Annotated in this window: 54 protein-coding genes and 2 tRNA genes (1 of these 56 running past the window's edge); 45 read left to right on the forward strand and 11 right to left on the reverse strand. The window is 51.7% G+C overall.

The annotated features are described in order from the left end of the window. The 3 genes from F3F93_RS03605 to F3F93_RS03615 form a co-directional block, all read left to right on the forward strand. Positions 1–1,381: the 3' portion of a diguanylate cyclase gene (locus F3F93_RS03605; protein ID WP_176957794.1), read on the forward strand. Its footprint begins 578 nt before the window's first position; only the last 1,381 of its 1,959 coding nucleotides appear in the window; its start codon lies beyond the left edge, outside the window; it ends in the stop codon at positions 1,379–1,381. Positions 1,382–1,446: 65 nt separating this feature from the next. Then, complete coding sequence (locus tag F3F93_RS03610) at positions 1,447–2,106, forward strand: pseudouridine synthase (protein WP_176957795.1); 660 nt, start codon at positions 1,447–1,449, stop codon at positions 2,104–2,106. Further along, positions 2,103–2,567: a pyridoxamine 5'-phosphate oxidase family protein gene (locus F3F93_RS03615; protein ID WP_176957796.1), complete on the forward strand. Its 465-nt coding sequence runs from the start codon at positions 2,103–2,105 to the stop codon at positions 2,565–2,567. The genes F3F93_RS03610 and F3F93_RS03615 overlap by 4 nt, the downstream gene beginning before the upstream one ends. 43 nt (positions 2,568–2,610) lie before the next feature. Here F3F93_RS03615 and F3F93_RS03620 read toward each other — a convergent pair whose 3' ends face one another. The 4 genes from F3F93_RS03620 to F3F93_RS03635 form a co-directional block, all read right to left on the reverse strand. Next, the gene (locus tag F3F93_RS03620) at positions 2,611–2,979 is read right to left on the reverse strand and encodes a c-type cytochrome (RefSeq protein WP_176957797.1); all 369 of its coding nucleotides are present in this window, start codon (positions 2,977–2,979) and stop codon (positions 2,611–2,613) included. A gap of 152 nt (positions 2,980–3,131) precedes the next feature. Then, positions 3,132–4,148 carry a ketol-acid reductoisomerase gene (gene ilvC, locus F3F93_RS03625; protein ID WP_176957798.1) on the reverse strand — a complete coding sequence of 339 codons (1,017 nt, stop codon included), beginning with the start codon at positions 4,146–4,148 and terminating at the stop codon, positions 3,132–3,134. A gap of 198 nt (positions 4,149–4,346) precedes the next feature. Next, positions 4,347–5,234 (reverse strand): acetylglutamate kinase, encoded by an 888-nt coding sequence (gene argB / locus F3F93_RS03630; protein ID WP_176957860.1) that lies wholly within the window; start codon positions 5,232–5,234, stop codon positions 4,347–4,349. Continuing rightward, positions 5,234–5,749: a hypothetical protein gene (locus tag F3F93_RS03635; RefSeq protein WP_176957799.1), complete on the reverse strand. Its 516-nt coding sequence runs from the start codon at positions 5,747–5,749 to the stop codon at positions 5,234–5,236. The genes argB and F3F93_RS03635 overlap by 1 nt, the downstream gene beginning before the upstream one ends. A gap of 286 nt (positions 5,750–6,035) precedes the next feature. Here F3F93_RS03635 and F3F93_RS03640 point away from each other — a divergent pair, with 286 nt between their 5' ends. From F3F93_RS03640 to F3F93_RS03770, 27 genes are all read left to right on the forward strand, one after another. Beyond that, positions 6,036–7,022: a porin gene (locus F3F93_RS03640; protein ID WP_176957800.1), complete on the forward strand. Its 987-nt coding sequence runs from the start codon at positions 6,036–6,038 to the stop codon at positions 7,020–7,022. Between the two features lie 94 nt (positions 7,023–7,116). Next, entirely contained in the window at positions 7,117–7,458 is a 342-nt protein-coding gene (locus F3F93_RS03645) for a P-II family nitrogen regulator (RefSeq protein WP_176957801.1), read from the forward strand. A 13-nt stretch (positions 7,459–7,471) separates the two neighbouring features. Beyond that, complete coding sequence (locus tag F3F93_RS03650) at positions 7,472–8,752, forward strand: ammonium transporter (RefSeq protein WP_176957802.1); 1,281 nt, start codon at positions 7,472–7,474, stop codon at positions 8,750–8,752. A gap of 150 nt (positions 8,753–8,902) precedes the next feature. Further along, positions 8,903–10,000 (forward strand): hypothetical protein, encoded by a 1,098-nt coding sequence (locus F3F93_RS03655; RefSeq protein ID WP_176957803.1) that lies wholly within the window; start codon positions 8,903–8,905, stop codon positions 9,998–10,000. A 131-nt stretch (positions 10,001–10,131) separates the two neighbouring features. After that, positions 10,132–11,343: an ammonium transporter gene (locus F3F93_RS03660; RefSeq protein ID WP_176957804.1), complete on the forward strand. Its 1,212-nt coding sequence runs from the start codon at positions 10,132–10,134 to the stop codon at positions 11,341–11,343. A 90-nt stretch (positions 11,344–11,433) separates the two neighbouring features. Continuing rightward, a complete protein-coding gene (gene tolB, locus F3F93_RS03665) occupies positions 11,434–12,699 on the forward strand; it encodes a Tol-Pal system beta propeller repeat protein TolB (RefSeq protein WP_176957805.1) in 1,266 nt (421 codons plus the stop codon). Between the two features lie 125 nt (positions 12,700–12,824). After that, complete coding sequence (pal, locus tag F3F93_RS03670) at positions 12,825–13,307, forward strand: peptidoglycan-associated lipoprotein Pal (protein ID WP_176957806.1); 483 nt, start codon at positions 12,825–12,827, stop codon at positions 13,305–13,307. Positions 13,308–13,458: 151 nt separating this feature from the next. Next, positions 13,459–14,148, forward strand: a complete 690-nt coding sequence (gene ybgF / locus F3F93_RS03675; RefSeq protein ID WP_176957807.1) for a tol-pal system protein YbgF — start codon at positions 13,459–13,461, stop codon at positions 14,146–14,148. Positions 14,149–14,219: 71 nt separating this feature from the next. Beyond that, on the forward strand, positions 14,220–14,807 hold the full coding sequence (locus F3F93_RS03680; protein WP_176957808.1) for a radical SAM protein: 588 nt from the start codon (positions 14,220–14,222) through the stop codon (positions 14,805–14,807). 9 nt (positions 14,808–14,816) lie between these two features. Beyond that, positions 14,817–15,497, forward strand: coding sequence for a 7-cyano-7-deazaguanine synthase QueC (gene queC, locus F3F93_RS03685; protein WP_176957809.1), 681 nt, complete (start codon positions 14,817–14,819; stop codon positions 15,495–15,497). A 142-nt stretch (positions 15,498–15,639) separates the two neighbouring features. Further along, complete coding sequence (gene ndk / locus F3F93_RS03690; protein WP_176957810.1) at positions 15,640–16,068, forward strand: nucleoside-diphosphate kinase; 429 nt, start codon at positions 15,640–15,642, stop codon at positions 16,066–16,068. An 8-nt stretch (positions 16,069–16,076) separates the two neighbouring features. After that, the gene (lysS, locus tag F3F93_RS03695; RefSeq protein ID WP_176957811.1) at positions 16,077–17,603 is read left to right on the forward strand and encodes a lysine--tRNA ligase; all 1,527 of its coding nucleotides are present in this window, start codon (positions 16,077–16,079) and stop codon (positions 17,601–17,603) included. Positions 17,604–17,725: 122 nt separating this feature from the next. Then, on the forward strand, positions 17,726–19,066 hold the full coding sequence (locus F3F93_RS03700; RefSeq protein ID WP_176957812.1) for an ArsB/NhaD family transporter: 1,341 nt from the start codon (positions 17,726–17,728) through the stop codon (positions 19,064–19,066). Positions 19,067–19,131: 65 nt separating this feature from the next. Continuing rightward, entirely contained in the window at positions 19,132–20,382 is a 1,251-nt protein-coding gene (locus tag F3F93_RS03705) for a lipoprotein-releasing ABC transporter permease subunit (RefSeq protein ID WP_241696944.1), read from the forward strand. Then, positions 20,375–21,058, forward strand: coding sequence for an ABC transporter ATP-binding protein (locus tag F3F93_RS03710; protein ID WP_176957813.1), 684 nt, complete (start codon positions 20,375–20,377; stop codon positions 21,056–21,058). The genes F3F93_RS03705 and F3F93_RS03710 overlap by 8 nt, the downstream gene beginning before the upstream one ends. 143 nt (positions 21,059–21,201) lie before the next feature. Further along, a complete protein-coding gene (locus tag F3F93_RS03715; protein ID WP_176957814.1) occupies positions 21,202–21,489 on the forward strand; it encodes an integration host factor subunit alpha in 288 nt (95 codons plus the stop codon). Continuing rightward, positions 21,486–21,857: a MerR family transcriptional regulator gene (locus tag F3F93_RS03720; protein WP_176957815.1), complete on the forward strand. Its 372-nt coding sequence runs from the start codon at positions 21,486–21,488 to the stop codon at positions 21,855–21,857. The genes F3F93_RS03715 and F3F93_RS03720 overlap by 4 nt, the downstream gene beginning before the upstream one ends. A gap of 383 nt (positions 21,858–22,240) precedes the next feature. Further along, positions 22,241–22,317 (forward strand) — tRNA-Pro (locus F3F93_RS03725). A 52-nt stretch (positions 22,318–22,369) separates the two neighbouring features. Next, positions 22,370–23,032: a protein-L-isoaspartate(D-aspartate) O-methyltransferase gene (locus F3F93_RS03730; RefSeq protein ID WP_176957816.1), complete on the forward strand. Its 663-nt coding sequence runs from the start codon at positions 22,370–22,372 to the stop codon at positions 23,030–23,032. Then, positions 23,029–23,628 (forward strand): YqaA family protein, encoded by a 600-nt coding sequence (locus F3F93_RS03735; RefSeq protein ID WP_347239183.1) that lies wholly within the window; start codon positions 23,029–23,031, stop codon positions 23,626–23,628. Before F3F93_RS03730 ends, F3F93_RS03735 begins: the two co-directional genes overlap by 4 nt. After that, positions 23,619–24,386 (forward strand): peptidoglycan DD-metalloendopeptidase family protein, encoded by a 768-nt coding sequence (locus tag F3F93_RS03740; RefSeq protein ID WP_176957817.1) that lies wholly within the window; start codon positions 23,619–23,621, stop codon positions 24,384–24,386. The genes F3F93_RS03735 and F3F93_RS03740 overlap by 10 nt, the downstream gene beginning before the upstream one ends. 74 nt (positions 24,387–24,460) lie before the next feature. Continuing rightward, positions 24,461–25,306, forward strand: coding sequence for a sigma-70 family RNA polymerase sigma factor (locus F3F93_RS03745; RefSeq protein ID WP_176957818.1), 846 nt, complete (start codon positions 24,461–24,463; stop codon positions 25,304–25,306). After that, on the forward strand, positions 25,306–25,833 hold the full coding sequence (locus F3F93_RS03750; RefSeq protein ID WP_206675366.1) for an adenine phosphoribosyltransferase: 528 nt from the start codon (positions 25,306–25,308) through the stop codon (positions 25,831–25,833). Before F3F93_RS03745 ends, F3F93_RS03750 begins: the two co-directional genes overlap by 1 nt. A gap of 66 nt (positions 25,834–25,899) precedes the next feature. Beyond that, positions 25,900–25,976: transfer RNA gene (locus tag F3F93_RS03755), tRNA-Arg, on the forward strand. Positions 25,977–26,104: 128 nt separating this feature from the next. Next, a complete protein-coding gene (gene gyrA / locus F3F93_RS03760; RefSeq protein WP_176957819.1) occupies positions 26,105–28,621 on the forward strand; it encodes a DNA gyrase subunit A in 2,517 nt (838 codons plus the stop codon). Then, positions 28,618–29,901, forward strand: coding sequence for a serine--tRNA ligase (gene serS / locus F3F93_RS03765; RefSeq protein WP_176957820.1), 1,284 nt, complete (start codon positions 28,618–28,620; stop codon positions 29,899–29,901). The genes gyrA and serS overlap by 4 nt, the downstream gene beginning before the upstream one ends. A 331-nt stretch (positions 29,902–30,232) precedes the next feature. Then, the gene (locus F3F93_RS03770) at positions 30,233–30,679 is read left to right on the forward strand and encodes a hypothetical protein (RefSeq protein ID WP_176957821.1); all 447 of its coding nucleotides are present in this window, start codon (positions 30,233–30,235) and stop codon (positions 30,677–30,679) included. 42 nt (positions 30,680–30,721) lie between these two features. Here F3F93_RS03770 and F3F93_RS03775 read toward each other — a convergent pair whose 3' ends face one another. Then, complete coding sequence (locus tag F3F93_RS03775) at positions 30,722–30,916, reverse strand: hypothetical protein (RefSeq protein WP_241696945.1); 195 nt, start codon at positions 30,914–30,916, stop codon at positions 30,722–30,724. Between the two features lie 209 nt (positions 30,917–31,125). On the opposite strand from F3F93_RS03775, the gene F3F93_RS03780 reads away from it, so the two are divergent. Together F3F93_RS03780 and F3F93_RS03785 are read left to right on the forward strand one after the other, a co-directional pair. Then, the gene (locus F3F93_RS03780) at positions 31,126–31,902 is read left to right on the forward strand and encodes a type IV toxin-antitoxin system AbiEi family antitoxin domain-containing protein (RefSeq protein ID WP_176957822.1); all 777 of its coding nucleotides are present in this window, start codon (positions 31,126–31,128) and stop codon (positions 31,900–31,902) included. Between the two features lie 4 nt (positions 31,903–31,906). Then, positions 31,907–32,824, forward strand: coding sequence for a nucleotidyl transferase AbiEii/AbiGii toxin family protein (locus F3F93_RS03785; RefSeq protein WP_176957823.1), 918 nt, complete (start codon positions 31,907–31,909; stop codon positions 32,822–32,824). Positions 32,825–32,875: 51 nt separating this feature from the next. Here the strand turns inward: F3F93_RS03785 and F3F93_RS03790 are convergent, their stop codons facing one another. Next, a complete protein-coding gene (locus tag F3F93_RS03790) occupies positions 32,876–33,223 on the reverse strand; it encodes a hypothetical protein (RefSeq protein ID WP_176957824.1) in 348 nt (115 codons plus the stop codon). Between the two features lie 375 nt (positions 33,224–33,598). Here F3F93_RS03790 and F3F93_RS03795 point away from each other — a divergent pair, with 375 nt between their 5' ends. Further along, a complete protein-coding gene (locus F3F93_RS03795) occupies positions 33,599–33,784 on the forward strand; it encodes a hypothetical protein (protein ID WP_176957825.1) in 186 nt (61 codons plus the stop codon). Positions 33,785–33,966: 182 nt separating this feature from the next. Then, entirely contained in the window at positions 33,967–35,070 is a 1,104-nt protein-coding gene (locus tag F3F93_RS03800; RefSeq protein WP_176957826.1) for a Fic family protein, read from the forward strand. 115 nt (positions 35,071–35,185) lie between these two features. On the opposite strand, the gene F3F93_RS03805 is transcribed toward F3F93_RS03800, so the two are convergent. Both F3F93_RS03805 and F3F93_RS03810 read right to left on the reverse strand, forming a co-directional pair. Further along, a complete protein-coding gene (locus F3F93_RS03805) occupies positions 35,186–35,950 on the reverse strand; it encodes an ImmA/IrrE family metallo-endopeptidase (RefSeq protein ID WP_176957827.1) in 765 nt (254 codons plus the stop codon). A gap of 198 nt (positions 35,951–36,148) precedes the next feature. After that, the gene (locus F3F93_RS03810) at positions 36,149–36,346 is read right to left on the reverse strand and encodes a hypothetical protein (protein ID WP_347239185.1); all 198 of its coding nucleotides are present in this window, start codon (positions 36,344–36,346) and stop codon (positions 36,149–36,151) included. A gap of 165 nt (positions 36,347–36,511) precedes the next feature. On the opposite strand from F3F93_RS03810, the gene F3F93_RS03815 reads away from it, so the two are divergent. The 10 genes from F3F93_RS03815 to F3F93_RS03860 all read left to right on the forward strand — a co-directional run bounded on the left by F3F93_RS03815 (position 36,512) and on the right by F3F93_RS03860 (position 46,185). Continuing rightward, positions 36,512–36,784 (forward strand): ComEA family DNA-binding protein, encoded by a 273-nt coding sequence (locus tag F3F93_RS03815; protein WP_176957828.1) that lies wholly within the window; start codon positions 36,512–36,514, stop codon positions 36,782–36,784. Positions 36,785–37,009: 225 nt separating this feature from the next. After that, positions 37,010–37,552: a manganese efflux pump MntP family protein gene (locus F3F93_RS03820; protein WP_176957829.1), complete on the forward strand. Its 543-nt coding sequence runs from the start codon at positions 37,010–37,012 to the stop codon at positions 37,550–37,552. A gap of 131 nt (positions 37,553–37,683) precedes the next feature. Further along, entirely contained in the window at positions 37,684–38,154 is a 471-nt protein-coding gene (locus F3F93_RS03825) for a ribosome assembly cofactor RimP (RefSeq protein WP_347239191.1), read from the forward strand. A gap of 31 nt (positions 38,155–38,185) precedes the next feature. Next, positions 38,186–39,658 (forward strand): transcription termination factor NusA, encoded by a 1,473-nt coding sequence (gene nusA, locus F3F93_RS03830; protein ID WP_176957831.1) that lies wholly within the window; start codon positions 38,186–38,188, stop codon positions 39,656–39,658. Beyond that, the gene (locus F3F93_RS03835) at positions 39,633–40,265 is read left to right on the forward strand and encodes a DUF448 domain-containing protein (protein WP_347239186.1); all 633 of its coding nucleotides are present in this window, start codon (positions 39,633–39,635) and stop codon (positions 40,263–40,265) included. Before nusA ends, F3F93_RS03835 begins: the two co-directional genes overlap by 26 nt. Before the next feature lie 9 nt (positions 40,266–40,274). Continuing rightward, a complete protein-coding gene (gene infB / locus F3F93_RS03840) occupies positions 40,275–43,292 on the forward strand; it encodes a translation initiation factor IF-2 (RefSeq protein ID WP_176957833.1) in 3,018 nt (1,005 codons plus the stop codon). Positions 43,293–43,298: 6 nt separating this feature from the next. Further along, a complete protein-coding gene (locus F3F93_RS03845) occupies positions 43,299–43,646 on the forward strand; it encodes a ribosome-binding factor A (protein ID WP_176957834.1) in 348 nt (115 codons plus the stop codon). Beyond that, on the forward strand, positions 43,643–44,644 hold the full coding sequence (locus F3F93_RS03850; RefSeq protein ID WP_176957835.1) for a DHH family phosphoesterase: 1,002 nt from the start codon (positions 43,643–43,645) through the stop codon (positions 44,642–44,644). Before F3F93_RS03845 ends, F3F93_RS03850 begins: the two co-directional genes overlap by 4 nt. Before the next feature lie 15 nt (positions 44,645–44,659). Beyond that, the gene (truB, locus tag F3F93_RS03855) at positions 44,660–45,586 is read left to right on the forward strand and encodes a tRNA pseudouridine(55) synthase TruB (RefSeq protein WP_176957836.1); all 927 of its coding nucleotides are present in this window, start codon (positions 44,660–44,662) and stop codon (positions 45,584–45,586) included. A 38-nt stretch (positions 45,587–45,624) separates the two neighbouring features. Beyond that, positions 45,625–46,185 carry a peptidylprolyl isomerase gene (locus F3F93_RS03860; RefSeq protein WP_176957837.1) on the forward strand — a complete coding sequence of 187 codons (561 nt, stop codon included), beginning with the start codon at positions 45,625–45,627 and terminating at the stop codon, positions 46,183–46,185. A 145-nt stretch (positions 46,186–46,330) separates the two neighbouring features. Here F3F93_RS03860 and cmoB read toward each other — a convergent pair whose 3' ends face one another. Both cmoB and cmoA read right to left on the reverse strand, forming a co-directional pair. Then, a complete protein-coding gene (gene cmoB / locus F3F93_RS03865; RefSeq protein WP_176957838.1) occupies positions 46,331–47,317 on the reverse strand; it encodes a tRNA 5-methoxyuridine(34)/uridine 5-oxyacetic acid(34) synthase CmoB in 987 nt (328 codons plus the stop codon). After that, entirely contained in the window at positions 47,314–48,024 is a 711-nt protein-coding gene (gene cmoA, locus F3F93_RS03870; protein ID WP_176957839.1) for a carboxy-S-adenosyl-L-methionine synthase CmoA, read from the reverse strand. Before cmoA ends, cmoB begins: the two co-directional genes overlap by 4 nt. 294 nt (positions 48,025–48,318) lie before the next feature. Between cmoA and F3F93_RS03875 the strand changes: the two genes are divergently transcribed. After that, positions 48,319–49,746 (forward strand): diguanylate cyclase, encoded by a 1,428-nt coding sequence (locus F3F93_RS03875; RefSeq protein WP_176957840.1) that lies wholly within the window; start codon positions 48,319–48,321, stop codon positions 49,744–49,746. Positions 49,747–49,807: 61 nt separating this feature from the next. Here F3F93_RS03875 and F3F93_RS03880 read toward each other — a convergent pair whose 3' ends face one another. Continuing rightward, positions 49,808–50,026, reverse strand: a complete 219-nt coding sequence (locus F3F93_RS03880; protein ID WP_176957841.1) for a hypothetical protein — start codon at positions 50,024–50,026, stop codon at positions 49,808–49,810. Positions 50,027–50,262 lie beyond the last annotated feature (236 nt).

Raw genomic sequence — 50,262 nt, forward strand, 5'->3', positions numbered from 1 at the left:
CATTCTTAATATGGTTGGTGAGGGGCTGCTTAGTCCGTTTGAGAAGCTGGTATCTGCAGGCGTCGGGAAAACATTGTTGATCAATGCCGAGGGCTATTGGTTGAAGGGGTTGCAGCGTGAGGATGAGTGGGGGTTTATGTTTTCCGAAGGTAGGGATAGAACATTCCAGAAACGCTTTCCTGAAGCTGCAAAAATAGTGATGAGCAGTGAAAATGGCACCCTCTCTCTGGATTCCGGCTTTTTTGCCTATACGAGGATTTCAGCAGCCCCAACACTGGAAGGGCATTCGATTAATCCTTCTGCAACTTCGAATTGGTGGTGGATCATCTCCTATGTATCACCGCAGGAACTGGATTTGATAAGTCAGGTTCAACGTGAACGCTATATACTGTTCAATGTGATCTTTGCACTGTTGTTTGCGATTGGTTCATGGATTGGTGCCGATGCGATGAATAGGCACCATCTTGCCGAGAAGCAGTTAATGGTTTCAGAGCGGCGCTTTAGATCAGTCACTGAGACTGCAAAAGATGCCATTATTATTACCGATGGAGATGGAGAAATTGTTTCATGGAATGGCGGCGCCACCTATACCTTCGGTTATACGGAGTCTGAGACGCTTGGTGAACAGGTGACCATGATCATGCCTGAACGCTATCGGGAGATGCACAATCAGGGTATCCAGCACTATAAAGAGAACGGTTATCCAGTACTTATTGATAAAACCATGGAGTTGCATGGCCTGAAGAAAGATGGAGAAGAGATCGATATACGTTTTTCTCTCTCAACCTGGGGTTCGGATGGCGAGCACTATTATGGTGCGATTATTCATGATATCACCGAAACGAAAAAACTTGAGCGGCAGCTGGAGGCGATGGCCAGCAAGGATGGCCTGACCGGACTCTATAACCGCATCACATTTGATACGCGAATTATTGAAGAGCTTTCTCGCTCCAGACGATATAAACATCCGATATCGCTTATGTTTCTTGATATCGATTATTTCAAAAAGGTGAATGATCACTACGGCCATGCCGCAGGTGATGCCTGCCTGATCGAATTTGCTGAGCTGATGCGCAAGATGACGCGAACTGTGGATGTGGTGGCGCGCTATGGCGGCGAGGAGTTTGTGATTATTCTGCCGCATACCGATTCACAGAGTGCCACTATTCTGGCTGAACGGTTGCGCGAGGCTGCAGAGCAGATGAGTACCATCTATAAAAATGAGCATATATCCTGGACTATATCGATCGGTCTGGCCTCTCTTGAGCAGAACTGGGATACCTCCATTGAGTCCTGGCTGGAGCGAGCCGATGGCGCTCTCTACAAGGCCAAGGATAGTGGCCGTAACCGGGTTGTGATCAGTCAGGAAGAGCAGGCATAAGCTGCCGGTTTTTTCACCTTATCTGATTGCGGTATGAGAAATGGCAATCCAGAGTGGGGGCGGTCATGACCACACTTCGCTTTAATAAACCCTACCAGGTGTTGAGCCAGTTCACTGATGAAACGGGTCGCAAGGCCTTGGCCGATTTTATCGATATGCCGGGAATTTATGCTGCTGGTCGACTGGATCGTGATAGTGAGGGGTTGCTGCTGTTGACCAGTGACGGGCTGTTACAGAATCGCATCTCGCATCCGGATTACAAACTTTACAAGATCTATTGGGTGCAGGTGGATGGTCAGATTAGTGATCAGGCACTACAGAAGCTTCGTGAGGGCGTGCAGCTCAAGGATGGCATGACTTTGCCTGCACAGGTTGAGGAGATCCCTCCACCAGCCTCTCTCTGGCCGCGTGATCCACCGATCCGGGAACGGGCGGAGATCCCCACTTCGTGGATTCAAATCGAAATATGTGAAGGGCGTAATCGGCAGGTGAGGCGTATGACGGCAGCAGTCGGTTTTCCAACCCTGCGTCTGATCCGCTATGCCATCGGCCCGATCAGCCTTGAGGGATTGAATCCCGGAGAATACGCTGAAGTGGAAGAGCAGCCGTTGTGGGAGTTCTTTCCTCAACAGAAGACCAGGCGTTCAAGAGGTAGCAACAAGCCGGGGCCGACAGCAAGAGATCGAGGTTCTAACAGAGGTAGAGAAAAGAGAGCTCGCAGATGAGTGAAAGCTGGCAAGAGGGAATCAAGATACTGCTTCGTCAGTCGAAAATAAGTTTTTTAGCCACACAGGGGCGGCATGGGCCCGAGTCATCGATGGCGCCCTTTGCCATACATGAGGGAGATATTCTTCTGCATCTATCAAAACTGGCAGCCCATACGATGAACATTGAGAATAGTGCCGCTATTGGGCTGATGATCTGCACGCCAGAAACTGAAGCTGATTCACCTTTGGCACTACCCAGGTTGAGTCTGCAGGGTGAAGCCACTCCTGTTACAGAAGATAGGCTTGAAGCAGCAAAAGCCGCTTATCTGAGTGCAATTCCGTATGCCGAATCACTTTTTGGGTTTGGCGACTTCCGTCTGTTCAAATTCAAACCTGAGTCCATTCACTGGGTAGGGGGCTTTGGCAGGGCTCGAAAGGTTACGCAGGGTCAATGGTATAACATCACCTTGGCTCCATAAAAAAGACGACCCGAAGGTCGTCTTTTCGATGAATAGATATGAATTATTTTAGACCGTTGAGGAATGCGATGACCTCATCTGCATCTGCACCGGTTACCTTCTGAGAGCCCATCTTGCTCTTGCCTCCGGCTGCCTTTGCCATGCCTTTGGAGTCGGCGATCCATGCTTTCATATTCTCCTCATTCCACACGAAATCGGCACTGGCAAGGTAGCTGCCATATTTAAAACCTTCAACAGAACCAGCCTTTTTACCCATGATGCCGAACAGATTCGGACCGACCTTATTTTTGTCACCCTGATCAAAGGTGTGGCACGCCTTACATTTGCTTTCTGCACCAGCTATAGCTTCTGTAATGGCAACACCGCTCATGAACATGGTTGCTGCTGTGGTAATCATGATAATCTTTTTCATTGTCTGCTCCTGTTGGTAAAGAATTAACGCATAATATTATGATATAATTATATGTCAATGGGATGCAGGGGGTAAAAAATACGCGCACATAAAAAAAAGGGAGCCTTACGGCTCCCTATTTCATTAAGTAGAGGAGAGTTACCTCAAAAAAATCAGTTTTTAGACTGATCCACGATCTTGTTGATCCATGGCATCATTGCACGAAGCTTGGCACCAGTCTGTTCGATCGGGTGTGCTGCGTTGTTGCGACGTGCAGCAGTCATCGAAGCGTAGTTGGTTGCACCTTCAAGGATGAACTGCTTGGCGTATTCACCTGTCTGGATGTTGTGCAGACACTCTTTCATCGCCTTGCGGGACTCATCGTTAATCACGCGAGGACCGGTCACATACTCACCATACTCAGCATTGTTGGAGATCGAGTAGTTCATGTTGGCGATGCCGCCTTCATACATCAGATCAACAATCAGCTTTAGCTCGTGCAGGCACTCAAAGTATGCCATCTCCGGTGCGTAACCTGCTTCAGTCAGGGTTTCAAAACCTGCTTTGACCAGCTCAACAGCACCACCACACAGAACAGCCTGCTCACCGAACAGATCGGTTTCAGTCTCATCCTTGAATGTGGTTTCAATAATGCCGGTACGGCCGCCACCGATAGCCGATGCGTAAGAGAGGCAGACCTCTTTCGCTGTGCCTGTTGCATCCTGATGGATAGCGATCAGATCAGGGATACCTCCGCCTCTGACAAATTCAGAGCGAACAGTGTGACCGGGTGCTTTAGGGGCGATCATGACAACGTCGAGATCAGCACGTGGTACAACCTGATTGTAGTGGATGGCAAAACCGTGCGCGAAAGCGAGGGTGGCACCCTGTTTCAGGTTTGGCTCAAGCTCGTCACGGTAGAGGACGGACTGGAACTCGTCAGGGGTGAGTACCATGACGATATCAGCACCGGCAACAGCATCAGCTACGTTGGTAACTTTCAGGCCGTGTGCCTCAGCTTTGGCAACAGATGAAGAGCCTGCACGCAGGCCGACAGTAACGTCTACGCCGGAATCGTTGAGGTTGGTAGCGTGCGCATGGCCCTGGGATCCGTAACCAATGATCGCTACTTTTTTACTTTTGATGATCGAAAGATCTGCGTCTTTATCGTAATAGACGTTTAGAGCCATGAGGTTTCTCCTGTGCAATTGGTTGTAATAATATTTTTAAGGCGGCGCAGCATATACGTTTCACCGCTAAAGTTCACCCACTTTTGAGCTGTTTGCCACGAAGAACAGGAAGAGCGCGAGGAAATATAGAGCGTTTGGATTATTCGCTGTTTATCTGTTTGCTCTTCCTGCTGTGATTTGTGCCGTTCGAGGTGGGTGTTAATCCTCGCTGAAGACTGTGCCGACACCGTCATCGGTGAGTATCTCAAGCAGCAGTGCATGCGGGACACGACCATCAATGATATGGGCCTGTTTTACGCCAGCCGCTACAGCATCCAGACAGCAGGTAACCTTGGGGATCATGCCACCGGCAATAGTGCCATCAGCGATCATCGCCCTGGTTTCTGACGGAGTCAGTCTGGAGCAGAGGTTTTTATCATTATCGAGTACACCGGCAACATCGGTCAGCAGAATCAGTTTGGCCGCTCCCAGCGCCTGCGCAATAGCACCGGCAACCAGATCAGCATTGATGTTGTAGCTCTGCCCCTCATCCTTGTGATAGCCGACCGGAGCAATCACCGGAATAAAACGGTCGGTATCCAGCAGGTTGAGAATCTCTGTGTTGATCGAGTGAACCTGACCAACATGGCCAAGATCGATAATCTCAGGCACATCCAGCTCCGGTGCATTCTTCTCAAACTTCATTTTGCGTGCGCAGATCAGTCCGCCATCCTTGCCGGAGAGGCCAATAGCTTTGCCGCCGGCTCTGTTGACGTTGCCGACAATCTCTTTGTTCACCAGACCGGCCAGCACCATCTCTACCACATCCATCGTCTCACTGTCGGTAACCCGCATGCCATCGATGAATTTGGCCTCCTTGCCGATCTTCTTCAGCAGGTTGCCGATCTGTGGGCCGCCACCATGGATAACAACAGGATTGATGCCCACCTGTTTGAGCAGGGTGATATCTGAGGCAAAGCTGGCTTTGAGATCCTCTTCGACCATGGCGTTGCCACCATATTTAATAACGATGGTTTTATCGGCAAAACGTTGCAGGTAGGGGAGTGCTTCAACCAGCGTTGCGGCACGTGCTGCACTATGTTTCATCATTGGCTCATCTCCTCAAGCGGTACGGTTTTCCGTGCATGTTCAGGCTCACAGTCAAGCAGTTTTGACCAGAGCCATATCAGGGCTGCAGTTGTAGCGGTGATGCCAAGACTTAACAGCAACCGTGAGTCATTAGGATCCTGCAGTTGCCGTCCCAGTGGAATCAGCACGATAATTGCCGTGGTCAATACTGCCAGTCGTGTCCAGATCACCGGTTGACGAAACAGAACACTGGCTGCACCGGGAATGGAGATCAGCGCGTAGAGGGTGATAACGATCCAGTGGTTCTCTTTATTCACATTGGTTAGTCCAGCCCATATGCCAGACCCGTTACCCATTTGCTGCTCGATAGCCGCGCCGACAATCAGGATCAGCGTTGCTGAACTGCTCCACAGCAGCCACCCCATCCATGCTCTGTTTCTGGCCAGGTGGTTCATCCATACGCCGTTACCGATAACAAGCATCAGTGCTGCAAATGCCATGCCCCATGGCGCAAAAGTAAAATCGATATTCATGCTGCTCCCTTTCCTGATCGTGATTGCACGCATACTAGCTGCTTTCAGCATTGAAATCACGCCGACCTGACCTTTCTTCTTTTATGGCTTGTTTATTGTTGGGGCTGCTGCTTAACAATCATGCATCTCTGCCTAAATCTTATGCATTGTAATTTTATCACACTTGGGTAAAAAAACATAAGCACTCAATAATAAAGGACTATTTCATTTTGGCACGGGTGGCATATGGCCTGCTATAAGAAAGCATCTGGTTCAGCAAAAAATATTTATAACAGAGGAGTTAAATATGAAAGTACAAAATAGTGCAATGGCAGCGCTACTGGGACTAGGCCTGATGGCCTCTCCATCAATGGGGTGGTCTGGTAGCTTGCAGGATAAACTGGATAAAATTCAAATCAGTGGTTTTGTCGATGCTGCTTACTTTCAATCTAATGGTCCATTAAAGGGCGGTATTACCCTGGATCAGGTGGAGATCGATATCGAATATTCCGCCGGCAATGTGGGGCTGCGTTTCGACCTTGAATCTACTGCTGATGGCTTTGGTGCCACACCGTTTGAGCAAGGCTATGTATATTACACGCTTCCAGGCATTGGTGATGAGGGGCTGACATTCACCTTTGGTAAGTTTAATGCACCTATCGGTTGGGAACTTCTCGATGCGCCAGATATGTATCAGTATTCACATGCGCTGGTGTTTAACAATGCACTGCCAACAAATCTGACAGGTGTTTCGCTTGCGACAAGCTTCGGAATTGCAGACCTGATTGTTTATGCTGCAAACGGCACCGATACCAATGCCGCTAATACTACAACGGGTGTGAAAACCTTCGGTGGCCGACTGGGAATTACTCCGATTGAAGGCATCAATATCGGTTTCTCTTATCTGACTGGTGATAACCTTGGTGGTGTATATCAGGCGTTGAAGTACAGAACTTATGATATTGATCTGACACTGGAGCTGGTTGAAAACCTGATTATCGGTGCTGAATTTGCTAAAAATAAGAACTGGACTGCATTGAATGCCACATCTCAGGGCTATTTCGTGACCGCCCACTACGATTTCACAGAAATGCTTGGTGTAACAGGCCGATATGGTCAATGGGATCCTGACACTGCTGCTGTAGGCAAAATGACCGCAACAACAGTTGCGTTAACTGCCGCGCTGGGTGATGGCCTGGGTGCACTGTTCGAGTTCCGTAATGACAGGGACAAGACTGTTGTGCCAAGCACAAGCATAAACAGCTATGCCTTTGAAATGACCTATAGCTTCTAAGCTTCCCCGATTAGAAATGGAAAGGGAGACGGCTGCAACCGTCTCCCGGATCCCAGCAAATTCACGTGTGAGAGAATTATAAGGAGATGCAATTATGAAAATGATTCGAGCCATTATCAAGCCATTCAGGCTGGACGATGTGAAAGATAAATTGATCGCAGTCGGGGTGACAGGCCTGACAGTGACCGAAGTAAGGGGCCACGGCCGCCAAAAGGGGCACACCGAACTCTATCGCGGTGCCGAGTACAGCGTGGACTTTGTGCCCAAGACAGAGATCACTGTGGTGGTGACCTCCGATATGGTGGATGCGGTGATTGATGCCATTGTCGAGGCCGCCCGTTCAGGAAAAGTTGGCGATGGTAAGATCTTCGTCAGTGATGTTGAAAAAGTCATTCGTATCCGCACCGGTGAATCCGATGTGGAAGCGTTAAGTTAAAAGGAGGTAAATCATGGAACCAATTGCAACAACACAGTTGGCAGGAGATATCCTGCAGACCAAATATGCACTGGATACTTTTTACTTTCTGGTGATGGGTGCATTCGTGATGTGGATGGCCGCCGGCTTCTCCATGCTGGAGGCTGGCCTTGTCCGCTCAAAAAACACGGCCGAGATTCTGACCAAGAATATCGTGCTCTATTCCATCGCATGTATTATGTACATGCTGATCGGTTATAACATTATGTATGGTGATTCGATCTCATCGATCATCCCGGGCATCAGTTTCGGTCTCGGTGGTGATAATGAGGCGGCTGCAGTGCTGGCCGGTGGTGAAGATGCGCCGTACTACTCCAACCTGTCGGACTTCTTCTTCCAGGTGGTGTTTGTAGCTACCGCGATGTCGATTGTTTCCGGTGCCGTTGCCGAGCGCATGAAGCTGTGGGCTTTCTTTGCCTTTGCTATCGTATTTACCGGTATTATCTATCCGACTCAGGGTATGTGGAAGTGGGGCGGCGGTTTCCTTGATGAAGCAGGCTTCCTTGATTTTGCAGGTTCGGGTGTGGTTCATATGGCGGGTGCTGCTGCAGCACTTGCAGGTGTGCTGCTGCTTGGTGCTCGTAAAGGCAAGTATGGTAAGGATGGCTCGGTGAATGCGATTCCGGGTGCGAACCTGCCGATGGCTACACTGGGTACCTTCATTCTCTGGATGGGTTGGTTTGGTTTTAATGGTGGTTCAGAGCTGAAGGTCTCCGACATCGCTGAAGCCAATGCAACAGCCATGGTCTTTGTAAATACCAATATGGCTGCTGCAGGTGGATGTGTTGCAGCTCTGCTGCTTGCTCGTCTCTGGTTTGGTAAAGCCGATCTTACCATGGCGCTCAATGGCGCTCTGGCCGGCCTTGTGTCGATCACCGCTGAACCTCTGACGCCATCACCTGAACTGGCTACTCTGATTGGTGCTATCGGTGGTGCGCTGGTTGTCATCTCGATCATTACACTTGATACCAAATTCAAGATCGATGATCCGGTAGGTGCGATTTCGGTGCATGGCGTGGTTGGTCTCTGGGGACTGCTGGCGGTATGTCTCTCCAATCCGGATGCAACACTCTCAGCGCAGTTGCTCGGTATCGGTGTGATCTTTGCCTGGGTGTTCATCTGCAGTCTGATTGTCTGGATGATTGTGAAGGTAATCATGGGTATTCGTGTCTCCGAAGAGGAGGAGTACGAAGGTCTGGATGTTGGTGAGTGTGGTCTGGAGGCCTATCCGGAATTCACTCAGAACAGGAAGTGATACCCTTTGAGGTAAAATCCTGTTGCTGGATGTTTTAGGCAACAGATCTTTGATGGATGGGTTGGGAGCGGATTTTTATCCGCTCCCGATTCCCGTTTTAATTTGGGCTCATGGCTGAGGTCAGGAGCCATGTTTAACAAGGAGGTTTAGATGAGCAGTTCACTGTTGCTGCATGCATTATCACTTCATGATCGAATGCTGGAGCCTAATCAGCTGCCGGTATCAGGGCATGTGTGGGGCTATGATAAGGAGTGTACCAGTCGCGAAGAGTTTGTCGGCAATGCTCTGAATATGCTCTCACTGCTTGGCATTCAAGATGCCGAAATCAGTTGGGAAGATGATATTATGGCCTTTGATGTGAAGCGTAAGGGGCAACCGGTAACGGTGATTATCTCACTGCAGGATGATTCACTGACCTCTGATTACCTCTATTTTCTGGGGATCTGGCTGCGCCCGCAATCGGAGAGCCTCTCCGAAGTGGAGCTGCTCAGTGATCAGATCGACTGGCAGGAGGAGGAGCTGCTGCAGCCGGCCATCTCCTATTCAGTTCGTTTTACTGCAGAGCCACTGCAGGTACCCGACATCAGGAGATTGTTGGGTAGTGAGATCTTTGCTCAGCGCATTTATGGCGATGCTTTTTATCTCTGTGGTATGACAGAAGCTTATCCCATCCCTTCCGGCAAGTTTGTGATCTCTCCGGCAAGTCATGCGCAGAATCATCAGCGTTATGAGATTCGTCATGCGCTCTATTCACTGCGTAATCTGATGGGGTTGATGGGCAGTGTGATGAATCTCTATGATCGTATCAGCGAGAAGGGCGACGCGACCACGCTGTGTCAGGAGATGATGGATTTGATGGCTGCTGTTGAGCGTCAGACGCCAACACCGGCTGAGTGGGATGCGCTTGTCAGATGTAATGGCTCCATTGCACTGCGACTGGCATCGGAGTCCAATGAGAGTCGTAAGCTACACAGCAGGCTTAAAGGGGTACGCCGACTCTTCGATGTTATTCTTGAAGAGCTGGATATCTCTGAAATGCAGGGCATGGCTTCACTGACCAAACGTATGCTGGCCCCGTTTGATCACGTTAAGGATAGTCTTCATAGCTTTGAAGATATGCTTAATCAGGTTGAAAAGCAGTCGCAGATTCTGCAGCCGTTGATGCACTCTCGCATGCTGGCAGGCCAGCAGCTGCTGCTTGAAAAGCTTATCGCATCGAATCAATTGCAGGGTGAGCGTGAGAAGTAAACGATGCCGGAGCGTGATGCTGTTATTGCCTGACGATCTGTGGCGTCTGTTGAAGCGCTGAACTAATTGGCGGTTTCATTGTAAGTGAGTAGAAGTAATAATTCGGATAATAAATAGGGAGTTTTATACAAATGAATACAGCAGGTTTTGATGTCTTTTTTCTCACCCTGGGTGCAGCCATGGTGTTGGCGATGCATGCAGGTTTCGCTTTTCTGGAAGTGGGGACGGTACGCAAGAAAAATCAGGTGAATGCGCTGGTGCGTGTGATAACCGATTTTGGTTTCTCTACGGTTGCCTATTTCTTTGTTGGTTTTGCTGTTGCTTACGGCATCAACTTTTTTGCGCCGGTTTCAGAACTTAACAAGCTCGCGGATATCTCCAACGGTTACAAAATGGTGCACTTTTTCTTTCTGCTTACCTTTGCCGCAGCTATTCCGGCAATTATCTCCGGCGGCATCACCGAACGTGTTAAATTTTGGCCCAATGCATTGGCAACGGTGCTGTTGGTAGCTGTGATCTACCCGTTTTTCGAAGGTATGATCTGGAATGGTAATTTCGGTTATCAGGCGTGGCTGGAAGCGAACTTTGGTGCTGCCTTCCATGACTTTGCCGGTTCTGTCGTGGTTCATGGTATGGGCGGCTTCCTTGCACTGGGTGCAGTGGTGTTGCTTGGCGCACGTCGAGGCAGATATAACCGGGAGGGACGCATGATGGCCATCCTGCCATCCAATATTCCTTTCCTGGCGCTTGGTTCATGGATTCTCTGTGTCGGATGGTTCGGCTTTAACGTGATGAGTGCAGGAACAGCAGAGGGTGCATCGGGTCTTGTCGCGATGAACTCACTGCTGGCGATGGTTGGTGGTCTGCTGGCAGCGCTTGTGGCTGGTAAGAATGATCCGGGTTTTGTGCACAATGGCGCGCTGGCCGGACTGGTGGCGATCTGTGCCGGCTCCGATATCGTACATCCCATTGGAGCACTGACTATTGGCGCGATTGCAGGTGTTGTTTTTGTGATCGGTTTTGAATTTGTTCAGATCAAGCTGAAAATTGATGATGTGCTGGGAGTGGTTCCACTGCATGGCGTTTGTGGCGCATGGGGCGGTATTGCTGCCGGTATCTTTGGCACGACAGCCATGGGTGGTGCAGGTGGTGTGACATTCATGGCGCAGTTGATCGGCACCGTTACCGGCGTTGCTGTTGCTGTTGCCGGTGGTTTTGCTGTCTATGGTCTTGTTAAGGCAACTATGGGTATCCGGCTTTCGGAAGAGGATGAGCATATGGGGGCGGATCTGGCTATCCATAACATCAGTTCAACACCTGAGCAGGATATGGCGAATCACTGATCTTTGTTGGTTGAATGCTGTGACGGGCCTGCGGTAACGCGGGCCCGTTTTGCACTTGTCTTCAACCTTTGCAGGCGTTAGAAACCGGACATGCGATTGCTATCTGTTTTTCTACTCTTTTTCTCACTCACACTGCCTGTTTCTGCTGCCGAATTTGATATCTATCAGTCCGGTTATCGCCCCCTTCAGCTGGGGCTTCTGGTTGCGGTTGAGGATGCAGAAAATGAACGCCGTCTCTTCAATGGCGTGGTTGGTGACGACCTGGAGTCGAGTCAGTCATTTAAGGTGATTGACCCGCTGGCTTATCTGGCAACCTTTGAGGATAGCTGGGCCAAGGTTGAGTATGGTGACTGGCGCATTGTCGGTGCCGATATTCTTGCGCTGTGCAAACTGCGCCGGGAGGGGGAGCACTGGAAGGCGGAGGTGAGGGTTTACGATCTGTTCAGAACCAAGGAGCTGGCCACCGTCACGGTTGAGGGCGGCGCCAATCAGATTCGCAGACTTGCGCACCGGGTGGCTGATCAGATCTACAGTGCGGCACTCGGAATTCCCGGTTATTTCACCAGCCATATTCTCTACGTGCATAAACGTGGTGATTATTCCGATCTGATCTACATGGATCAGGATGGGGCCAACAATCAGGTGGTGGGTAAGAACTTTACACTGCTGTTATCTCCTGACTGGGCACCGGACGGGCAGAAGGTGGCACTCAATACCTATGTGGGTAATCGACCACGACTGGAGTTTTTTGATCTACAGAGCGGCAGCCGTACCGCTTTTGGTGAGTTTAAAGGCCTGAACTCTACGCCGGAATTCTCTCCCGATGGCCGTTATGTGGCAGCGACACTTTCACACAATACCGGTAATACCGATATCCACATCTATGATATTAAAACCAGAAAATGGCGCCGTTTTACCACCGATAACGGTATCGATACCACACCGACATGGTCGCCGGACGGCAAATGGATCGCCTTTGTCAGCAATCGCAGCGGTCAGCCCCAGATCTACCGCAAGGCACTCTCAGGTGGAAAGGCACAGCTGGTCAGCACCCAGGGGAGCTACAACAGCTCACCTGCCTGGTCTCCAACGGGCGACCGCATTGCCATGATCTCGCTGAAAAACTGGTCCTATGCTGTGGCAACAGTGCGTCCTGATGGCTCGGATATCCGCTATCTGGTAGCCGGTCAGCGGGTAGAGTCGCCATCGTGGTCGCCTAACGGGCAGATGATTCTCTATTCAGCCGAGGAGCACGGGGTTCGCCGTGTTTATCGCGTGCCGAGCTGGGGCGGTAGAAGTGAGCCGGTAACCTCGCCCGCTGTTGATGCTTCAGATCCGGCATGGTCCCGACACTGATGGTACGTTTAGATGTTAAAAATGTGGATTCCTGATGCAGCAGTTGGCAGAATTCAAGCTTGATGGTTGACTAGTAAAAAGGGAATGTCACTATACGCTAACTAGAAGCGCTAAGGGAGAAATATATGAATTTCAATCGTTCAAAAAAACAGATCCTCCTGGTAGCTATCGCATCGGCTGGATTGCTGTTTGCGGGCTGTCAGAAGAAAGTTGAAGTGACCGCCGATAAGCCAGCGGCTACTCATTCAACCCATTCAGTACAGGCATCTGTTGCTAAACCATCCACCAACTCTGTTTACTTTGCTTTTGACAAGTCAGATTTGGATGCGGCGGCAAGAGCAACACTCGATGCCAATGCAGCGTGGCTGAATGCCAACCGCGATGTAAACGTTACCGTTGAGGGTAACTGCGATGAGCGCGGAAGCCGTGAGTACAACCTGGCACTGGGTCAGCGTCGTGCCGATGCTGTTCGTGATTTCCTCTCCTCTCGTGGCGTAAGCGCAGACCGCATTGATACCGTATCATTCGGTGAAGAGCGTGCTGCATGTAAGGGTACTGGCGAAGCGTGCTGGGCTCAGAATCGTCGTGGTGACATTGTCACCCGCTAACTCCATCAACAGTGGACTAGAGAGGCGGCCATTGGTTTTTCCAATGGCCGTCCTTTTGTTGTGCTCGGCTCTTTTTTCCGGTTGTGCAAAAGAGGCTCCCGGTCCCCGCTGGGCGGATGATAAAGAGAGCGTTGCTGATTCGATAAGGGCTTTGTCAAAAGCTCAGGAAATTGCTGAATCAACAGTGCAGATAGAACATATCAAGCTGAATAAACAGCTGAAAGATCTGGAGACTGTCAATCGTACCCAGCAGGCTCAGATTGATGCGCTGACGGCACGCATTGAAAAACTGCACCGCAAGAGAAAAGTGGTCAGTAAACCTGAGGTGAAAGAGAGTGTTGCTGTCACAGCGCAGCACCGTACTACACCTGTAAAGGCACCTGAGTTGCCACCGATTCAAGTTAAGCGAGCTGCTGTCGTTGATCGTGCGGCCCATGCGGAAGCTGAGAAGAATGCCTATACCGCTGCCTATCTGGCACTGAAAAGCGGCCGTTTTGATGAGGCCTCCAAAGGTTTTAATGAGCAGCTGGATGCCTACCCGCAAGGTGAATATGCCGATCAGGCCTGGTACTGGCTCGGTGAAGCCCGTCTGGCGCAACAGGCGCTGGAAAATGCCCATAATGCATTTAAATATGTAGCTGATCACTATCCTGAAAGTGTTAAACACGCTTCGGCACTACTGAAGCTTGGTCAGCTCTCCGAGATGGAAGGGAAAAATGGCGTGGCTGTCGAATACTACAACCGCCTGATCAAGGAACATCCTGAATCTTCGCTGGCTGAACAGGCTCGTGAGGCTCTTGTTGATCTGCAGCTGGGCAGCAGCGTGGAGAATCAGCAATAACCGTTTCAGCGTCGCGTCTTCGCATTCATGAAATCTACGACAGCATCCAGGGTGAAAGTACACTGGCTGGCATGCCCTGCACCTTTATCCGACTGGCCGGCTGCCCTTTACGCTGCAACTATTGTGATACTACCCAGGCGATCCCAACCGATAGTGGCAGCTGGATGGATATTGATGCCATTATAGAGGATGTTCGTTTGAGAGGCCGCCCGCTGGTGCTGGTTACCGGTGGCGAGCCACTGGCTCAACGTAATTGTGGCGAGCTGTTAAGAAGGCTGCTTGAGCTTGGTATTGAAGTGCAGCTGGAGACCTCAGGTGCATACAGTGTGGCGGCAGTGCCTGCCGGGGTGCATCGCATTGTTGATGTGAAAACCCCCGATAGTGGCGAGGCTGATCGCAACCAGCTTGAAAATATGAAAATCCTCGGGGCAGGCGATGAGATCAAGTTTGTCATCTGCAGTCGCGGTGATTACGAATGGTCGCGTGATTTTATCCACCAGCATCAACTGGGTGAGGGCGCAGTGGTTCTGCTCTCAGCGGCATGGAATGCGATCTCCAGCCGCGATCTCTGTGCATGGATGCTGCAAGATGCGCTACCGGCACGCCTGCAGCTGCAGCTGCATAAGGTGATCTGGGGTGCTGAGGCTTCAGGTGTTTAAGGTGAATCTATGAGTCAGACTAAAGCTGTTGTCCTTCTCTCAGGTGGTCTTGATTCCAGTACGGCACTGGCCTGGGCGGTTAAAAAGATGGGTTGGTTGTGCCATACCGTTGCCTTTGATTATGGTCAGCGCCACCGCATTGAGCTGCAGGCTTCTGAAAATGTGGCCCGTTATTTCGGTGTTAAGGACCATCGTGTGATCAACGTGGATATGCGTATGATCGGCCACTCCTCGCTGACTTCTGATATGCCTGTGCCTAAAGATGAGGCCGGTGGTTCAGATGTGCCGAGCACCTATGTGCCGGCCCGTAATCTTATTTTTCTCTCTCTTGCTGCCGGACTTGCTGAGACAGTGGGAGCGACCAAGCTGGTGATTGGTGCCAATGTCGTCGATTACTCCGGTTATCCCGATTGTCGTCCTGAGTTTCTTGAGGCTTTTGCCCGTTGTGCCCATATCGGTACCAGAGCTGGCAGTGAAGGTGGCGTACTCGATATTGAAGCACCGCTGATCAAGCTGGGTAAGGCTGAAATTATCGCTATGGGGCTTGAGCTCGGCCTTGATTATGGCTTGACGCGCTCCTGCTACGATCCGCGCCCTGATGGAATGCCGTGCGGCCACTGTGACTCCTGCTATTACAGGCAGCTCGGTTTTCGTGAGTTGGGTAGCTCAGATCCTCTGCCATACCGCTGAACAGGCTACCGCAGCAGATCACTGCGGCATTCACAATTCAATAATTTAATCTTCTCTTTTTAACCTTGGAAGTTGCCTGCACCTCCTCTAGAGTGCCGCACCCCGCAGTGGGAAGCTGTCGGGTTTATTAAGGGGGCCTCTAATGCCAGTTCAACGTACACTATCTATTATTAAGCCGGACGCTGTAGCCAAGAATGTGATCGGTGACATTATCCGCCGTTTTGAAGAGAACGGTCTCTCCGTGATTGCTACCAACATGACCCATCTCAGCGCTGCTGAAGCAGGGCGTTTTTATGCTGTTCATGCCGCTCGTCCGTTCTACGCAGATCTCTGCGCATTCATGAGTTCAGGTCCGATTCTGGCCATGGTGCTGGAAGGTAAAAATGCAGTGACGCTTAACCGTCAGCTGATGGGCGCAACCAACCCCAAAGAGGCTGAAGCAGGCACCATTCGTGCTGACCATGCTGACTCTATCGATGCCAATGCTGTTCACGGTTCCGACTCTGAAGAGAATGCTGCAATTGAAGTTGCTTTCTTCTTTTCTGATCTGGACTTGCATAGCCGCGGTTAAGTTAAAACATGAATGATGACGTAGTGGGGCAGGTTGATTCCAGGCCTCAGGCCACAGCACAGAGTTCAGAGCAGGTTCTGGTTCGCCGCGAAAAACTCACACGTATGCGTGAGGCTGGCGAGGCCTATCCGAACACATGGCGCAGTGACCACACTGTGGCTGCGATTTTTGAGCGCTTTGAAGAGCAGGAGAGTGAGCTTCTTGATCAGGTCTCACATCGTGTTCGCATTGCAGGCCGTATCATGGCCCACCGCGTTATGGGTAAATCCAGCTTTGTCAAAATCCAGGATGGCAGTGGACAGATCCAGCTGTTTCTGAATCGTGATGAGCTGGGTGGCCCTGAAATCTACAATCCGACCCGCAAATGGGATCTTGGTGATATTGTCGGTGCAGAGGGTGTGCTGTTCAGGACCAAGTCCGATGAACTCTCGGTACGCGTCTCGCATATCGAGATGGTCTCCAAATGTCTGCGTCCTCTGCCGGAGAAGTGGCACGGACTGGCTGATATCGAAACCCGCTATCGCCAGCGTTATGTCGATCTCATGGTTACGCCTGAGTCGCGTGAGACATTCAGAACACGTTCGAAAGTTGTCTCGCTGCTGCGGCAGGGTCTTGAGTCTCGTGACTTTATCGAAGTGGAGACACCGATGTTGCAGACGCAACCCGGTGGTGCTGCGGCACGTCCATTTACCACCCATCATAATGCTCTGGATATGGAGCTGTTCCTGCGTATTGCACCGGAGCTCTATCTCAAGCGGCTGCTGGTTGGTGGCTTTGAACGCGTGTTCGAGATTAACCGTAACTTCCGCAACGAAGGGCTGGATGCAACCCATAATCCTGAATTCACCATGGTTGAGTTTTATCAGGCCTATGCCGATTTTACCGATGCTATGGATACCACCGAGGCGCTGATTCGTGGCATTGCCGATGGACTTGGTATCACGCTGGTGGAGTGGGAAGGGGTAGATATCGATCTCTCCAAGCCGTTCAGACGTATTCGTCTTGATGAGTCGGTGTTTGAGAAGCTTCCTGAAGTGCGTGGTCATGCCAATGATAAAGCGCTGCTGGCCACGGTCTGCATGCGTGTGATTCCCAACTTCAAGCCGTTAATCACCTGGAAGGCGGGCCACTATCTGGTGGCACTGTTTGAAGAGTTTGTTGAACCTGAACTGGATCAGCCGACCTTTATTACCCATTACCCTGTTGATGTCTCTCCGCTGGCGCGCCGCAACAACCATGAGCCAACGGTCACAGATCGTTTTGAACTGTTTGTTGCCGGCCGTGAAATTGCCAATGGTTTCTCCGAGCTCAACGATCCTGATGATCAGCGTGGCCGTTTTGTAGCGCAGGCACAGGCTAAAGCAGCCGGTGATCTTGAGGCTGCCGGTATCGATGAGGATTATCTGCGGGCACTGGAGTTCGGTATGCCTCCGGCTGCCGGTGTAGGTATCGGAGTGGACAGGTTGGTGATGATGTTGACTGGCAACCACTCGATTCGTGATGTGTTGCTGTTTCCGCATATGAGGCCGGAATAGTTTTTTATCGATAACTACTGATTAAATGGCCCGTTTTACGGGCCATTTTTCATTTCGCTTGCCCCCTCTGGATGAATTCATAACACTCTCTCTCGATATCTTCTGGAGAAGAGGTGCAATCTATGCGTGAGCACACTGCCGCATCCGTTCTGTTCGGGCTCGACCCGACATGGGTTGCGCTCTCCATTCTGCTTGTTGTGTATGGCGTCATTATGATGGAGCGCTATAACCGTGCTGTGCTGGCGCTGCTCGGTGCCGGCGTGATGATTCTCTGCGGTGTGATCACCCAGCAGCAGGCGATTGCCGGTGTCGATTTTAATACCATCGGGTTACTTACCGGCATGATGGTGATTGTCGCCATCTGCCAGAAGACCGGCATGTTCCAGTATGTGGCGATCAGGGCAGCCAAGAGTGTGAACGGGAGACCCTGGGGGATTCTGGTCATGCTTTCGGTGGTGACTGCACTCTTCTCCGCATTTCTCGATAATGTTACCACTGTGCTGCTGATTGCCCCGATCACCCTGCTGATTACCGATGCTTTGGGTGTGCGCCCGTACCCCTACCTGTTTGCCCAGATTCTCGCGTCCAATATTGGTGGTACAGCCACACTGATTGGTGATCCCCCCAATATCATGATCGGCTCTGCTGCAAATTTGAGCTTTTCCGACTTTATACTCAATTTGGCTCCGATCACACCGGTTGTCTTTACTGTGACGTTGCTGGCGATCTGGTTCATGTTCGGACGTGATCTCTCAGCCTCTGAGGAGAATCAGGCCAAGGTGATGCGTTTTGACGAGAATCAGGCGATCAGGGATATACCGCTGTTGATCAAGAGCCTGAGCGTACTGACTCTGGTGATTATCGGTTTTACCTTTGCTCACAGCCTTGGGCTTGAACCGGCAACCATCGCCATGTTCGGCGCTGCAGTGCTGCTGTTTCTACACTCGCTCGGACTGCCTGTGCAGGATAAGGACCACGCCTATGAGAAGGTGATGGCCGATACCGAATGGACCACCATCTTCTTTTTTGTCGGGCTGTTTATCATTGTTACAGGCGTTGAGCATACCGGTGTGATCAATGCGCTTGCACAACATACGCTTGAGTTGACCGGTGGTGACTTTGTTGCCACGGCCGGGGCAATTTTGTGGGTCTCTGCCATTGCATCTGCATTGATCGATAATATTCCCTTTGTCGCCACGATGATTCCCCTGATTCAAAATATGGCTCCTACCTTTGGTGGTGAGGCTGCTCTGGTGCCGTTGTGGTGGGCGCTGGCACTTGGCGCATGTCTGGGAGGCAATGGCTCACTGATCGGAGCATCGGCCAATCTGATTGTTGCAGGTTTTGCACAGCGCGCAGGGCATCCGATCGCTTTTCTTGTTTTCATGAAACACGCCTTTGGACTGATGCTGATCTCCATCGTGATTTCACATATCTACTTGTATCTGCGCTACTTGTCCTGAAAGATTGCGATCTTTCCAGAGGGGGAGATTGTGTCAGCACTACTTTTGATTAAAGGAGCCTGTCTTTGAAGCAGCTTTTGTTCCAGCCACACGAATGGATGCTGGCCCGCCGTTATCTGCGTTCCCGGCGCAGTGAACGCTTTGTTTCGCTGATCAGCTGGAGTTCAGGTATCGGGATCGCTATCGGTGTAATGACACTGATTGTTGTGCTCTCGGTGATGAATGGTGCAGCGGCTGAAATTCGTGACAAGATGCTCGGATTCTCCTCCCATATCGATGTGCAGGGGCCCGGTGACACCTTAGGCGACTGGAGAGGGTGGCTGACCACCCTCGAGGCACTGCCTGAAGTGAAAAGGGCAGCGCCCTATATTCAGGGGCAGGTATTGGCCTCATACGGCTCACGCGCTTATGGCGCCCTGCTGAAGGGTGTTGATGTGGCTCGCAGTGATGATATCGCCCAGCACATTATTCGTGGCCGTTTTGTCGATGATGAAGGGTCACCGTTTCAGGTGGTGATGGGTAAGACACTGGTTAGAAAGCTCGGGCTTGATCTTGGTGATCAGGTGCGTTTGATGTCACCGTCGGGTGGCATCAGTCCATCCGGAGCTGCACCACGCATGCGTGGTTTTGAGCTGGTGGGTATCTTTGATTCCGGTTTTCATGAGTATGATGTGGGTGTGATCCTTACGCCGCTGGCGGCGGTGCAGAAGTTGAATCGCATGGGTGATGCGGTGAGCGGCATTGAGCTGTTTCTGCATGATCGTGAGATTGCCGGTCAGATGACCAGCAGAGTAAAAGCCGTGCTGCCACCTAATGCATGGGTTGTTGACTGGCAGCGTCGCAATCGTGCCTTTTTCAATGCCCTGAAAACCGAGCGTCTGGCGATGGGTGTGATTCTCTCCCTGATTATTATGGTGGCGGTCTTTAATATGGTGGCCTCGTTGGTGATGGTGGTGATGGAGCGGCGTAAAGAGATTGCCATTCTTAAAACCATCGGCGCCTCGCGTATTTCGGTGATGCGTATCGTGATGTTGATGGGCACCATGCTCAGTGGTATCGGCACGCTGGCGGGCGCGCTTCTGGGGCTGCTGCTGGCCTGGAAACTCGATGTGCTGCTGGCCTGGATTGAGACCCTTACCGGTGCCCAGTTTATGTCCGGAGAGGTCTATTTTATTGATCATATCCCATCCAAGGTGGATCCGGTTTCAGTGACTGTCATTGTCACTATCAGTCTGATTATGGGAATAGCCGCCACGCTCTATCCGGCATGGCGAGCGGCAAGTGTGCCGCCTGCGGAGGCATTGAGGTATGAGTGAGCAGGCACTGTTTGAAGTCAACGGACTGGTTAAGGGGTTTGATGCTCCCGCCGGTCGCCTCGATATCCTCAAGGGATTGCAGTTCAGTCTCAATGAGGGTGAATTTCTTGCTGTAGTAGGGGAGTCTGGTAGCGGTAAATCCACCATGCTGCAGATTCTCGGTACGCTGGAGTCTCCTGATGCAGGAGAGATCTCTCTGCAGGGGCAGTCACTGCTCAACCTTAAAGAGGCTGAACAGGCCAGTGTGCGCAATCGTAAAATCGGTTTTGTCTATCAGGCGCACCACCTTATTCCTGAGTTGACTGCGCTGGAGAATGTCTGCCTGCCACTACAGGTGCAGGGGATGGATATCGCTAAAGCCAAGCTGCGTGGTATGGCGCTGCTGGAGCGGCTGAATATCGGTGCGCGTGCCAGTCATGTGCCGGCCAAACTCTCCGGTGGAGAGGCGCAGCGTGTGGCAGTGGCCAGAGCGCTGGCGGCAAGCCCTTGCCTGATTCTGGCTGATGAACCGACAGGGAACCTGGATGAACATAGTGCTCAGGAGGTGTTTGATCTGCTGCAGCAACTCTGCAGGCAGGAGCGGGCAGCGGTCATTATGGTGACCCATAGCAAGGCGCTGGCCAGGGCGTGTGACCGGACATTGCTGCTGACTGATGGCCATCTGGTTGCCTCCTGAGTTGATTTGCAGGGGATCAGGCAGTAGCTGACCTGAATAATAAAAAGCTTTGACAGATCAAGAGCTTCTGATAACGTTCATAAGTCGATTCTAACAGGTGAATCTGTTGTTTTGTTGTTATAAGGGGATAGGGACCAGGGAACGTGACGAAAGCCGAGATCGCTAAAGCTGTACATGAACGGGTTGGGTTGACCAAGAAAGAGTCTGCCCAGATTGTTGAATCTGTACTTTCAGAAATTCGCCAGTCCCTTGAGCATGGCGATAACGTCAAGCTTTCAGGTTTCGGTCACTTTATCGTTCGTCAGAAACATGCCCGCCGTGGTCGCAACCCGAAAACCGGTTCAGATATTACCATTGAACCACGCTCCGTTGTCACCTTCCGCGCCAGCCCGCTGCTGAAAAACAAGTTGCTTGCTGAGGGCGAGAAGTGAACGCCAAGCAAGCACTCGCCAAAGCAGGTCTCCAGGTTCCAGAGCTTTCTGACAAGCTCTTTTTTTCTATCCGTGAAGTGAGTGATGTGTGTGGTGTTGAACCGCATGTACTGCGTTACTGGGAAACCGAGTTCAAACATATCAAACCTGTAAAGAAGAGCGGTAACCGCCGTTTCTATCGTCATCGTGATGTCTATGCGGTGCTGCAGATTAAACATCTTCTCTATGATCTTAACTTCACCATCCGTGGTGCCAAAAAGCGTCTGCTTAATGGTGATCTGGAAGATATAGTCGAGCAGAAGGATAGTCAGAGTGTGCTGCGTCAGCTCAAGCAGGAGTTGATGGAGATCAACAAGCTTCTCGACTGATTTCTGGATTGGTTTTCTGACCATTCATTAATAATCTTAAAAATATTTATATCTAGAATAAGAAAGAGCATAGCTCTTAGCTTGTCCGTATTATAAGGCGATTGATGCCACTCTGCTGGTGCAGAGCGTTCCCCTTTCTTTTCCGTACAAAAAGGCAGGAGCCGTTTGGACGAGCTTTAGCTCGCCTGACTCGTTTCAGCGAGCCCAAAGGGTGAGGCACATGGATGTGCCGAATCACAAAGAATGAACAAACAATCCCTTTATTATAGTGAGCTCACAGCACCTTCAGTTCTAATATAAAGAAGAGTACGCCATGCCCTAGATCATAAACGCATTTAATCTTACATTATTATACAAATTAAGTATGCTTCACCGCCATTCAACGGGACGTAGCGCAGTCTGGTAGCGCACACGGCTGGGGGCCGTGTGGTCGGAGGTTCGAATCCTCTCGTCCCGACCAATTTTTATGGGGTTATTGCATTGATGGAGAAGACGTTCGGGGCACAACTGTAATGCCTCTGCATGCAAACCTCGCATACGAACGACCACGCCAGAGGATGGTGGTTGATCAGCTACAGGCGCGTGGCATAGATGATGCACGCGTTCTGGCCGCGATGGGCTCTGTTCCCCGGCATATGTTTGTCGATCCAGCCCTTGTCTCACGAGCCTATCAGGATGCATCACTGCCGATCGGCAGTGGCCAGACCATTTCACAACCCTATATGGTGGCGCGTATGAGCCAGTTGCTCGGCCTGCAGGGCCATGAGCGGGTGCTGGAGATCGGTACCGGCTGTGGTTATCAGACCGCAGTACTCTCGCGCCTCTGCCGTCGTGTCTACAGTATTGAACGTATACAAGCGCTGCATGAGCGGGCACGTCAGAATCTCAGGGCAGCACGACATGCCAATGTGATGCTCAAATGTGGGGATGGGCGTCTGGGCTGGGAAGATTATGCGCCCTATGATGCGATTATTGTCACTGCAGGCGGCTTTGCCTCGGAGTTATGGTTACAGCAGCTGAAAACCGGTGGTCGGTTGCTTCTGCCTGAGGGTGATGGTGGCGCACACAGGCTGGTAAGACGAACCAAAATGGCTCATGGTTACAGCGAGGAGTATTTTGATGCATGTACCTTTGTCCCGCTGCTTGAAGGAGTTGAGTCATCGCTGAGCCGGTGATCGACCAGCAGCGCCCTTCACTATTGCGGCGCCTCTATAACTGGACGCTGGCCTGGGCAGAGCATCCCAGAGCGGGTCTGGCTCTCTTCGCCATTGCAGTGATTGAGGCCAGTGTCTTTCCGATTCCGCCTGATGTCCTGCTGCTGTTGATGTCGATCAGTCGTCCTGATCACGCTTTCCGTTATGCCGCGATTACCACGGCCGGATCATCGATCGGTGCAGTGATCGGTTATGGTATCGGCATGTTTCTCTTTGTTGCTGTCGCTCAGCCGGTGCTGGAGTTCTACCATGCGATGGATACCTTTAATCAGGTGCAGGAGAAGTTTAACCAGTGGGGCGTCTGGTTCGTGGTGATTGCCGGTTTTTCTCCTATCCCGTTCAAGATTGTCACCATTGCGGCAGGTGCCTTTAATCTCGCATTTCTGCCATTTGTTATCGCCGCCATTCTGGCGCGGGCGGCCCGCTTCTATCTCGAGGCGGCCATCATGCACTGGGGTGGCGAACCCCTGCGCAATTTCGTTGAGAAACATTTTCAGCTGTTAACTGCCGTGGTCGCCGTGGCTGTGATCGGAGGCTTTGCCCTGTTGTGGCTGTAGTCAGCAGAGTACTCGCTCTGTTTATGCTGCTTGCGCTGGCAGGCTGTTTCTCTACCCAGCCCATAAGTAGTTCAGGGGTTTCCAGGGCCAACCAGAAGGCGGTGGTCTATAATGTCCGCTCCAGTGACACCCTCTACAGTATCGGTAAAAAGTTCGGCGTTGATTACCATCTGATTGCCCGACGCAACTATGTCGGCAAACCCTACAAGATCTATGTCGGACAGCAGCTCTATATAGATCGCTACGCTCCGCGTTCACAGCCGTTGCCGACAACGGCACTCAGGCGTCTTCCGACCAAGAAGGTTGTCTCGAAAAAGGCTGTCAAAACGAGCAAAAAACCGGCCACAACCACCCATAAAGCCAAGGCCAGCAGTTATGGCAAGGGCCAGTTGCTTTGGCCGGTTAAGGGTAAGGTGACCAGCCGCTTCGGTCGCCGTGGCAGCCGTATGCATGACGGTATCGATATCTCAGGCAAAGCGGGTACACCGGTGCGTGCAGCGGCTGATGGTGAGGTGGTCTATTCCGATTCCAGGCTGAGCGGTTACGGCAAGCTGGTAATTGTCCGGCATGGCCGCAACCTGTTCACCGCCTATGCCCATAATCAGCGTAATCTGGTAAAGAAAGGGGTCAGGGTGAAAGCCGGCGATGTGATTGCGCGTGTCGGCAGTACAGGGCGTGCCAGTGGTCCGCACCTCCATTTTGAGGTGCGACAGGGCAGTACTCCGGTTGACCCGCTTGCCTATTTACCACGCCGGTGAGATAGTAGATGCTGTGATTCGAACCAGTGGTTTACTAAGGAATTATCCTATTTTTTCAAGGGAGTTAGAGACTGATGGCTAAGCAGCACAGTCTTGAGCCGATGGCGATGTATATGCGGGAGATCTCCCGTTATGAGCTGCTGAGTCCTGAAGAGGAGGTCTCGCTCTCTCTGCGTATTGCTGGCGGTGATGAGGATGCCCGGCAGTACATGATCAAGGCTAACCTGCGACTGGTGGTGAAGATTGCCCGTCGTTATATGCACCGGGGTCTGGCACTCGGTGATCTTATTGAAGAGGGCAATATCGGCTTGATGCGGGCGGTTGAGAAGTTTGATGCCGCCTATGGCTGCCGCTTCTCCACCTATGCGACCTGGTGGGTTCGCCAGTCGGTGGAGCGGGCGATCATGAATCAGGCACGCACCATTCGTCTGCCGGTGCACATTGCCAAAGAGTATAATGCGGTGATGAGTAGTGCCAATAAGCTGCGTGCAGAGCTGGGGCGGGAGCCATCCGAGGATGAGGTGGCCGAGGCGCTGCAGATTCCGCTGGAGCGTGTGCAGAGCCTGCTGCGCAGTTCGCTGACCACCGAGAGTGCTGATGACATACTGCACGATGAGGGTGACTTCACCCTTTATGATATTACAGCTGATGAAGATGCCGTCTCTCCGAGTCAGCATCTGGAGCAGATGCGTCGTGATGAGATGTTGAAGGTATGGATGCAGCGGCTGACGCCCAAGGAGCGGGAGGTGGTTCGCCTGCGTTATGGCCTGGATTCTATCGATGATGCCTGGACGCTTGAGGCGATTGGTGAACATATGGGTGTGACGCGGGAGCGTATCCGCCAGATTCAGGTGGCAGCACTGCACAAGCTGCGCCGTATGGTGGATAGTGAACATGTCGATTTTGAGGAGATGATCTGATGGGTGAGGGTGCAATGGCGTGGCAGGATTACATTCGGGATGTGCCGGATTTTCCAAAGCAGGGCATTATCTTTAAGGATATCACGCCGATGCTGGCCAACGGCGCGGCCTTTGCGCAGGTGATTGCGCAGATGGCTGAACGGGTTGGCCCGGATGTGGATGCTATCGTTGGTGTCGAATCAAGAGGTTTTATCTTTGGTGCAGCGCTGGCCCATAAACTCGGGCTGGGGCTGGTGACGGTGCGCAAGCCGGGCAAGCTGCCTGCCGATATTCACTCGGTTGAGTATGAGCTTGAGTACGGCGTTGATCGTCTGGAGATCCATCGCGATGCCTTAAGTCGTGGCCATAAGGTGGTGATCGTCGATGATCTGCTTGCTACCGGTGGCACGGCTGCGGCAACCGTGGAGCTGGTGCGTAAACTCGGTGCGGAGGTGGATAGCTGCCTGTTTGCCATTGAGCTCAGTTTTCTTGATGGCAGGGGGGTATTGGACGATGTCAGGGTGGAGAGTCTGATCAGCTACGATTAACGCCGATAATGCGATGTTTGACCGTGCAGTTCCGTTGTGAAGCCGCTATGATTCATCGCGATTTTCGCCCTCGTAGCTCAGATGGATAGAGCGGCCGCCTCCTAAGCGGCAGGCCACACGTTCGAATCGTGTCGAGGGCACCAGATTGATTACAACATCATAGACAACTGCATGATGTTGGCAGCCCATCTTTGGGCTGTATGGACTCTGATTTATTTCAGATGATTTTGATAAATAAATAGTGACTAATAGATAAACCGAGGCTGAATAGATGGAAGAGACTCTGAATCCTGCTGCTATACCCGTACTGATTGAAGACGAGATGAAACGCTCCTACCTCGATTACGCCATGAGCGTGATCGTAGGTCGTGCGCTGCCTGATGCCAGAGACGGATTGAAGCCGGTTCATCGTCGTATTCTTTTTGCCATGCAGGATCTGGGTTGTACCCATGACAAGCCGTACAAGAAATCGGCGCGTGTGGTTGGTGATGTGATCGGTAAGTACCACCCGCATGGTGACTCGGCGGTCTATGATGCGATGGTGCGTATGGCCCAGCCATGGAGCATGCGTCATCTGCTGATTGATGGTCAGGGTAACTTCGGCTCTGTCGATGGTGATTCACCGGCGGCAATGCGATATACCGAAGCGCGTATGAGTAAGGTGGCGGCTGAGCTGCTGGCCGATATCGATAAAAACACCGTTGATTTTGCACCCAACTATGATGAGTCGCTGAAAGAGCCGAAGGTGCTGCCGGCCAAATACCCCAACCTGCTGGTTAATGGTTCTCAGGGTATTGCTGTGGGTATGGCGACCAATATTCCACCGCATAATCTCGGTGAGGCGATCAACGCCTCTATTGCACTGGTGACCAATCCCGATATCGATGATGATGAGTTGATGCAGATTATGCCCGGTCCCGATTTCCCGACCGGCGGTTTCATCTATGGGCGTAAAGGTATCCGTGATGCCTTCATCTCCGGTCGCGGTTCAGTCACCATGCGGGCCAAGGCACTGGTGGAGGAGAACGCCAAAACCAAACGTCAGGCCCTGATCATTGCCGAACTGCCGTATCAGGTGAACAAGGCCAACCTGATTGAGAATATCGCCCATCTGGTGCGTGACAAGAAGCTGGAGGGGATCTCCGATCTGCGCGATGAGTCCGATCGCGACGGTATGCGCATCTGCATCGAACTGAAGAAGAACGAGATTCCCGAGGTTGTACTTAACAATCTCTACAAACATACGCAGCTGCAGTGCAACTTCAGCTGTAATCTGCTCTCACTGGTTGACGGGCAGCCGAAGCTGTGCGGTGTGCGTGAGCTGCTGCTGCACTTCCTCGATCATCGTCGTCAGGTTGTCACCCGTCGCTGCCTGTTTGATCTGGATAAGGCTGAAGCGCGTGCCCATATCCTCGAAGGGCTGCTGATCGCCCTGGATAATATCGATGAGGTGATCAAGCTGATCCGCGCCAGTGCGACACCGGCTGATGCGAAAGTAGGGCTGATGGATCGCTTCGGCCTCTCAGACAAGCAGTCACAGGCGATTCTCGATATGCGTCTGCATCGCCTGACCGGCCTTGAGCGCGACAAGATTCAGGCGGAGTTTGATGAGCTGCAGAAACTGATTGCTCATCTGAAAGCGATTCTGGCGGATGAGAAGCTGCTGATGGGTGTGATCGTTGAAGAGCTGGAGATGGTGCGTGATAAATATGCCGATCCGCGCCGTTCGATCATTATGGATGAGACCGCCGAGCTCTCGGTTGAGGATCTGATCACCGAAGAGGATATGGTGGTGACCATCTCCAACGAGGGTTATATCAAGCGTAACGCCGTCACCCTCTACCGCGCCCAGCGCCGTGGTGGCAAAGGCAAAACGGCCATGACCACCAAGGATGAGGATTTTGTCGCCCAGTTGATGGTGGCATCCACACACGACTACCTGCTCTTCTTCTCTGATCGTGGACGTGTCTTCCGCAAGAAGGTCTACGAAGTGCCGCAGGCGGGGCGTGCAACGCGTGGTAAAGCGCTGATTAATCTGCTGCCGGTGGAGAAGGATGAGAAGATCAGTGCAACACTGGCGATCCGCGAGTTTGATGGTGACCAGTATATTATTGTGGCCACTAAAAATGGCGTGATCAAAAAGACCAAACTCTCCGAGTATAAGAATATCCGTACCAACGGCATTATCGCCATCAAGATCGATGATGATGACGGGCTGATCGGTGTCACTGTATCCAATGGTGAGCAGGATGTGATGCTCTGCGCCAGTAACGGTAAAGCGATCCGCTTCTCCGAGTCTGATGCAAGGCCGATGGGACGCAGCACACGCGGTGTGACCGGTATGCGTCTGGCTACCGGTGAGCGACTGATCTCCATGACGCTGGTGAACGATAGCGCCTCACTGCTGGCGGTCTCCGAGAACGGTTATGGTAAACGCACCTCGATCTCCGAATACAATGTGCAGAAACGTGGTGGTCAGGGTGTCTTTACCCTGAAAACCGGTGGTCGCAACGGTAATATGGTCGCCGCACTGCTGGTGGTTGATGAGGATCAGGTGATGATGATGACCGATTCCGGTCGTCTGGTTCGTATCAAGATGGATGGTGTCTCTGTGATCGGTCGCAATACTCAGGGTGTTACCCTGATCGGTTGCGATGCCAAAGAGCGCGTTATTGGTGCTGTGCAGGTCGTCGACAGAGGCGATGAGGGTGAAGAGGGCGCTGATGATGGCCTCGATGAAATGAACGATGAGATGGCTATCGATGAGGGTGGAGAAGCAGAGGCATGATCGACAGACAGCAGTTAAGGCGTGATTTTGAAGGATTGCAGGCTGCCATTGCCCGGCGTGGCAGTGAGGTTGTCGCTGCAGGCAGTGCCTGGGCGCGGCTTGCCGAGCTGGATGCCCGTCAGCGTGAGCTGAAAACCGAGTCTGAGAGCCAGCAGGCGGAGCGTAACCGCGCTTCCAAGGCGATCGGCATGAAGAGGGGTAAAGGCGAGGATGCAAGCGCTGAGATCGCTGCGATGGGTGAAGTATCAAAGCGTGTAAAAGAGCTCGATGCCCTGAGTAAAGAGGCGGAAGCTGAGTTTGCTGCAGCACTGCTTGAGGTTCCCAACCCGCTGCATGCGTCAGTCCCCGATGGAGCCAGTGAAGAGGATAATGTCGAAATCTCTGTTTGGGGCACACCACGCAGCGATGAGGTTCCTGCCCACTGGGATATCGGAACCGATCTTGGCATTCTCGATTTTGAGGCTGGCGCCACACTGGCTGGTAGTCGTTTTACGGTCATCAAAGGTGCCGCAGCACGGCTTGAGCGTGCCCTGATGCAGTTTATGCTTGATCTGCATGCCGACAAACATGGTTATGAAGAGGTGTGGGTTCCTGCCATTGCCAATAGTAAAACCATGACCGGAACCGGTCAGCTGCCCAAGTTTGCCGATGATCTCTACAAGCTGGAGGGGGAGGATCAATACCTGATCCCGACCGCCGAGGTGCCGGTAACCAATCTCTATCAGGATAAGATCCTTGATATCTCAGAGCTTCCGAAACGTCACTGCGCCTACACGCCATGCTTCCGCCGTGAAGCCGGTTCTGCCGGGCGCGATGAGCGCGGTATTATCCGCCAGCATCAGTTCGATAAGGTGGAGCTGGTGCATATCACCACCCCTGAGCGGGCACTCTCTGATCTCGATGAGCTGGTCAGCCATGCCCAGGCGGTACTGGAAGCACTGGAGCTGCCATATCGCACCGTAAAACTCTGCAGTGCCGATGTCGGGTTCTCTTCTCAATTAACCTTCGATCTGGAGGTGTGGCTGCCGTCGCAAAACTGCTATCGCGAGATTAGTTCATGCTCATCCTTCGGCCAGTTTCAGGGCAGAAGGGCAGGTATCCGCTACCGCGAAGAGGGTGGCAAACCACAACCGGTTGCAACCCTGAATGGTTCAGGTCTGGCTATCGGCCGCACGCTTGTCGCGATCCTTGAGAACTATTGGCAGGAAGATGGTTCAGTTCGTATTCCAGCTGTGTTGCAGCCTTACATGGGTGGCATGCAGGTTATTAAAGCCTCATAAAACAAGTATTTGTGTTCAACGGCTAAAGTAATAAAGCACTCTGAATTTCAGGGTGCTTTTTCTTTTTATGCGGGTCGAATGGCACAAAGATAGACCTGACCCTAATAGCTCCTATGATAAAACTATGCTGGGTGTCAGGCTTAACTATTGGGTGTTGTGAACGTGCCTGCCGGGACTGTTTCGCGTAGTTCACTGGTGCTTGCCTGGTATGCTCAAAAATAAGATGACGGAGCACATCGCATGATCATTCACTGCACGAAAAGGCTGGCGGCCAGGTTGCCCGAGGTGAGCCCGGAGCCGCTGGCCGAGACAAATCCGCTGGGAAGCTGGCATGCCAATCTCTACACCATCGACCGGCGCAACTGCATTCTCTTCTGCCACGATCAGACCCGCTTTGTGCTGTTTATGGCGGGGGTGGAAGAAGGAGCATTTCGCCAGGCTGGATTTCTGGTTTCATGATCTCTTTGCCAATACCCTGCTGAAACAGGGCTGCGACACATCCCTGATCGAAAAGACCCATCCGCTGCTCACGCCATTGCGCTTTGATACCAGCTGCGATCGCTCGGTGCAGGGCTCGATGCGCACGGCGCGCATGATGGAGCTGGAGTCGATGCTCTGTGGTGTACCCGATGTGATAAATCTGCTGCCCTACAACACCTCGGCGCAACTCAATCATCGTCCGGTGACAGTGAAGGGTATGAAAGCCAGTGAGTGCCTGTGGCCGGACAGGGATATGAAAGCATGGCTGGAGACTGTCACTGGCGCGGGACTGTACTGAAAGCTGTGTGGAATTCTGAAGAAAGTATCTGACCCCAAATACCTATTTAGGGGTCGATAAGGTCTCTCTCATCCACTCATAGAGCGTTTGGGCGGTTAGGCTTTCTATCGCAATGCTCTCAAATTCATCACCGGGGTCTTCATCGCGACGGCAGAACTGATAGTTGGCGAGCTCCGGCTGGCTGTCATGCACCATAACCAGAATGCGCTTGCCGCTCTTTAAGCAATCGATGGTCATCAGATCAGCCGGAATGCCGTGGGTCAGGCTTTCATAGCTAGATTACTGATGGTTTAAGTATCCTTGTTTTTCCGGCGATTTTCGCCGTGAAATGGATTGAATTTAAACCCTGTCACCTGTTCAAAAGCTTGCGCTAGTTTACATTGTTCTGTTTAATCGGCGCTATGTGCCGAGTATTGATGTTTTCATAAACCACGAAGGAGGGCGAAATGAAGAAACAAAAACAAGATCTCATAGTACTCTTACCCCTTAATCAACTCACTTCACGCCATGCTTTGCTGGAGCAAGGCTTTTCTTCGCACACACTGGATAACTATCTCAAAAGCGGTGTGTTGAAGAAATTGGTGAACGGCATCTATATGCGTCAGGAGTCCCGGCTAACCTGGCAAGGGGTTGTGGCATCTTTGCCTAACCTGTTAGACGAACCTGTCGCCATAGGCGGCCTTACAGCGCTGGAGCTGCAGGGGTTTGCACAATATTTGTCTTTAAACAAGCAACGTAAGATACACCTGTATAGCTCTGGCTATTGTCCTGTCCGATTGAAAGTCATATTCAGACAAATCGATGGCGTGGAGCTTCAATGGCACCGAACAGCACGATTGTGGACGAAAGGTTGGCCGGATAAGGCGATGTTGGGTGAATACCAATGGCGAGAAGAGACAATGAGTATGTCCACATCTGAACAAGCCATATTGGAAGTACTGATGGCTTTGCCGGAAGAAGTCAGCTTTGAACATGCCGAGCAATTGATGCAAGGCTTAACGCAACTCTCACCCAGAAAGTTGCATGCACTGCTTAAGGCGTGCAAAAACGTGAAGGTAAAACGTCTGTTTTTCTGGTTGGCTGAGCGGTTTAACTATCCCTGGTTTAAGAAGCTTAATGTGCGTGATTACGATCTCGGTTCTGGTAAACGTGTGGTTGCTGTGGGCGGTAAGTTAGATGCCCGTTACAATATGACGGTGCCCAAGTCTTTTGCAGGAGAGTAGGTTGGTGGATAAGCAGAGCGTTTACGGGCAACAGGTACAACTGCTGGTTCAGGCTTTGCCGGTTGTATTTCAGGAAACATGCTTTGCTTTAAAGGGCGGCACAGCCATCAATTTGTTTGTGCGCGACTTACCACGTTTATCAGTAGACATTGATCTGGTTTATTTGCCCGGTGAAGATCGAACAGCGGCTTTAAAACATATCAAAGAAGCGTTATTGCGAATACACGACAACCTGCTTACTACTATCCAGGGCCTTTCTATCCATAACTCATTTGATGATAAATCGGATGCCTTGCGGCTGGTTGTCGGGAAAGGGGATGTTCATATCAAAATTGAGCTCTCTCCGGTGTTGCGCGGCACTGTATATGAGCCGGAAAAGCGTGAAGTGTGTGCATTGGTTGAGGATAAATTTGGTTATGTGGCTGCTCCGCTGGTGTCTATGCCGGATCTATACGGCGGAAAAATATGTGCAGCTTTAGATAGACAGCATCCCAGGGATCTTTTTGATGTGAAGTTATTACTGGAGAATGAAGGGCTTACTGAAGAGATTCGAAAAGCAACACTGGTTTATATGATCAGCCATCCCAGACCTATAGCTGAGTTAATCTCACCGCATTTTAAAGATATTTCTCAAATCTACAGCAATGAATTTGTGGGCATGACGACAGAAGATGTCTCATTATCGGAGCTGGAAATGGCTCGCGAATCACTTGTGGCAAAGCTTTGCCAAGAAATTACAGATGATGAAAAAGAATTTCTGGTTTCATTTAAGAAAGGTGAGCCGGGCTGGGCGCTTTTAGCCCTGGACGGTGTTGAACTATTGCCAGCTGTAAGATGGAAGCAAATCAATTTAGATAAGATGAACCTCGCTAAACGACAAGAAGCAGTCTATAAATTAGAGCAGGTATTGGGCATCCGATAAGGTGTAGCAGATAATGGGGCCAAGTCTTGTGAGTAAAGGGAACGCTAGCCTTTAAATGGCTTCCTCTGAATCTGCTGTTGAAAAGGTTTCCTTCATCCAGTCATAGAGCTTTTGGGCGGTTAGGCTCTCTATCGCAATACTCTCAAATTCATCACTGGGGTCTTCATCACGGCGGCAGAACTGGTAGTTGGCGAGCTCCGGCTGGCTGTCATGCACCATCACCAGGATGCGCTTGCCGCTCTTCAGGCAATCGATGGTCATCAGATCCGCCGGAATGCCGTGTTCGCGCATCCGGTTGATCAATCCGACAACGGGATTGATATGATCGAAATCGGCCTGAATCTTCGCATGTGCCACCTCAATGGCGTCACAAATATGTTTGATCGGTCTCTCTTCCAATGCCAGCTCCTGTGAGCCTGCAACCTTAGCAGGGCTTCAGGGGCTGGTCAGGCCTCGAATGTTGAATCAAAGCGGTAGGGGATAGCTCTACTGTTGTTGCAACAGATGAAAGCTCTCTATTTATTGCTTAGAAAGTTTGTCAAAAGCATTATAGTCATCGGCCTATGGAAATCAGATATGAAAGCCACGATGAGCCAGAGTTTATTACGGTTCAATGGTCCAATGAGATGATCAAAAATGGTACATGGCTTGGAACCTATAGCCCTGATGGTGATTCGGTCCTTCCATGGACCTCACCCTTCGGGCGTGCGTGTGGCACGTCCAAATCAGCTGTCGTGCTGATTTGTGACTCGCTTGATCCTTTTGGAGTAGAAGATGCCAGATAATCAATCTACGTTTTTTCTTTATTGTGAGAGCTGCGATTACCAGCAAGATATTGCGAAGATACTGCCGCGAACGCCGTTTGAATCTGTTGAGGCGCTTGCCAAAGAGGCAGATCGATTCCACTGCTCTGTCTGTGGTGCCAAACATGTCGTTGTAAAAGAGGTGCCGGAGAGCTGAGAGATCATCTCAGCGAAGTAAGCATGCCTGTAAGATCATCATTACATGCTATATAAAACCACATAAAACAAACAGTTAAGGTCTTTCTCTAACGTATGGTCATCGGTTTATGAGTTATATCCGGCCTGTTTATAGCTCATAAATCATTGTATTGTGAGCTATAAATACCTACTTTATGCCTCATGATATGGAATTGGCAACGGAAAGAGTGGCCTGAGTTCAGCTATGATGCTGCTGCTCTTCATGAACTGGAGCAGAGGTTTCTGCGTGAGTCGGGAATGCTTCTGGGTGCATACTCGCATTTTAATCAAGCTGATAAAATGGAGCTCATTGTAGACCTTATCAGTGATGAAGCGTTGAAAAGTTCAGCTATTGAAGGCGAGATACTTAATCGTGATAGCCTCCAGTCATCAATTCGCCGAAATTTTGGATTGGCTACGGATCATCGCCGTGTTCCTCCTGCTGAACAGGGGATTGCTCAGATGATGATCTCCCTCTATCACGACTTTAACGAGCCGCTTAGTCATGCAACGCTGTTTAAGTGGCACCGTGAACTTATGTCGGGGCGAGCCGATCTGCATGATGTCGGATGCTATCGAAAGGGCGAAGAGCCAATGCAGGTGATTTCCGGATCAATTCACAATCCCAGGGTTCATTTTGAAGCTCCACCATCAGCTATGGTATATGCTGAGATGGATCGCTTTGTAACATGGTTCAACAACACCTCAGCCAGTGGTAACAGGCCAATGGCTGCTCTGCTGCGTGCTGGTCTGACCCATCTCTATTTTGTGACTATTCACCCCTTTGAAGATGGTAATGGGCGTATCGGGAGGGCTCTGGCAGAAAAGGCATTGGCACAGAGCCTTGGTCAGCCAGCGCTGATTGCGCTATCACAGGTTATAGAGCGTCATAAAAAGGAGTATTACAGGCAGTTGGAGCTGCACAATAAGCATATGCAGGTTACATCCTGGCTGCACTATTTTGCGCAAACCACTCTTTCTGCAAATCGTTATTCGCAAAGCGTGGTTACTTTCCTGTTGGCTAAAACAAGGCTGTATGAGTCAATAACCGGGCAGTTAAATCTGCGACAGAAGAAGGTGATTGAACGTATCTTCAGGGAAGGGGTTGATGGTTTTAAAGGTGGTCTCTCTGCCGAGAACTATATCAGCATCACAGGCACATCCCGGGCAACTGCGACGCGTGATTTGAATCAGCTGTTGGAGTTGGGGGCCTTTATCCGTACGGGCAGTCTGAAAGGCAGTCGCTATTGGCTGAATTTGGGGTGAAGGGAGTGTTTTCAGAGAGGGGACAGTCGAACAGTGTCAGCCGGAAAATGGGGCTACCTCGGCTATCCTTGCGAAGAGGAATCGCCCATGAGCTCATGTTACCGGGGTGGAATCTTTAACTTATGGGCTCCCGAATCAGGGATAACTCCTCAAGGCGAATAGCCATCGCTTCAACAGAGACACGGAACTGATCTGCCAGTGAATAGACATTACGCCCGCCATAACTTTTGCTGCCGGCAAGAAGGCGGGCGATATCGCGCCGTGTTTTGAGTGTTTTCTTTGCTTTTGTTAAGGAGTCACAGGTCAGTGCAAAAGCGCTATCTTCAGTTAAGGCGAAGCTTTCAGTGCCAAAGAGCTCAACAAAGCGAGCTTTAACCAGCCTGGCAGGCATCAGGAAGAAGGTGGCGAACTTGTCTGCCTCCCGCTCTATCGGATCTCTTGAGATTGATTCTCCGTTCAGTGGCCTGTCACGATGCAGCGGCTCACTGCTCTCATGCAGCAGGGCATGGCCCAGCTCATGGGCGGCGGTGAAGGAGAGTACACTCATTGGAAAGCGTTTGGAGAGGTGAACGCGCCTGCTCTCCCTGTCGATGACGCCGGCAACCTGAACATCCCCCCGGTCGGAGTAGTATGTGCTCAACTCCTCTTCGAGAAAGAAGTCATAACCCAGCAGCTCCAGCCCCTTAGCCGGATCAATGACGATGGTCGGATCCGTTGGACTCCAGCCCCACATCTGCTCTCTGTTTTGCCACAGCTCTCTCAGAAGTTGCGTGGCCCGCATCTCGATCTGGCTGTCGGAATAACGCCTGGAGGTAAGCGGTGATGGAGTTGATGTGACGGAGGTATCATGAAGATCTGCACCATATTCTGTGTTTTCCATCTGCTCCCTCCACACTCCCTTGTGACTCACCGTGCATGTGTAGCGTGATCTTAATTTGCACAGTTTATCAGGTAGTTATAGCCTTTTGTTAATCCAGTAGGAGACTATGAATCAGGCTGCGTGGTTGTGCAATAGTCAATCTCTCTTCGCTGCTGTTGGCCGTGGTGGCAAGGCATATGTGGGCTGCAGATGAGGTTATTAAAGCCCGTGTTTTATCCTGCTTAAGCGAAAGAGGAATTTGCGCTTCTCGCGCTCATCCATGTTGCGCAGGGCGGTAAGGTAGACCGCTTCATCTTCCGAGTGCAGTTCACACAGCTGCAGAGCCTCCTGCTGTAGTTCAGAGGGAAGATTGTTGAAGATGCGCAGCGCTTCGGCACTCAGGTTTTCAGGGTTCACGTATCTACCTCACTGGTCTCACCGGCGTTGGTTCTGCAAGGGGTACCCTCGCTCTCACTTATCAGGCAATAAACCACTATTACAATCCGGATACTGTTTGCTATAATAATAACTCATTGTCTGGAACAGGATTGTCCGGCAACAGAAAGAAACAGGAGGATAGATATGAAAATAAAACATCTTCTGCTGTCTCTGTTTGTTGCTCTGTTCATGATTGCAGGCCCGGCTTCTGCTGGCGATCGCATCAATTTGAATACAGCAACAGTGGAGCAGCTGCAGGCGTTACCAGGGATTGGCCCTGCCACAGCGGCAGCCATTGAGGCGTACCGAAACGAACATGGATCGTTTAAATCTGTCGATGAGTTAACCAACGTCAAGGGTGTTGGTGTAAAGAGGCTGGAATCAATCAGGGATGCGATTGAGGTTAGCAGTAAGTAATAACCGAGATGCTTCTGTCATCGGGTGTGGTACTTATGATGAGTGCCACACCTTTTTTTTATGGCGATTGTACTCGGTATTAAAAAAAAACGTTATAAAACAGCAGAATAAAATAAGAAGTTCAAGCTATTATCAATAGATTAAGTGGCGGGCCCGGTTGTTTTAACCTGTTCAATTCAGCTTCCATAGGCAGAATGCGGCCATCTTGTTTTCGGGAGACTCTCCTTGATTGAAGTTCTGTTTCTGGCCGTTGCACTGTCCATGGATGCATTTGCGGTCTCCATCGGCTTAGGCTCAAAAGAGGAGAAGCGGAAGCTCTCTTCACTGGCGCTTAAGGCGGGCATCTGGTTCGGCCTGTTTCAGGGGCTTATGCCGCTGATCGGCTATCTCGGCGGCAAGGGTGTGCTGGGCTGGATAGAGGGTTATGCTGCCTGGATCGCTTTTGGCCTGCTGCTGCTGATTGGCGGCAAGATGATCTATGAGTCCTTCTGCGAAGGGGTTGAGGAGGAGATTACCTCAACCAGCAACCGGGTGATGCTGATGCTGGCCATCGCCACCAGTATCGATGCCATGGCTGCTGGTTTCTCGCTGACACTGCTCGAGGTTGATGCGCTGCTGGCTTGTCTGATCATCGCCGTGACCACTTTCGCATTCAGCTGGCTCGGCGTATTTGTCGGTTATCGCAGCGGTACATGGCTGGAGAGCCGGGCAGAGCTGTTCGGTGGCATTGTGCTGATCCTGATCGGATTGAAAATTCTACTGTTTTAATCTGCTCCTCCGCTCTGCAATCACTATAATATCATTGCAATCTTTAAGAACGGGGCTATGCTTCGCCTCGTTAAAAGTGGGCCGCGGCCCGCTTTTTTTGTTTCTTGAAGGTGGGTATAACGTTGGAAGAAGTGATTCGTGCGTTGCTGGAGCCGATTACCGAAGAGCTCGGTCTTGATATTATCAAGATAAGTTTGGGTAGTGGTGGTCGTAACCAGTTGCTGCGTGTGATGGTGGACCAGACCGGTGGTGTGGACTCCGATATACTGGCACGGGTGAGCAGGGGACTTGCGCTGCAGCTTGATGCCGAGGATCTGATTCCGGGTGCCTACCGCCTTGAGGTAACATCTCCGGGGCTGGATTACGCCTTTGAGACAATGGCTGACTTCAAACGTTATGCCGGTGAGTGGGTGAAGGTCTACTTTATCGATAGCAGAACGGTTGAGGGCAGAAACCTCGGCCCCCTGGCGTCGGGTGATGGTTTTACCCTGCAGATTGAGGGTAAACGGCCATCGGACAAACATGACGAGGTGGTCTTGTTGAACGAGATCACCAAAGTGGTACGGGCAATTAACTGGAAAGAAGTTTCCCGTCGAAAATAAAGACTGAATTGTGAGTGAGTGAGATGCGAGCATGAATGTAGAGATATTAGCAGTTGCGGATGCAGTCGCACGTGAAAAATCAGTAGAGCGCGAGCTTGTACTTGAAGCGATGGAACAGGCGCTGAAGACCGCTGCGCGCAGAACCTATCCGGGCAAAGAGGTGGTTGCGGAGATTGACCGCATGACAGGCGAAATTCGCCTCTTCCACGTTCGTACCGTTGTGACAGAAGAAGAGTTTGAAGAGGAGGAGAATCACCTCACCCTTGAACAGGGTCAGGCGATTGATCCTGCTGCCGAGATCGGCACCGAGTTCCGTGAATCACTGCCACCGATTGAACTGGGCCGCATTGCAGCCCAGACCGCCAAGCAGGTGATTAACCAGAAGATTCGTGAAGCTGAGCGTGATCGTGTGATCGCTGAGTATGAGCCGCGCGTTGGTGAGTTGATCACCGGTATCGTGAAACGTGTTGAGCGTGGCAATGTCTACGTTGATCTGGGTCGTGGCGAAGCTGTGATGTACCGCGAAGATCTGCTGCCGCGTGAAACCTTCCGACAGGGCGACCGTGTGCGTGCCTATCTGCGTGAAGTGCGCAACCAGACAAAAGGTCCGCTGGTATTCATCTCCCGCTCTGATGCAGGCATGGTGCTGCGTCTGTTTGAGCAGGAAGTACCTGAGATTGAAGATGGTGTGGTTGCTATTCAGGCGATCGCTCGTGATCCCGGCTCACGCAGTAAGATTGCTGTGATCTCTACCGATGCGGCTGTTGATCCAGTCGGTGCCTGCGTGGGTATGCGCGGCGCTCGTGTGCAGGCAGTTGTGAATGAGCTGCATGGTGAGAAGATCGATATTATCGAGTGGACTGAAGATCCGGCTGTGTTTGTTGTGAATGCACTGGCTCCGGCAGAGATCGAGCGTGTACTGGTTGATGAAGCAACCAACACCATCGAAGTCGCTGTAAGTGAAGAGAACCTGGCTATCGCCATTGGCCGTCGTGGTCAGAACGTGCGTCTGGCTTCCGAGCTGACCGGCTGGGGTATTGAGCTGATGAGTGCGGGCGAAGAGAAAGAGCGTCGCTCTGAAGAGATCGCAAGTGCCAAGCTGGTATTCCAGGAGGGGCTTGATGTTGATGAAGATTTCGCTGCCGTACTGGTGGATGAAGGCTTCTTCAGCCTTGAGGATCTGGCTTACTGTGCGGTAGAGGATATCTCAGGCATTGCCGGACTTGATGACGAAGTGGCGCAGGAGCTGCAGAAGCGTGCTCGTAATGTGCTGCTGGATCAGGCGCTGCAGAGTGCCGATGAGGGTGAAAGCAAGGTGTCACTGCTGGATCTGCCGGGAATGACACGTGAAATTGCCGAGCAGCTTGCTGCCCGTGACATGATCACTGTTGATGCACTGGCTGATGCGGCCGGTGATGAGATTGAAGATATTGAGGGGCTAAGCCGTGAACAGGCTGATGCGCTGATTATCGCTGCTCGTGAGGCTTCCGGCTGGTTTGACTAAGTCGGATCATTGCTCAGAGAGGCGCTGTGTCGCCTGTCGAAGCAGTCTGCCCAGGCAGGATATGCTCAGATTGATTGTCGATGACGAAGGCCAGATTTGGCCTGATCTGTTGCATAAGCTGCCGGGTAGAGGGTTTTACCTCTGCATGCAGGCTGACTGCCTGTCGGGCATGAGTGACAAGCGCCTGCAGCCATTGCGGGCGAAGTTCACAGTGGATTTTCCACAGTGGATGCTGTTGAAGGAGCGTTTGCACACCATCCTTCACAAGCAGTTGCTGCAGATGTTTACGCGGCTGCGGGTAAAAACAGAGATCGGCAGGGATGCAGTAATGCATCGTCTGTGGAATAATGCGCCGTTGCTATTGCTCATAGCTTCGGATGCAGGTGATGCAGTGGTTCGGCAGATTGAATCGGCTGTTGAAAAACGAGAGCAGGCAGGAGATCCATCGCGTCTCTTACGTGTCGGATCCAAGCAGTGGCTTGGTGAGATGCTGGGGCGAGAGGATGTCGCAGTTGCAGCACTGGCAACTTCCGGCATGATGGCGACGAACGTCAGGAAGCTGCACCAGTTTTGTGTCTGGTACGGACAACTAAAGGCAATAGGGTAAGTAGTAAACATGGCTAAACGTATTCTCGATCTGGCAAAAGAACTCAACGTGGAAGCGTCTGATATTCAACGAGTTGCCGTACAGTGCAACATCGTGGTGAGCGGACCTACCAGTACGCTGGATGCCGATGATCAGGCGAAGGTTCGCGCTGCGATGAAAAAGGCAGCCAGGCCGGATGCCCAGAAGAGTGGCGGTAAAACACTTACCCTGAACCGCCCGATGGTTGCCGGACAGTCGCGCAGTGGCGCTCAGGTAGAGGGGCGTGGCCGTACTGTTGAGGTTGCGGTGCGTCGCCGCCATACCCCGGTTGCCAAGCCCGGTGCAGTATCAAGGCCAACAGCTGATACAGCCAAGTCCCCGACAGTTGAGAGTAAACCTCTGGCTCCGGCTCAGCGTGCCGCTGCAGCTGTTGAGCAGAAGAAACTCGATGAGATTAAAAAGAGCCAGGAACAGGCTGCCGCCGCTGCAGCTAAACGCGCTGAAGTTAAAGTTGAAGTGAAAAAACCTGTTGTCGCTACACCACCTGCTGCCGCACCGGTCAGTGCGGTGAAGAGAACCGGCCCTACACCAGCCCAGCGCGCCGCTGCGGCAACAGCAGCGACGAGAACTGCAACCCCTGCAGTCAATCGTCCTGCTGCTGAACGTCCACAGGCACGTCCGGGTGAGCGTCCGCAGGTACAGCGTCCACAGGCACGTCCGGGTGAGCGTCCGCAGGGGCAGCGTCCACAGGCACGTCCGGGTGAGCGTCCGCAAGGGCAGCGTCCGCAGGCACGTCCGGGTGAGCGTCCGCAGAATCGTCCCGGCACCCAGCCGAACCAGCCGACCCATAAAGGGCCGCGTACCACCATTCGCCGTGGTTTGACACCTGCCCAGATCGCTGCATCGAAAGCGCCAAGCTCTTCGGTCAAACAGATTGAGAAGAAGATTTCAGATGATCGTGCACAGCAGCGCAGAAGTGCGCCACAGAATCGTCCGGATCGTAATGCGTCGCCTGCACAGCAGGCGGCTACACGCAGGACACCATCGGTTGCCGTCTCTCCTGATGCATCAACAGCGCCGCCACCACCAGGTGCTCAGCGCCGCCGCGGCGGCCCCGGTGGTGCAAGACCACAGCGCAGGCTCTCACCTGCAGAGAAGGCTGCACGCAGGGATTACGCCTCCAAACGTCATGAGATACTGACACCTGAACAGCAGGATCGTCAGGCGCGTCTGGCTCGTGGCTCCAGAAAACGTGATCTGGGTGTCAACAAGGATGATGAAGCCTTTGTGGTACGTACAGTTGAGGTGACCGATCCGATTATGGTTTCTGAACTGGCCAGCCGTATGGCGTTCAAGAGTGCTCAGGTTGTACGCAAGCTCTTTGAGATGGGCATGCCTACCACTGTGAATGAAGCGATCGATGCTGAAACAGCTGTACTGATCGTTGAAGAGTTCGGTCATAACGCCAAGATTATCAATGCCGCTGCAGTAGAAGATGTGCTGGTAGAGGATACCTCTGAAGATAATGAAGAGGATCTGGTGCCGCGTCCGCCTGTTGTGGTTGTGATGGGTCACGTGGATCACGGTAAAACCTCGATTCTGGATGCCCTGCGCAAAGCGCATGTGGCTGATGGTGAAGCGGGTGGCATTACCCAGCATATCGGTGCCTACATGGTGAAACTGGCTACCGGTGAGCGCGTTGTGTTCATCGATACACCTGGTCATGAAGCATTTACCGGATTGCGAGCACGAGGTGCCAGCATGACCGACGTGGCTGTACTGGTTGTTGCAGCCGATGATGGTGTGATGCCGCAGACCGTTGAGGCACTGAACCATGCACGTGCAGCCGGTGTACCGATTATTGTTGCCGTGAATAAGATGGATAAAGATGGGGCTGATCCTGAGAAGGTGATGCGTCAGCTCTCCGAACATAACCTGCTGCCAGAAGAGTGGGGCGGAGACACCATGTTTGTACCGGTTTCAGCTCATACCGGTCAGGGCCTGGATGATCTGCTTGAGAATCTGGCACTGCAGACTGAAATTCTCGAACTCAAAGCCAATCCCGAGCGTCGTGGTAAGGGTATCGTGGTTGAATCACGTCTGGATCGCGGTCGTGGCCCGGTGGCTACTGTTCTGGTTCAGAATGGTACCTTCAAACAGGGTGATACCGTGGTGGTTGGCTCTGCAACAGGACGCCTGCGTGCGATTGTTGATGAGAACTCCGTGCAGCACCGTACTGCCGGCCCGTCGATTCCGTTTGAGCTGCTGGGCCTGGACTCTGTTCCGGAAGCCGGACAGGAGATCTTTGCTGTTGAGAGTGAGAAACAGGCACGTGATATTGTTCGCTACCGTAAAGACAGGGAGCGCGAGATGGGTGCTGAAGCCAAGAAACGCGCCAGCCTTGATGAGCTGTTTGCTGATCTGCAGAGCGGCATCAAGGAAGTTCCTGTGCTGATCAAGGGTGATGTGACCGGTTCGGTTGAAGCGATGGCTGAATCACTGGCCAAGGCCGGTACCGATGAGGTGAAGGTGAAGGTTGTGCACAAGGGAATCGGTGGTATCACCGAATCTGATGTGATGCTCGCATCTGCTGCTAACGCCATCATTATCGGCTTTAATGTCCGACCTGAGGCCAAAGCCAAGAAAGTGGCTGAAGTTGAAGGCGTAGATATCCGTTTCTACAAGATTATTTATGAAGCCATTGATGAGATTAAGGCCGCGATGGCCGGCGTTCTTTCACCGAATAAGGTGGAGAAGGTTACCGGTGAAGCTGAAGTTCGTGATGTCTTTGTCTCTCCGAAGATCGGCGCTGTTGCCGGTTGCTACATGACCGATGGTATAGTGACTCGTGGTGCCCATGTACGCGTACTGCGCGAAGGTGTGATGATCTACGATGGCATGCTCGCTTCTCTGCGTCGCTTCAAAGACGATGTCAAAGAGGTGAAGAGCGGTTACGAGTGCGGTATGAGTATTGAGAAGTTCAATGATGTGAAGGTCGGGGATCGCTTCGAGTTTTATATCATTGAGGAAGTAGCGGCTACGCTGTAAAGCGTTATGAGACATATGCCACCTGCGCAGCAGCGCTTTCTGACCGATATTCAGCGTCTGCTCTCCACACTTCTGCTTCGTGATGTTGCCGATCCTAGGCTGTTTAACATCTCCATTACCCGTGTTGAGTCACCGGGGCGCCAGATGGTGGATGTCTGGGTGTTTCGCAGCCAGGAAGAGGATCAGAAATCGGTTATCAGGGCACTTGAACGTATCACGCCCCATTTTGAACATGAACTCAGGCGTGCGCTGCCAAAACGACGTATACCTAAACTCAGATTCAAATGGGATTCGGCTTTTGAAAAGAGTGGCGATGTGCTGATGCTGTTGAAAAAACTTGAGGCGTCAGATTGACTCTCCCGTTAACTCCACTGTTCTCTGATACGCAGTGGCAACCGATCATTGAGCAGATTGAGAAGGCCGACTCCATTACCCTGACCACCCACTGTAATCCGGATGGCGACGGTATCGGTTCTGAGCTGGCACTCTATGATGCCTTTACCCGTATGGGTAAAAAGGTGCACATGTTTAACCGTGATGGCATCCCGCGCATCTACACATTTCTCGAACACGCCTGGAATATCGAACGTGGCGCGCCCTATCCAGAGGCCCACCATGATGATCTGATTATCAGCCTTGATAGCGGTTCGCGTGGTCGACTGGGTCTGCCTGATAGCTTTTTTGCAGGGCGCACGCTGATCAATATCGACCACCATGCCAGCAACCAGTGCTATGGTGATTATAATGTTGTTGATTGCCGTTACTGTGCGACCGGTGCGATGGTGTTCGATCTTCTTATCGCCATGGGTCAGCCACTGAGTGTAGCCAGTGCCAGTGCTATCTATACCTCTATACTGACAGATACAGCAAGTTTCCGTCTTGCCAGTACCACCGCCGGCGTCTATCGCATGGCTGCCGATCTGGTGGATGCCGGAGCCAAACCCTGGCCGATCAGTATGGGCGTTTATGAGAGTCGTCCGCTTGCCGGTCTGCATATTCTCTCAGCATGCCTTGAGACACTGGAGATTCGGGATGAGGGACGTTCTGCCTGGATGTTTATCAACCAGGAGATGTATGATGCTACCGGTGCTGATGTCGAAGATTCAGAAGGGCTGATCGATTATGGACGCAGTATTCACGGCGTTGAAGTGGCAGTGTTGATGCGCATTGATGAGTCCGGCCCTGAGTGCTGGAAGGTCAATTTCCGAGCCAAAACCAAGGCTGATGTTGGTGCTCTGGCTGCCTCTCTGGGTGGTGGTGGTCACCACTATGCAGCTGGTTGTATGTTACGCGGCAACTTTGAAGATGTGCGTGACAGAGTTCAGACCGCAGTCAGCGAGCTGCTCGCTTAACCCTTTTAAGATTACATGATCTCTGTTCTACCTGTTTCAGGCATTGTTTTCCTTGATAAGCCGCTGGGTTGGAGTTCGCGTCAGGCGGTCAATGAGGTGATGCGCCTCTTCTCACCGCCCGGCAAAAAGAGGATCAAAGCCGGTCATGGCGGCACACTTGATCCACTGGCGACAGGTATGCTGCCGATTCTGCTAGGTGAAGCGACGCGTTATGCTGAACTGGGACTGAGTGCGGATAAATCCTACCGTGTCACCTTTGATCTGAGTTATCAGAGCGATACCCTGGATCGCGAAGGGGAGGTTACTGCCCGTTTTGATCAGACCATCTCAGAGGCAGAGCTGCAGGATATACTGCCTCAGTTTTGCGGAGAGATTGATCAGACACCGCCGATCTACTCAGCCATTCGTATTGATGGCAAACGTGCCCATGAGATGGCGCGCAAGGGTGAAGCGGTAGAGATGAAGTCACGCCGTGTAACCATTCATCAATTGCAGCTGCTCGCATTTGAATTTCCACTGGTGACACTGGAGGTGCACTGCTCCAAGGGTGCCTATATCCGTTCACTGGCCCGCGATATTGGCGTCACTCTGCATATGGGTGGCTGCGTGACTGAGCTCAGGCGGTTATCAACCGGTGGCTGGCCTGAAGCACTGATGGTGACCATTGAACAGCTGCACGAGCAGCGCCAACAGTGTCTGTTACCTCTGGCATCATGGCTGCGTAACCTCGAACGAACGGAGATTTCAGCTTCTGAGGCGAAACGGTTTCTGCAGGGGCAGCGGATTCAACTGAAGTCGACATGTGAAGATGAGGATGAACGGGACGTGGCTGTTTTTGAAGGTGAGACGCTGCTGGGAACAGGTTCAATGAAGGCAGGTCTTAACCATATGGTGCTGCATCCGGGCCGGCTTCTGCCCTCTGCACAGGAGCAGTACCGGTGAGTGCGGATCTGGAAAAAACAAAAAAGAGAAATTATATTATGTTAGGCTTGGCCTTTGTCGGACTGCTTGTTCTTAATCAGTTCAATGCTGACCAGAGCCAGAAAAAAGAGGAGGAGAGTAGCGTGGGACTATTTGCATCAGCACCGAAAGCAGGTGATAAGGATATTCCGGAAGGAAATCACATTAAAATGGAGACAGAGAAGGGTGATATTCTGATTGAGCTCTACCCTGATTCGGCACCGAATCATGTCGCTAACTTCAAGTTTCTGGCTGGTAAAGGTTTTTACGACGGCCTTACTTTCCACCGTGTCATTGCCGGTTTCATGGCTCAGGGCGGCGATCCTGATGGTAATGGCATGGGCGGCCCCGGTTATCAGATTGATGCCGAGTTCAATGAGCGTAAACATGTGCGCGGCACACTCGCCATGGCGCGCTCCGCCAACCCGAATTCAGCCGGTAGCCAGTTCTACATCTGCTATGGCGACACCCCGCATCTGGATGGTCAGTACACCATCTTCGGTCAGGTGATTGAGGGCATGCAGGCTGTTGACGATATCCGTCAGGGTGATGTCATGACCAGGGTCTCAGTACTGCCTTAACCAAGCACAAACTTTTACCACGAAGGCACAAAGGCACTAAGAAAGGGATTGATAATATTATTTATTCGGATTCCACTGTAATCGCTAACGGAGTATATAATATTCTGATTTTGCTTTGTGTCTCTGTGCCTTGGTGGTTAATGAATCACTTTTTTGCTGTTACAACCGCACGGATGGGGGCGGGATAACCTTCTATAGTGAGGCTTGAATCATGCGGATCAAGGAAGTGGGGCAGTGATTCGAACTGCATCCATGCAGTCGGCCGCTGCTCCTCAACCGTAGTCGGACTGATATCAATGACCTGAACCGTTTTATAACCGGCCCGCTTCAGCCACAGTTTAAGCATGGCGACTGAGGGGATAAACCAGACATTGCGCATCTTGGCATAACGTCCGTGTGGCATCAGGCATTGCGACTCATCACCCTCGATCACCAGCGTATCGAGTACCAGTTCACCACCATCATTGAGCAGCCCTTTCAGTTCAAGCAGATGATCAATAGGCGATTTGCGGTGATAGAGAATGCCCATGGAGAAGACCGTATCAAAGCAGTGCATCTTCTCAGGTATATCTTCGATGCCCACAGGCAGAATAAATGCCGGAGCATCAGCGACGTAACGCTTGATGGTAGCAAAATGCATCGAGAAGAGCGGGGTCGGGTCGATGCCGATAACCAGCTTTGCATCATCGGCCAGCATGCGCCAGAGGTGATAGCCTGAGCCGCAACCGACATCAAGGATGGTGCGCCCGGCCAGAGGTGCGATGTGCTGCTTCAGGCGATCCCATTTCCAGTCGGAGTGCCATTCGGTATCGATATAAACACCGAACATCTCAAACGGCCCTTTGCGCCACGGGTGCATCTGCTTCAGAGCAGTTTCAATCGCGCTATGGCTCATGTCGGTGTCAGCCGCACAGCCGATTTTGACCGCTGAGGCATGAAGGTCGACTACTGAGGGGGTGACATCGGGCAGCGCATCAAAACCGCCTTGCCAGCGCCCCAGGTCGCCGTGTTTAAGTATTTTGTGCCAACCCTTCTCATGCAGTGCCATCAGTGTCTGAGAAAACGCAGCCAGCGAGGAGTGAGTCAGCTGCTCCTGCAGCTTCACCCCTTCGGCATCTCTGTAGGCTCTCATTTGACGGCAATCATGGAGGCGAAGTTAAAACACTGGAACCAGGTGTGGGATAAGGAGAAGCCTGCCTGCTGCAGACGGGCATGGTGGGTATTCAGCGTCTCCGGAACCAGCACATTTTCCAGTGCGCTGCGTTTGCGGCTGATCTCCATATCCGAATAACCCTGTGCACGTTTAAAGGCTTCATGCAGTGCAATCTGCCGCAGGGACTCATCGGTATCATCAAAGGTGATCTTCTCAGAGAGGATCAGGACGCCACCGGGCCTTAAACCCCGGCAGATCCTGCTCAACAGGTTCAGCCGTTCATTGCTATCTACGAACTGGAGAACAAAGTTCAATACCACAACCGAACCGTTTTCGATCTCAGTTTCGAGAATGTCCTGACAACGAATTTCTACCGGTTCATCTTTGAGCAGCTGCTGACAGCGTTCAACCATGGCAGAGGAGTTATCTACCCCGATCACGCTGCACGCTTTGCCGCTGGCGCCACGGCTCAGGGCCATGGTGGCGGCACCAAGAGAGCAGCCCAGATCATAGAGGTTGGAGCCTTGCTGTGCATACTGATGAGCCAACAGCTCGACCATCTGCAGGGTCTGCCCATAGCCGGGGACGGAGCGATTGATCATATCGGCAAACACAGAGGCCACCTTGTCATCAAAGGTGAAACCATTGTTGTGGATCTCTGAGGTGTAGATGGCATCGCGGCTCATGTGGCGAAACCTGACGTAAAATTGAAATGGATTAACCTTTTTTTTTCACCTTTACGTATAAGGCGGTTTTCGTATCGCGATTTCCCTTGCTATGACTGACTCCGAGCGGATATCCGGTTGCTTTTGAATCTGTTGGCCTGCCTCAGTTGTAATAGATTTCGCCATCCGGATAGGCGAGTCGTTGCGCATATTATCCGTTTTGGAACAATAATTGCTTTAAGTGCTATAACTTGCTGGATTCGCTCTGATTGTGGGGGTACGCTGGCACGCGGAAATAGAAGAGGGGAGGATTGCATGGCAGATGCTCATCAACTGAGCCATACAGAGCTGGTTACCCTATTTGCTGAAGCCAGCAACCTTATGCATGTCTCTCTGGATATTCCCTCCATTATGCGTGTTGCATCATTAACCGCCATGCAGCTGGTCGATGCATCGGCTGTTGCTACCGGTCTGCTTCTCGATGATAAATTGGCTTTTTCGGAATATTATGATGGTCAGGCGTGGAAAGCATACGCTTGCCGCTTTGGTTCGGAGAATGGTTGGATCGATGATCTGATCAGTCACCGTAAAGTGTTGGCAGTCAGTCAGTGTGATGAACCATCGCCCTTTGATGAAAATATTGCACCGGTTCTGGCTCAGGCTGAGCAGTTCATCGCCATTCCGGTGATCGGCAAAGAGGATGATCTGCTTGCCTGCATGCTGCTTTTCGATGGTAACGAGGTTCAGTTTGATGCGCTGGATTGCGCCCACCTGGAGCTCCTGGCATCGATGATGTCCGTGGCGATTGATAACAGCATCCAGCTTTCAGAGAACCGCAGGGTTGAAGAGGATCTTGAGAAGTCGGTGGCAACATACCGCACACTGGTCGAACAGATTCCTGCCATCACCTACATTGCCACACTCGATCGTAGCCGGATTCTTTTTGTCAGTCCTCAGGTTGAGGATATTCTGGGATACTCTCAGGATGATTTTCTTGCCAATCAGGAGACGTGGGCTCAACAGATTCATGAAGATGACCGGGAGAGGGTGCTCTCTGAAGTACGTGAGAGTATGAAGAGTGGTCTGCCGTTCCATTCCGAATATCGTATTCACTCAAAATCCGGCAGAGATATCTGGGTGAAGGATGCTGCCGCCACCGTTCGCGATCATGATCATGACCTCTACCTGCAGGGTGTAGTGCACGATATCACCGAACGAAAGGAGTCTGAAGAGAAGCTGGTGCAGATGGCTCATTTTGATCAGCTGACCGGCCTTGCCAACAGAGCACTGTTTCTTGATCGACTGGATCAGTCGGTGGCACAGGCGAAACGTCACAGACAGGGTTTTGCCGTACTCTTCCTTGATCTTGACGGCTTCAAGGCTGTAAACGATAACCTTGGCCACAAAGCCGGTGATATTCTGCTTGCTGAAGCGGCTCACCGGTTGGCGGCCAATGTGCGTGAAGTCGATACTGTTGCCCGTATGGGTGGTGACGAATTCACCATTATTCTTAATGAGGTAAGTAGCCGTGAGAGTATTGAGCATATTGCCCAGAAACTGCTTTATGCAATCTCAGCCCCCTATGAGCATATCGATGCACAGTACAAGGTGACACTGAGTATGGGCATTGCCCTCTATCCTGAGGATGGGATGAATCGCGATGGGCTGATTACAGCTGCTGATAATGCCATGTACAAGGCGAAAAACAGCGGCAAAAACTGCTTCTCTTTTCATCAATCATAAATAAATAAACAACTTGCCTGAGCCCTGATCGGTCGACAGGTTGCATAACTGTAACTGAAGTTTAAACGTTGCCTTTCTGGTTGTAGAGATCCATCAGTTTGGATTCCAGACGGTGATTGCCCTGGCTCTCTGTTGCCTGACGGGCTTCATTGGATATAGACATTTGATCGGGTTTTGCCGCCTGCTGGTTACTGGCAGGCGGGACTTTGGGCGCAGTGTGATGGGCCTGCTGTAGCAGACGTGTAATGAATCCATCCGATGGCAAAATAGTAAGTGCCACAACCACTCCTTACCTGATCAAATACTAAGAACCTTACCTGTTAGAGTTCTTGCACAGTTATACATCGGTTCAGAAGAGAGCGACTTTAGAAAAAAAGTGAAATTAATTTATCACTGCTGTCCGGTTAAAGATTTAGCAGTAAGAAAGTAGGCCTGAATTCCCAACGTTTGTGGTACATTTGTAGTTGTCGAGACAGCAAATTTACCGCGCGGAGAACCCAGGCCATGAAGCACACT

The organism is Mariprofundus sp. KV (assembly GCF_013387475.1).
In the GTDB taxonomy this organism is placed as follows: Bacteria; Pseudomonadota; Zetaproteobacteria; order Mariprofundales; family Mariprofundaceae; genus Mariprofundus.

Coding starts and splice junctions, on each gene's coding strand:
- F3F93_RS03610 (WP_176957795.1), top strand. CDS start 1,447: ATGACCACACTTCGCTTTAATAAACCCTACCAGGTGTTGAGCCAGTTC.
- F3F93_RS03615 (WP_176957796.1), top strand. CDS start 2,103: ATGAGTGAAAGCTGGCAAGAGGGAATCAAGATACTGCTTCGTCAGTCG.
- F3F93_RS03620 (WP_176957797.1), bottom strand. CDS start 2,979: ATGAAAAAGATTATCATGATTACCACAGCAGCAACCATGTTCATGAGC.
- ilvC (WP_176957798.1), bottom strand. CDS start 4,148: ATGGCTCTAAACGTCTATTACGATAAAGACGCAGATCTTTCGATCATC.
- argB (WP_176957860.1), bottom strand. CDS start 5,234: ATGAAACATAGTGCAGCACGTGCCGCAACGCTGGTTGAAGCACTCCCC.
- F3F93_RS03635 (WP_176957799.1), bottom strand. CDS start 5,749: ATGAATATCGATTTTACTTTTGCGCCATGGGGCATGGCATTTGCAGCA.
- F3F93_RS03640 (WP_176957800.1), top strand. CDS start 6,036: ATGAAAGTACAAAATAGTGCAATGGCAGCGCTACTGGGACTAGGCCTG.
- F3F93_RS03645 (WP_176957801.1), top strand. CDS start 7,117: ATGAAAATGATTCGAGCCATTATCAAGCCATTCAGGCTGGACGATGTG.
- F3F93_RS03650 (WP_176957802.1), top strand. CDS start 7,472: ATGGAACCAATTGCAACAACACAGTTGGCAGGAGATATCCTGCAGACC.
- F3F93_RS03655 (WP_176957803.1), top strand. CDS start 8,903: ATGAGCAGTTCACTGTTGCTGCATGCATTATCACTTCATGATCGAATG.
- F3F93_RS03660 (WP_176957804.1), top strand. CDS start 10,132: ATGAATACAGCAGGTTTTGATGTCTTTTTTCTCACCCTGGGTGCAGCC.
- tolB (WP_176957805.1), top strand. CDS start 11,434: ATGCGATTGCTATCTGTTTTTCTACTCTTTTTCTCACTCACACTGCCT.
- pal (WP_176957806.1), top strand. CDS start 12,825: ATGAATTTCAATCGTTCAAAAAAACAGATCCTCCTGGTAGCTATCGCA.
- F3F93_RS03680 (WP_176957808.1), top strand. CDS start 14,220: ATGCCCTGCACCTTTATCCGACTGGCCGGCTGCCCTTTACGCTGCAAC.
- queC (WP_176957809.1), top strand. CDS start 14,817: ATGAGTCAGACTAAAGCTGTTGTCCTTCTCTCAGGTGGTCTTGATTCC.
- ndk (WP_176957810.1), top strand. CDS start 15,640: ATGCCAGTTCAACGTACACTATCTATTATTAAGCCGGACGCTGTAGCC.
- lysS (WP_176957811.1), top strand. CDS start 16,077: ATGAATGATGACGTAGTGGGGCAGGTTGATTCCAGGCCTCAGGCCACA.
- F3F93_RS03700 (WP_176957812.1), top strand. CDS start 17,726: ATGCGTGAGCACACTGCCGCATCCGTTCTGTTCGGGCTCGACCCGACA.
- F3F93_RS03710 (WP_176957813.1), top strand. CDS start 20,375: ATGAGTGAGCAGGCACTGTTTGAAGTCAACGGACTGGTTAAGGGGTTT.
- F3F93_RS03730 (WP_176957816.1), top strand. CDS start 22,370: ATGCCTCTGCATGCAAACCTCGCATACGAACGACCACGCCAGAGGATG.
- F3F93_RS03745 (WP_176957818.1), top strand. CDS start 24,461: ATGGCTAAGCAGCACAGTCTTGAGCCGATGGCGATGTATATGCGGGAG.
- F3F93_RS03750 (WP_206675366.1), top strand. CDS start 25,306: ATGGGTGAGGGTGCAATGGCGTGGCAGGATTACATTCGGGATGTGCCG.
- gyrA (WP_176957819.1), top strand. CDS start 26,105: ATGGAAGAGACTCTGAATCCTGCTGCTATACCCGTACTGATTGAAGAC.
- serS (WP_176957820.1), top strand. CDS start 28,618: ATGATCGACAGACAGCAGTTAAGGCGTGATTTTGAAGGATTGCAGGCT.
- F3F93_RS03770 (WP_176957821.1), top strand. CDS start 30,233: ATGCCAATCTCTACACCATCGACCGGCGCAACTGCATTCTCTTCTGCC.
- F3F93_RS03775 (WP_241696945.1), bottom strand. CDS start 30,916: ATGACCATCGATTGCTTAAAGAGCGGCAAGCGCATTCTGGTTATGGTG.
- F3F93_RS03780 (WP_176957822.1), top strand. CDS start 31,126: ATGAAGAAACAAAAACAAGATCTCATAGTACTCTTACCCCTTAATCAA.
- F3F93_RS03795 (WP_176957825.1), top strand. CDS start 33,599: ATGCCAGATAATCAATCTACGTTTTTTCTTTATTGTGAGAGCTGCGAT.
- F3F93_RS03800 (WP_176957826.1), top strand. CDS start 33,967: ATGATATGGAATTGGCAACGGAAAGAGTGGCCTGAGTTCAGCTATGAT.
- F3F93_RS03805 (WP_176957827.1), bottom strand. CDS start 35,950: ATGGAAAACACAGAATATGGTGCAGATCTTCATGATACCTCCGTCACA.
- F3F93_RS03815 (WP_176957828.1), top strand. CDS start 36,512: ATGAAAATAAAACATCTTCTGCTGTCTCTGTTTGTTGCTCTGTTCATG.
- nusA (WP_176957831.1), top strand. CDS start 38,186: ATGAATGTAGAGATATTAGCAGTTGCGGATGCAGTCGCACGTGAAAAA.
- infB (WP_176957833.1), top strand. CDS start 40,275: ATGGCTAAACGTATTCTCGATCTGGCAAAAGAACTCAACGTGGAAGCG.
- F3F93_RS03845 (WP_176957834.1), top strand. CDS start 43,299: ATGAGACATATGCCACCTGCGCAGCAGCGCTTTCTGACCGATATTCAG.
- truB (WP_176957836.1), top strand. CDS start 44,660: ATGATCTCTGTTCTACCTGTTTCAGGCATTGTTTTCCTTGATAAGCCG.
- F3F93_RS03860 (WP_176957837.1), top strand. CDS start 45,625: ATGTTAGGCTTGGCCTTTGTCGGACTGCTTGTTCTTAATCAGTTCAAT.
- cmoB (WP_176957838.1), bottom strand. CDS start 47,317: ATGAGAGCCTACAGAGATGCCGAAGGGGTGAAGCTGCAGGAGCAGCTG.
- cmoA (WP_176957839.1), bottom strand. CDS start 48,024: ATGAGCCGCGATGCCATCTACACCTCAGAGATCCACAACAATGGTTTC.
- F3F93_RS03875 (WP_176957840.1), top strand. CDS start 48,319: ATGGCAGATGCTCATCAACTGAGCCATACAGAGCTGGTTACCCTATTT.